The following is a 57,671-nucleotide window of genomic DNA, read 5'->3' as shown; positions in this document are numbered from 1 at the left end:
GGAGCGATAAATTAAGAGTTCTGGCGAGCAAGTATTGGTCAGAAGCCCCCGGATAAATCCTTTGGAGAAAAAGAAAGTTTTCCGCACTTCAATCCCCCGGATTCTCCTTGTGGGGATATTCTGATTACTGCGTTCTCTGTTCTGCGTTCTTCTTAATTCAATACCTGCTAATTGGGCTTTGAAGGTAGCTGCTGTTAGGAATGCATCTACTAAAGGGAATAGTTACAATTGTATAGCCAACCACTTTTTGCTCTAACAATCAAGAATTACTTTTAGTAGCGGGTATTGGACGAGCGAAAAACTGTAGAGCAAAGCCGCCTTTAAGTATTGAAACTGCAGCTGGAAGATAACTAGAGACAATTCAACTATTAAAAGGCGCGCGGGATGGTGTCAAAGATTGATTTGCTTCCTCTTACAAAGCAAGTCGAACGATTCCACGGAACAATTTCTTTGTTCCAAGTTCAATCGATTCAGCGATCGCAGCATTTAGAGGAGATTCTGCAGAATATTATTATCAACAAGCAATTTGCAAAGTTCTGCTGTTGAGAGTCCGGTTCAAATTCGACTCTTATATCATGAATTAGAGAGGATAGAAAAATGGTTCAAAGTATAGGTTCAAGTAAGTATACGGCTACTGACTTAGACCGATTCGCACAAGAGCTTAATCGAGACGGAATTTGTGTAATTCGCGCTCTTTTTGACAGAAAACTGATTTCAGAGTGGGCACAAGCTTTTGAAAAGTTATTTCGAGAGCGTCAAAATCAACCAGGTGGGCTGGCTCCTCGTGAACTTGCCCGCTACTATTTGACGTTGCCTTGGGTTCCCCCATTTGCCAATGTGGAAGTTTTCGCCAATCCGACAATCCTGGGTGTCCTAGATCGCGTGTTCGCTCAAGAATACCTGATGGTTCAGTTAGGGGCTGATATCCCGGTGCAAGGCTCAGATTATCAAGAAATTCACCGGGATTTTCGCCCTCTGTTCTCGGATCAAATAGTCACGCCACTCTATGCCCTAGCTGTCAACTTTCCACTGGTTGAAGTAACGCCAGAGAATGGACCATTCCAGATGGCGCGTGGCACGCACGTCTTACCGCGTGATGAAGCCCTCTTTAAGATTGCAACGGGCGAAATTCCCATGGAATCTTTTTATATGCAACCAGGTGACGTGATTATCCGAACACCCCTGGCGCTGCACCGAGGTTCACCAAATAGGACTAGCCAGCCGAGACCAATGGTAGTCATGGGCTACGTTATGCATTGGTTGCACACAGCGAAAGTGGATTTGACTCTCCAGCGAGACTATTATGAGAGCCTGCCAGAGAAGATAAAGCAGTTGCTGCGGTGTCAGGTGGTGGAGCAGTTGCCAAAGGAAAAAGTCGAAACTTACGTAAATTTCAAGTACTAAAAAGACAGTGTGCTAAAAAAGCACTGCTAAAAAAGCTAAGTGCTTTGGAAATCTTGCATCGTCACATCGCCATTTGTCATTAGTTATTTGTTCAAATTAAGTAGAAATGATTAATGACAAATGACGACTTTGATGAAGAAACGTGTAACTTACAATGCACTTGCAGCTTACAAATTTTCCTACCTTCTCTTAAAAAAATAAAGCCCGGAACAAGCACAAAGATAGAGGTTTGAAGAAGAAAAACCGAGGAAGATTTGTGATCGTCATCCGAATTATTCCATAGCACCATTTTGTTGCAGTTGCACTTCTTAGAGAACTACGATGTCTCAGATTGAGCCAACACCCGAAGCCGTTACCCAGACACGCACCTACACCAATCCAGTCTACGAAGGTTATTTCGCCGATCCCTTTGTCTGGGAGTACCAGGGCGTATACTATGCGATTGGAACTGGTGCGGCGGAAGCCCAAGGACAGGTAGATGAAATCGCTGAGGCGTCAGGCGTTGACTCTACTAACAAACTGCGTGTCTTTCCTCTGTTACGCTCCCTCGACTTTCTAAACTGGCATTTTGTTGGTAACGCGCTGATGCGACCAGATCCTGCCCTCGGCGATAACTTTTGGGCACCCGAAGTTGCTTACTGCGATGGCAAGTTCTACCTTTACTACTCAGTGGGGCACGAGGACAAGAATCATCAGCTGCGCGTTGCAAAGAGCGATACTCCTAATGGTCCCTATGAGGATGTTGGAGAGCCGCTAGTAGATCCTAAGTCTTGTTCCTTTGCCATTGACCCGCACCCATTCCGCGATGACGATGGACAGTGGTATCTGTTCTACGCCCGTGATTTTCTAGACACTGAGGACGGTGTGCGTGCTGGTACTGCGCTCTTTGTAGACCAACTCCAAAGCATGACGAAGCTCAAGGGCGTTGGGAAAGTCGTCTTGCGTGCGCGTTCCGATTGGCAGCGGTTTTTAGCCAATCGTTTGATGTATGGTGAAATTTTTGATTGGCATACTTTGGAAGGTCCTTGTGTCCGCAAACATGGAGGTCAATACTACTGCTTTTATAGCGGTGGGCGCTGGGAGACAGAAAACTACGGTGTGGATTATGGAGTTGCTAATAATGTGATGGGACCTTACTCTGATGCGGGCAACGAAACGGGACCACGGGTGCTGAGATCCGTTCCTGGTCGTGTTTTAGGACCTGGACATAACTCCATCGTTCTTGGTCCGGACGGTCAAACTGAATACATCGTCTACCATGCCTGGGGAATAAAGATGGCTGCGCGGCAAATGTGCTTAGATAAGCTCATCTGGACGCCAGATGGACCGTGTTGCAATGGTCCTACTTGGACGCCGCAGACCATCACCAGCATATGAGTGACAACTCTCACCGCCTGTTGTCAGCCCTGATCGCGGATTTCGATTAGGACTAAAGCCACCGCAAACTCATTGCTCTTTGCCAGTAAGTCGGGCAACAACTGCAACTAATTGAGCTGGCTCAACAGGTTTAGGGACATGCATTTGAAAACCAGCCGCAAGCGCTTGTTGCTGATCATGCTCCTTTACATAAGCCGTGAGGGCGAGCGCCGCAATCTGTCCTCCTTGTTCTGGCGTCATTGATCGAATCTGACGCAGCAGCGTGTAGCCATCCACTTTTGGCATTCCAATATCGATCACAAGTATATCTGGCTTCTGATTTGCCAGTGCTTCTAGCGCCTCAGTTGCCGATGCCACTGCGGTGACATCAGCCTTATACTGTTCGAGTGCAAAGGCGACAAATTCCCGCGTACCAGCGTCATCCTCTACCACCAGGACTTTTATGTCAGTTAAATCCAAGCATGGCTTGGGCGGTTCGCTGTTTAAGTTTGTTTGTTGGGAACTCGTCATTAAAGGTAGTCTGATAGTAAAGGTTGCGCCACCTCCAACGCCAGGACTTTCTGCCACGAGCGTTCCGCCATGAGCTTCCACAAGTTGCCGGGAGATAGCCAGTCCCAAGCCCAAGCCCCCAAATTCGCGCGTGATGGAACCATCTTCCTGCCGGAAACGGTCAAACACAAACGGTAGGAAGTCAGGGTGAATACCTTGTCCTGTGTCGCTAACTACAATCTGGGCATAGCGTTCCACTCGTTCTAATTCCACCTTAATATAACCGCCCTCTGGTGTGAATTTTATCGCATTTGAAAGCAAGTTCCAGAAGACTTGTTGCAGTCTGCTTGCATCGCCGATGACTTGTCCCACAGTCACGTCAAGCATCGTCTTAATATGAATTGACTTCGCTTCAGCCGCTAGACGAACCGTTTCCAAGGCAGCAGCAATCGGCGCGACTAGTGTGACTGAAGTTAAACTGAGTGCTAATTTGCCTTGTATGATCCGCGAGAGGTCAAGCAAGTCATCGACCAGTTGCGCCTGACGTTTGGCATGCTGCTCAATCTTGACCAGTGCTTCTTGAAGCTTCGCTTCCGAGAGCTTGTTTGTTTGCAGCAGCTTTGACCAGCCTAAAATTGGGGTGAGCGGGATTCTCAATTCATGCGAGAGCATTGCCAAGAACTCATCTTTGATTCGGTTTGCCGCTTCTGCTTCAGCACGAGTCGCTTGCTCCCGTTCAAGCAGGCGATCGCGTTCTTGCTCCATGAGTTTGCGAGCGGTAATGTCTCGTTGAATGGCAACAAAATGCGTGATCATCTGGTTGACATTACGAATTGGCGTAATATGCCATTCAATATAAAATTCCGTGCCATCCTTGTGGTAATTGATTGCTTCGCCGTGGAAAGGTATTCCCTCAGATAGATGTTGACGTAAGTCATCTAGCAGTCCACGATCAGTTTTGGGACCTTGCAGTATACGTGGAGTTTTGCCTAGCACTTCATCACTCGTGTAACCAGTCATCTGGCTAAAGGCTGGATTGACAAAGACAATCTTAGGGTGCGGTGGATCGAGTTTTGCTGTAGTAATGATAATTGAATCTTTGGATTGCTGTACCGCAGACAGCAAAGGCCGGATAGTTTCCTCAGTTACCTGCAATTCCCTCAAAGCATGACTCAATCTCTCAAGATCTTGAGTCAATTGACTTTGTTGCTTTAAAGGTAATTGGCTGGCATTCTGTTGCAGTTCAGCCATGCGTTTCTGCAAGTCTTGAATCTGCTTAACAAACTCGTCTCCGTTCACCGAGCCTCCTCGCACCGGAAGCCCCTGTTTTCTAAACATGGGGAGGAAGGGGCGGGGGAATTTATTCCCCGTTCAAATATCCTAAAATCCATACGAATAGCCGTCCTTTTTGTGAATTGATATACAAAATCTGTGGCTAATACCTGCAACACGACCACTAATGGTTGCAATGTCAAAGCTGCCAGTCTTGCGGCATAACACGCGACCAATATATGTACCAACCTTCTTCCCAAAAGTGACAACAGCTTTTGCAATGTCGCCAGTTTTGAAACCAAAGTGAATTTGTTTGCGTTCTCTGTGACGGGTCGGAAACCCATACTTATCAGTGCCGCACATTTGACGAGTTCCCCAACCAGTACATTTAATCTTCAGTGGCTGTTGGGTTAACAGATTTAAATTATTAACTTCTCCAACACAAGCTGCATCAATCCAATGTTGCTTGGGTAGTTCAAGCCTTGTTCGGTTATATTTCGTTTGTCCACCCGTTCCCGTTGTGGTGGGTAGGATGTTTTTTAAGGTGCGAAATAATTCCCAACGAGTTGCATTGACTGCGGCTGCATCTTTTAATGGTTGCTTGGCTTGTCGTTGAATTTTTTCTAACCTAGAACCATTCTTTTTGAGAAACTCGCCTATAGACTTAGTTCCTTTTTTGGTGTTACATCGTTCGCATGACAAAGTTAGATTACTGACTCTGTTGCTACCTCCTTTTGCTCTAGGGTGAATATGCTCAACTTGGAGGGGTACACCAGCATGATCACAGTAAGCGCACTTCCTGCCCCACTTTTCAAGCAAGTATTCTCGCACCTCATAACCAGCGAGTTCCCCTTGTTGATACTCAACACCATCAATTTCTGGGTTTTGCATTTTTTGAGTATCGAACTTAATCAACTCCATCGCTATTTGAGTGATAGGAGAATACAAGCAAAGCCGTTTTACCCATGTCTCAATCGTCAGGACACGATGCATCAACGATGGAGCAAGCCATCCCTCTTTGCGCTTGCGGTTATTGAAACGTGGTTGGCGATACCGAGTTTTGCGATTACGACGGCTGCGACGTAAAGAGCGTCTTGATTCTAAAGCATTCTTAATTTGCCAGCCTCTATGTTCCAGTTCTGCCGCCCAAACAACCTTGTCTTGATCCAAAATTGCAATACCCGTGAATCGACTACCGGGGTCGAGCTTGATAGTTAATGGCTTGCTCTGGGGGTTATCAACCACGTGTTTCAGAATGATTACAAACGGGTAAACCCGATATACAGCAGCTTTTTGTTTTGTGAGTAACTCTCTTGCTCGTGCTGGAGAAACTGGATTGAGTGGTTGTTTGTTTTGGTCAATAACGAAAACATAATTTTGCATTACTGCATACTCCTTGCGGGTAAAGTTTGCTTCGACAATGTTTAGGGTCGGTACTATCACGCGCGACACTGGTTTATTCTCTGTAAGCCTGTTTAATCGTTCGGTTCTAGGGTTCAGGACTAGCAAGCATCCTGAAGTAGGTCTTTAACTCTTGCCCTAAACGAGTAGTCTGGTCAGGTGAGTCAACCGACAAGCCCCTTGCCTTTAGGCATGGGGTTGGCATTTAACGAGAGAACCCTGACGTCGTATCTTCCGCAGCGATCACTTCAGATTCCATTGTGGATGGTTGAGTCGAGCATTTGCATTTATACTTGGAGAGATTTTTGGAACGCAGTTCACTTAAAAAGCATTGAGCTACTCCCACGGGGTAAACTAAATCTGAGAAAACCTATGCAAGTAACTCAAAAGTGTCCTTAATTGCTGCTGTCATCTGATTTGGTAGTGGCTTTTGCACGCTTGACGATGATTGGTTTCATCTCCCAAACCAGAGCTTAAGCGCACCCGCTACCCCTGCGGGTAATACTCACTTTCATATTTCAGAGCTTTTGTTTTAAACTTAGGAAGTAACCATCCAAAGCTTAAAGCATCTGACACTGAATACCCAATTGAATGTAAGTATTGAACAGTGCGACCAACTAGGATCGCTTCCACTTGACTTGATCGCATGTACCGAGTAATTTGGTTGTCCTGTCCTCGAATGCGGACATTTATCGCCGCATTCAAATCAGCCTGAATTACGTCCTTCGCGTAACGAATAAAGCGATCTCCTTCACGGCGACCCAAAAGCGTCCCGGTCTGGCTATCAACTTGCGACGTATAAGCTGGATTGACCACTGATATTGTCGATCCAGTCTCCAAAGAGATTTTCAAGGGTTGAAGCTTGTAATTCCCCTTTCATCCATTGGTTAAGCTTGCGATTAATTCGTTTCGCTGCTGCTTTACTTTTAATGGGTTGGGTAAGATCTTCGCAGATGATATCAACGGGTGAAGTGATATTCCGTCGTAAATCATTGCGAATAAAATTCCTAATAGTTTCCTTTTCGCGTTGAAGCTTGCGAGATTTTACCTTGTGACCAAGATTGTTTTCTAGAATTCGTGCTGCTTTTTGTGGATCGTGGGGCTTTAAATTCTGCCCAAGCGCTCTCATGCGATATTGGTTACGGTTAGTTTTAGCAATTCGCTCGGTCTTTTCGGTCATCAACTTACCAAGTCCAGCAGCGATTGCTTGTCCATCCGAGGTGTAAAACCCTTCCGTATACCCTTTATCAATTCCTAACTTGTGAGTAGGTTTACCTTCTGGCACAATCAAAGTGCGCTTATGAGTGCAATGTATTTCGAGTTGACCAAGTTCATTACGAATTACTCGAATCTGACCTTTGATAATATGACGACATCTAAGCTTTAGGGTAATCTTTTTACCACGCTCTAACCCTTGAATTTGTAGTTCAACAGAATGACGATTAAGCCGTTTACAAATGTAACCTTGACTTTGATAAACGATTTGGTTCCGTACAAATGTATGCCCACGCAAATACTGAGCGCGAAACTTACGATGCAACCAATTATCAGCAGTTGAATCTGTGTACAATAAATCAACTAATCTATTCCGGGCAAGTTCAACAGGACTTAGTGGGAATAGTTCTAGAGCCTTTTGTTTGAGAGCTTTAAGCTCTTCGCCCTTTTTCTTTTCCTTGTTTTCCTCTATCCACTTTAAGCGTTGCTGTTGGGCAGATTGCATGGGGTATTTGCGCCATATTTCTCGCAACAGGAAAACTTTCGCCGCTTCTTGTTGGGCGCTAATAGCCTTCATGGTGTCATTGACAGACCACTCCCATATCTTACCTGGAAGTCCAATTTCATTCCTCTTCATCATTGTCCGAACAATGGCGTCAGCTTTCTTCCAATCTAAGCCCCAACCTTGCAGGGAACCAAGTTTGTTATAGGTGAGCGTTCTGGGGATGCCGCACAGGTGCATTATTTGATCTACCTGTGTTTCATCAGAACAAAAAACAACAGGAATTACCTGAGTGTAAGTTTCTTCAGTTTTATGTTGTTTTTTGCTTGCCATGATTGCTTACCTCCCTTGTAAATACAAGCTAGCATAGTTTTAGACTTGCTACCATATCTAAATAAAAATGGGAAAGAAAAAACTCAGAGGAGTAGGGCAGGATTACAGTGAGGTGAAGACTCACATACACATTGCTCTAACTCCGACAGCAAAAAAAATTCTGCAACAAAGAGCGATGGAGTGCGGTTGCAGAAGTATTAGCGATTTAGTTGAAAAGTGGGCTAGAGGAGAAATTGCATAGAGTTGCTAGGTTTTATCTAGACTTTAGTTTTTCTGCTTAACCGCTTTTAGCCGATGGGATTTCGCGGCAACAGTTAACTGTTAACTGTTAACTGTCAACTGTTAACACAAGGGCGCTTGTACTCCACTGCTTACCTAGCTTTGTGTCTATTCCGCTACACCTGGTCAAATACCTACTGCTCGGTCGAAGCGTAACATTTCTAAACTTCTGTCGCCATACACCCCCTCTATTTGCTGATAACAGCAGTCTATGGCAAAATCGTTCAACTCCTCCGACTCAATACCGTACATCTCCTCAAACACCTCTGGTTCCACACGGCAAAATCGCGGACGGTTTGGGTAAATCCGGCATTCTCGCGAATCTTTGTCGAAATTCACACACCATCCCCCTTCGCCTACCATACTCAGATACAATTCCAGTTCCTCAGGTGATAAATACTCATATATGTCTGGACGATCTGCTGGGTCAAGATGACAGCAGGCTCCACATTGCTTAACACATTGCCAAGTTGCCATGACTAAAACCTCTTCTAAACGGTACTATTTTTTTAATTTTTATAGTTTTTTTTATAATTTTGTTAAGTAAATTAAAGAGAGCGGGCGATCGCCGGATATGATCAATTGCGGGATTTGCAGTTGTATCATTACCTTTGGGAGGACAAATGGACGCTATAGCCAATACTTTAGGCAACATTCATTGGGAAGTTATTTTCCAGCTCGTTTCTGTCGCACTGATCATGTTAGCCGGTCCTGCGGTCATTTTTGTGCTGGCATTTCGCAACGGCGACCTCTAAGAGGGCTGAAGTACGTAGGGGCGCAGTGCCTTGCGCCCGTGCGTATTGAGTAGAAAAGATTTGGATCTCAGTACCCGTTGCTCAGAACTGATAAAGCTTGAAGGGCAGTTTGAATAATCATGTTGTATTCGCCTTGAGAAACATCAACCTCCATAGCGTCTTGACGATTGGTTCCTACTAAGCCGATGGTATGTCCTAGCTCAACAGCTAAGATTTTGCCTTCGGGATATCCGATTCTTAATTCTGGTACAGAGCCATTTTTATAGATACCACAGCTGTAGTGGCGTTGATTGTACTGAATCGTAGTTCTTAACGGTGCCGATTGTGCAGCCAAAAAAATGTGAGACTGGGTTGGGAGCCTAACACCAACTAACTCCAACTCAATTGTAGTGTTTCCATTAAAGTGATTTTCTCGTAATTTGTACGCAATATCAAGTCGTGGTGGTAGAGGAAAATAGTCACGCCAGCGCCAGGCGATCGCCTTAATTTTGGACGGCAAATCATCAATAGTTTGTGATACAGTCAGCTTGATATGACCCTTGCCCACAGTTTGTTGCTCAATAACTCGAACATCAGGTGTCCAAAAGACTGGATCTGGGTTTTCGATACCACAAGGCTCTAAAACATTAAGCTGTTGATAAAGCTGGAAATGAATTTGACTGAGGTTGGCTTGAGTGTCAATTTTCAAAAGTGGTTTGAGGTGCTGAAGTTCAAGACATTTGTTAGCGAACTCACTCAGACGCGATCGCAATCCCTCTAAATTTTCTGATAACAAAGAAAATCCCCCAGCAGCCTTGTGTCCGCCGAATTTGCCAAGCAAGTCCTGACAATATTCCAAAGCATCAAATATGTGGAACTCAGGAATTCCACGCGCTGAACCGCGAATGTGCGTCTCATTCTCATAAGTACCAATAAACACCGGCACACCGTAACGTTCCACCAAGCGAGAAGCAACAATACCAATCACACCGTGGTGCCAGTTATGTTGCACAATGACTAGTACACGGTCTTGTGGTAGAGAAGCAAAGTATTCTGTTTCTACGATTTCTATTGCCTCTTGCTCAATTTGCTCGCACATTTCCCGACGCTGGCGGTTAATGGCTTCGCACTGCATAGCCCTTTCCAGCGCTATTCCCATATCGTCAGTCGTTAGCAATTCTATAACAATTTGTGGATCAGCAATCCGACCAATTGCATTAATTCGCGGACCCAGCCGAAAGCCAATATCCTCCGGCTTGAGAGATTTTGAATTTTGAATTTTGAATTTTGTAGACGCCCCCTGGGCGGCTTCCCGTAGGGTATTTTGAATTGATTCGTCCCCGTGTCCTCCTTTTGCCCCACTCGCCTGCACCCCAGACATTTGAATCAGCGCCTGTACTCCAGCAAGCTTGGATTTGGGTAACTGCTGCAAACCACTTTTTACCCAGTGGCGGTTTACGCCAGTCAAGGGCGCTAAATCTGCGATGGTTCCCAATGTAAACAGTTCCAGCATCGAAGCTAATATCTCATCATTAGCCTGTCCTAATTTTTCGGCGAGGGATACAGCCAAAATGTAGGCGACACCAACACCAGCAATACCGCGATAAGGTGAAGATTCTCGTATGAGTTTCGGGTTGAGAATGGCGTTAGCTGGGGGTAATTGTTGAGGAATGTCGTGGTGGTCAGTGATAATGACTTTTAGACCAAGTTCTCTAGCTCTGGCAATTGGTTCAAAAGCAGAGATGCCATTATCTACCGTAAGAATCAATCCTACGCCTTCGCTATGGAATTCTTCAATAATGCGTTTATTGATACCGTAGCCTTCATGCATCCGGCTAGGAATAGCATAATCGACTTGAGCGCCCAACCAACGCAGACTACGTAAAAGTAAAGCAGTGCTTGTCATCCCATCAGCGTCGTAGTCACCGCAGATGGCGATTTTTTCACCAGAGGCGATCGCCCACTCCAACAACTCCAGACTCATTGCCAAATCAGGAAAGTCGTCCAAGGGCGAAGGTAATACCAAGTCTCCTGAATTTAAAAAAGCTTGCGCTTGTTCTTTTGTTTCAATACCCCGGTTTATCAACAATTGGTTGATTAAGGGCGGTAAATTTGTAACTTCCGCCAGCTTTTGTGCCGATTCTGTTTTTTGAGGGGAAATTTGCCACCTTTGATCAGGTAGTCGTTGACGAAGACGGGAAAATTCAGGCGTGGATTGGTTTGACACAGTATGAATCAATGATTGTGTTGCAAAAACCTCTTGAGGACACGATAACTACTTTACAGGGATGTAGTTATGCAGAAGATTACCATGTTCCGCTACCTAAGAAGTAAGGAGGAATCATGTATCGAATAAAAAAGGAATAGAGCCGCACAAGCAGACGATTAGCTGGATAATATAATTTTTATCTTTCAACTGTACAAAAACTAATGTCTGAAAACGATAAAAGCCCGATTGAGTTGGCTGAGCTGATCCAACAGGTTAAAGAAGACCTTCTCTCGGTGACACCTGGAAAAGATAAGGATGCGCCTTTCCTGTTTGTTGAATCTGTGGAACTGGAACTACAAGTCACTGTCAAGCGAACTGGTAAAGCAGGTGTCAAGGGAAATATCAAAATTAATGTGCTAGGGAGTGGAGGCGAGGTTGGTGGTGAAATTGGTGGCGATCGCGCTCAAGATAGAACTCATAAAGTTAAAGTAAAACTATCTCCACTTTTTGATAAGGAGCGTTTAGTGAAGTTTTATGAGCAGGTGTATTCGGAAAATATGCCAGCGACGGTGAAGAACAGTATAACGGGACTCTTCAAAGGTGATGAGGAAAGCAACCTGAATGAAGACCTCGGTGACTAGTACTCAGACTAATAGGTAAAGGGGTAAAGTGAAACTGCTGGAGCTGAGGTTCTATCCAATTGAACGGAAGCAGGATTGCTTCAAAGTGAGTGTGGAGGGTTCATCAGGAGAAGTCCATCATGAACCAGCTCTACCTTTTTTAGATAGTGAGACTCCCGATGTGCAGGACAGGCGTTTCACAGTAGTCAAGATATTAGAGTCAACAAAGTTTAATCAGAAGGACTTTTCGGAAGAAGAACAAGCTTGGATGGTGCGCGAGCAACTTCTGTTGTCGGAGCAGAATGCTTTTCAGCCTCAATGGTTGGCTACTATTGGGCGTAAACTTTACCAAGTATTAGGTCAAAACATTCAGCAGGTGATTGAGGCGGCGGTAGCAGATGCTAAGAGCGATCGCACTTGGTTGCATATTCGCCTAAGGTTTCCAGCAGACGATCCCAAATATGTCCGCTTAACCGATTATCCTTGGGAGTTGCTCCATAACGATTACGGGTTTCTAGCGCATCAAGGAGTCACTTTCTCCCGCTATATTGCCTATAAGAGTCCTCGTCCCAATTTGCCAAGTGTTGAGCGGCTTAATGTCTTGTTGATTTCTTCCGGGGCAGGTGATGATAGAATCGGACTGAAACCATTACCTTCTGATGAACGAGAAGCGATCGCTCAAGGACTGCAACATGCCCAAGAGCAAGGGGCAATTCAATTAGAAATTTTAACTACTCCAACATTAAACGCGCTTCGCAGGCGGTTGCTAGAACGCCAAAACGGGGTGGTTCCTCACGTTCTGCATTTTGATGGTCATGGGTTTTTTGGTAAGCGCTGTAATGAAGCAGGATGCAGGAAAGCTTATAAACAGGGTGCAACCAAGTGCGAATGCGGTGCAACCTTAGGAGAAGCCCAAGGTTATTTAGTATTTGAGCAATCAGATGGTGCCGCCGACTATGTGAGTGCTAGGGAACTTGGAGAATTGTTGGGTAATTTAGAGCGTCGAGAACAAGCCAATTTAGAACATGGAATTGCATTGGTGGTTTTAAGCGCTTGCAGATCTGGAATGTCTCGCTTGAGTGAGACTGTCTTTAATGGCGTAGCACAAAACCTAATTGGTCAAGGTATTCCGGCTGTGGTCGCAATGCCGTATTCTATCATTGTAGCTGCTGCCAGTGCTTTTGCAGAAGATTTTTACCGATCGCTTGGGCAAAAAGAGTCACTGGCGATCGCACTACGGCGAGGACAAAGTGCAATGGGAATTGAAGGAAATCAGTGGTATCGTCCTGTGCTGTATCTGCGTTGGGAGGATAATGAGGGAGGACAGTTATTTAAGGATTCTTCAATTCAATCTAATACTATAACCCAAACTTCACCTACCTTTCTGGAGAAATCTTCTAAAAATCAATCTTCTGAGGTTTTGACGTTGAACAATGAGCAGCGGAAAAAACTCCGAGAGGCTTTAATCAGCGCTTTTCCATCTGAAGTTGATTTAGAGATGATGCTGGCAGATGAGTTGGAAATTGTGTTGAACACTGTTTCAAGTGGTATAAATTATACAGATATTGTATTCAATCTTATAAAATGGTTCGATAGCCAAGGACGAGCAAAAGAGCTTATTCATGCTGGATATAGAGCCAATCGAGGTAATCCAAAATTGAAAGAATTTACCAGAGAAATAGGTTTAATTGACATCTAGTTAAATTTCAAAATTATATACAAAGAAGAACTATCGGCTGCTATGTCAACTTATGGGATTAACAAACTTTCAACGTAAAACTCTACGTGAAGCTCTTATACTTGCTTACCCAAATAAGGAAGATCTTCAACTAATGCTTGAAGATGAGTTAGATTGGCAACCCAGTGCTATTCCTGAAGGAAAAACGTATGAGCTAACAGTTTCTAATATTATTAAAATTGCTGAACAAAAAGGAGATATCAGAAAATTTGTTATTGGAGCTTCTAAAAGGAATCCACGCAATCCAAAATTAAGAGAATGTGTTACAGAATTGCTTTCTGTCTTATTTGATGATGTCGATAATGATTTATTAGAACCTAAAAGTTTAACATCGCTAATTAATATTATTAAAGATTTTCAAGACTTTGAAATTATTAAGGACTGTTGTGATCAAATCATCCCCGACATATCAGATCATCGCTCTCAAGAATTAAAGGATATGGAGAACCAAGAACTAGCGCATGCGGTGAAATGGCTAATTGTACTAGGTCTGTTACTCAAAGATTATCCTCAAAAGCCAGATGGTATCCCCTACATTATTAAGTTTATGGACTGTCTCCAATATACTTTAAAACAACAGTCAATAAATTATAAAAATAATGATCTCTCTAATTGGTTGCAGGAAGTTAAGCAATATCATAACTATCAGACACCAAGTCATCCTCATACTATACAGAAACAAATCGTGGCGCTTCGAGGTTACTTGGTGATTGTCGTACGTATAGCAAATAATGCACTTCAGACGGAAAATCAAAGTTCTCCTCTCCAGGTTGATAGGTTCATCAGCATTGAAACTGTTCAGCTAGACGATTCTACTCAGTGTCAGATGATTCCCCTGCATGGTTTAGAACCTGGACAGTACTATGACTTGAAATCAGTGGAAGAGAACTTGAACGAGTGGGTACATCAGGCAGAGACTAAGTTAGGTAATGAGGTAAGAAAAATAGACTGTTCGTCTAATTTAACTATCGAATTCTTCTTGCCCTGGGAGCATTTGGCGGAAGCTGTCGATGAATGGCAAGTTTCTCTTATGCCACGATCAAACAACCGCGTTCCAATTGGGAAAAAGCATCAAGTTGTGTTGCGATCGCTTGATCGACTAGATGACTATTATTCCTTTAGCCAATTGGACAACCAATGGAAGAAGACAGAAAAGTTTATGAATAGTAACCCAACTAAGGCAGAAATTCAAGAAAAAATTGAACATTTAAATTGTTTGATTGAATGTGATTGGGAGGTATTAGCTCAACGCCTGGAATATGAGAAACAACTTGCTCTAAAACTGACCTGCGTTATGCCAACCTGCAAAACATCGGATAACTCAACTACTCTAACTAATTTATTTCAGTCTATTCTGAAAGCAGGAACACCAATTGTCTTGTGGTCGCGACAATGCAACTTACCTGATGTAAGCTCAAAAATGGATCTGCTGTTAGTCTCAGAAACGCTCCTCAACGAAAGTCAGCTATTGGAAGAGGTTAAGGAAATACGAAAAAAAGCTACAACGACTAATAAACAGCATTGTGGACATCATTTGGCAATTCTATATGATGAACCACAACGGTTGAGACAGATGTGGCGGTTTTTACACGAAAATCAACTTTGGGGAATGAGTGCATGAGTAGTAAAAAGCGGGACTGGCGAATTTTTCTAGGAAATGGTGAGCAGAGTGATAGAATCAAGAAACTGCCATCACCCCCACCTTGGCGACAGTTTCGACACGCAATTGACCCCAAGAAGCCAGATCCAAGCGCCCTTAATTACTGGAAACAACTCCAAGACGCTATTCCCTTCTCTAAATCCGCTTCTGATTCCTCCTCTAAATCCGCTTCTGATTCCTCTTCTAATTCCTCTTCTGATTCCTCCCGCGATAAAAGGCGAGGGCAAACCTTCCGCTTGCACTCGCAACAGGAACAGATTATTGATGCAGTTAATGCTGCTCTTTATCTGCGCCGTCCCCTCCTAGTCACTGGAAGACCGGGGACTGGAAAAACTTCGCTGGCATATGCGATCGCCTACGAATTACAATTAGGACCTGTGCTAAAGTGGCCCATCACTACACGCTCTACTTTGGAAGAGGGTTTGTACCAGTATGATGCTTTGGGACGGCTACAGGCGATTCAACAAGAAGCTGCAACTCAGCAGGAGCAGCAAACAAGCAAATCTTCCCAACAAAACCAAGATGCATCTAGCGATATTGGTGAATTCATTCGATTGGGACCATTGGGAACTGCTTTCCTGCCTACGCCCTACCCACGAGTTTTGCTGATTGATGAGATTGATAAAAGCGATATCAATTTACCCAATGACCTGCTAAACTTACTGGAAGAGGGAGAGTTTGAAATTCCAATACTCAAACGCCTTGCCAAACGGGGCCAGCGCTCTGTAGAAGTTGGCACTGCCGATGATGACCTGAATTTTCCCCTGGACGGTGGTAAGGTTCTGTGCCAATCATTCCCACTTATTGTAATGACGAGCAATGATGAACGGGATTTTCCGCCTGCATTCTTACGACGCTGTTTGCAAGTGAAAATGCCCAAAGCTACCGAGGAAGAGCTTAAAACCATTGTCAAAGCTCATTTGGGTGAAGAAATCGCACAGCAGGTTACCGATTTAATTGCTGAATTTGCGAACAAGCGCGATCGCGAAGCCGTGAATCTAGCAACCGATCAACTCCTCAATGCCGTTTTTCTGCGAACTCATAATGCAGAGACTCAAGAACTCAAAGCTTTACTGTTCACTTCACTCAGTAATGCGGAGCCAAACCGCTAATGGAAGACATAATTGCTGTGCTGGCACAAAAGCTAGATCTGACAGCAGAGGAAATTACAGACATTCTTTGGCTGGCACTCTTGCAGTGGCAATCAACAACAACTGTATCAGACAAAGAGCAGCTGACTTCTATTTCTGCATCTGTTTTAGATTCAAGTTATGTCAAAGATTTGCACAGCGATCAATCTGACAGTTCTCAGCCTTTAGTTTCACCGACTCCTTCTCAACCCAATACCACTGCTCCCCTGTATTCACGTCCCTCCCAGTCTCCTTCTCAATCTTCTCCGGCTCAAGAGTCACTTCCTTTTCCAGTTCCGAATGCAACAGCCCTACGCAACTCACGAGCACTACTGCGATCGCTCCGTCCTCTGATGCAGCGAGTTCCTTCTCAAACTTCATGGATATTGGATGAACAGGCGACAGTTCAATGCATTGCAGAAACAAAGCTTTGGTTGCCTCAACGCAAACCAAAGCAGGAACCCTGGTTTGAGTTAGCTCTCGTTGTCGATGGCAGTCCTTCAATGCTGATCTGGCAACGCCATGTCATTGAACTGCGGCGGTTGTTAGCGCAGACGGGAGCTTTTCGAGATGTCCGAACCTGGAGTTTGGATGTGAATTCTGACGGGCAACTATATTTACATCCTAAACTGGGAGCAAGAGTTAATCATCAAGCGCCTCGCAGTCCCCAAGAACTGATCGATCCAACACGACGGCGACTGATATTAGTTGTCAGTGATTGCATTTCCAGCTTATGGCAATCCGGTACTGTAACGACTGCATTGAAAGTTTGGGCAGAACATGGTCCAATGGCTTTGGTGCAAATGTTGCCAGAGTGGTTATGGGAGAGAACAGCCCTATCTCAGGTTCCCAAAGTCCGGTTCCACAGTCTGGCTCCCGGAATGGCAAACCAAAAGTTGTCAGTTGTCCGACGCGATCGCTGGCGTAAAACCACCTCTACGGACATTAAAGTTCCCGTGCTAACCCTAGAACCTCCTGTTACAAGTCTCTGGAGCCAAATGGTTGCAGGAAAAGGGAATACGGGAGCACCCGGCTTACTCTTCTCACCTCGAGAGCAAACGTCTTTTGCAGAGATTGTGGAGCAGAACGTGGCTCTGTCTTCGGAGGAACGAGTGCAACGCTTTCGCGTTTTCTCTTCCCCAATGGCTCGCCGCTTGGCTGGACTGTTAGCTGCGTGCCCAGTTATCAGTTTGCCGATCATCCGAATAATTCAGGATGCTATGCTACGCCAATCGCAGCAATTACACGTAGCAGAGGTATTACTCAGTGGGCTGTTCCGGTTGGCAACTCCCATTGGAGCAGATACGAATCCTGATGAAATCGAGTATAAGTTTTACGATGAAGGAATTCGTGGGATTTTATTAGACTCTACACCAGCACCCGATACGTTCAGTGTTCTGTCCAAGTGGATCGAGCAGCGCTTGAAAAAATCACTTGATGACTTCATTGCTATCTTGCAAGAACCCCAATCTAATTTAGCCTTGGCAGAGCGCACTCGACCGTTTGCTGGGGTTGCCATAGAAGTTCTCAAGCGTCAGGGAGGTAAGTATGCCCGTCATGCAGCTGATTTAGAACAGCGCTTACTGCCACCTCAGACTCCAGGAAAATCCATATTTCCTCAACTTCCACCCCCGCAAACCTTTGAATTTGAAGTCGCAACTATCACTATCGAACCGGATTTCAACCTGCAACCTTTTGAATTTGAAGTCGCACTTATAGAAGTTAATCAATCTGCTCAAATCAGTACAGATAGTTTTCCCGAAATTGTGGATGAGATGGTTTTTACGAAAACAGGAAAACATCTGGACGATACTGAACGGTTGATACTACAGGGAACATTCGCCAATCAAACCTACGAGCAAATTGCAGCAGCATCAACAAAAAATTCTGCACGTCATCTAAGCAATGTTGCTCTCAAGCTCTGGGAAGTTTTATCAGAAGTAATTGGTGAAAAAGTTACCAAAAGAAATCTGCAAAATGTCCTCCAGCAATGGGCTGCTCGTCCTCATTTAACCATTCATCGTCATCGTCAGCAAGCTCAGGAGTTTATCGAAGACTTAGGGAATGGAGTGCAGCTAAAGATGGTAGCCATTCCTTCTGGAAGCTTTGTGATGGGATCACCAGAAGATGAACCTGAGCGCCGTGAAGCGGAAAGCCCTCAGCATACAGTCACGATTAAATCTTTCTTTCTAGGCAAGAATCCTGTAACTCAAGCACAATGGCAAGCAGTAGCCTCTCTCCCACAAGTGAATCGCGAACTTGACGCTAATCCATCTCATTTTAAAGGAGAAAATCGCCCTGTTGAGGAAGTTTCGTGGTATGATGCTGTTGAGTTTTGCGATCGCCTGTCTCAATACACTGGTAAACCCTACCGTTTACCGAGTGAAGCCGAATGGGAGTATGCTTGTCGTGCGGGTACGACGACTCCATTTCACTTTGGTGAGACAATTACATCTGAGTTGGCAAACTATAATGCTGACCACACATACGGTGCTGGTGTCAAAGGGGTTTATCGTGCAGAAACAACGGCTATAGGCAGCTTTGGTGTAGCGAATGCCTTTGGGCTATATGATATGCACGGGAACGTCTTCGAATGGTGTGCCGACCATTGGCATAGTAATTACGAAGGAGCGCCCACAGACGGAAGCGCGTGGATAAATAATGATAATGATTATAAGTTTTCCGTTCTGCGGGGCGGTTCCTGGCTCAACTATCCTAGGTACTGCCGTTCCGCGTCCCGCAACCTCAACGTTAGGGCGGAGCGCGACTTCATCAACAGCAATGTTGGTTTTCGTGTCGCCTGTGGGGTTGGGAGGACTGAGTAGCCCTTTATACTTTTACTCTTTTGCCCTTTACCCTTTTTTCTTTATTCTTGCGAGCGGAGCGAGCCGGATTTTTTTTATATCAAGTCATACTGGCTCACTAAACTGCTAGGGCTAGGAACTGTAACTTAATTTCTGTGTAGATCTATGCAGAATTATGGCTCTGCATAGATAGACGCGGCATATTCTGCCAACCCTTGCGGGTAATGTTTGCCTCGTCAATGTTCAAATGGCTTGTTAGGAAGACAGCACTATAGCTATAAACCTGTTTGCTAATTCCTTAACTGCCTTCGACAGTGCTACAAACTGGCGTTCATTTGTAGGTGTCATGACCAATCGAACGTAGCCATAAATGGCTTAGACTGCACGCTCCGACTTTGTACAGATTTACCTAGTCTTACCTAGTTCTGCATAGGTTTTTCGGAGCGGTGGCAAGAGGGAAAGTTCTTTTTAGTGAATGAGTGCGATGCCTCAATAATAATATCATATTTTGGGAATAGCTCAATCATCACAAACAAAGTATTCACAGAGGGACAATCAAGCAGGTAAGAATCAATGGCAAAAATAGTCATTAACCGTTCAGGGCGGACAGCGCAATATTTTATAGAAGATTTGGGCGATGGAGTTGAACTAGAGATGGTGCTGATTCCTGGGGGCACTTTTCTCATGGGTTCGCCAGAAGATGAACTTGAGCACCATGAATCGGAAAGCCCTCAACACCTAGTAACCATTAAACCCTTTTGTATGGGTAAGTATCCTGTCACCCAAGCGCAATGGAAAGCAGTAGCCTCTCTTCCACAAGTGAACAGCGAACTCGATGCTGAGCCATCTGAATTTAAAGGAGAAAATCGCCCCGTTGAGCAAGTTTCTTGGCATGATGCTGTCGAATTTTGCGCTCGCCTATCCTCACATACCAAAAGACCTTACCGTCTACCGAGTGAAGCTGAATGGGAATACGCTTGTCGTGCTGGAACTACGACTCCATTTCACTTTGGCGAGACAATCACAACTGATTTAGCAAATTATCGAGGTACAGATAACGAAGAGTATAAATGGTCAGGTTCCTATGGTCAAGGTCCCAAAGGGATTTACCGCGAGGAGACAACACCTGTAGGTAGCTTTGGTGTAGCGAATGCCTTTGGGCTATACGATATGCATGGGAATGTTTGGGAATGGTGTGCTGACCATTGGCATAGTAATTATGAAGGAGCACCCACAGATGGAAGTGCATGGCTAAATGATAATAATCGATTACGCCTGCTGCGTGGTGGTTGTTGGGACGTCAGTCCTGATTACTGCCGTTCGGCGTCTCGCGGCAACTTCGTTGCGGGCAGCTGGCTCAACCTCGACGGTTTTCGTGTTGTGTGTGCTGCTGCGTGGACTCAGTAGCCCTTTATACTTTTAGCCTTTTGCTCTTTACCCTTTTTTCTTTATTCTTGCGAGCGGAGCGATCTGAAAAATTTTTTTGAACAAATGGACGAATTACCAATTATCCAAAGTCCATCTGTAAGTAAGTCGGCAAGAAAAAACCAAACTATGTAAAGAAAAGTAAAATCTCTGTATTTGGCTGGTAGTAGCGCTATGGCTGACGCCACGCTGCGCGAACAGCGCTAAAGCGCTACTACAAACCAGTGATGATTATTTGCGCCGACTTACTTAGTTTAATCTCAAAAACATTGAACGAGTGCAAGAGTTCTTTTGAAGAATAGCTTTATTTCTGCCGTGCTGTAGTAGGCTCCTCAAGAATATCCATTTCATTTTGGTCGAGTACTTTGGGCTTCATTTGGTGTAGGTCATTCAGCACATTTTTGGCATTTTCAGTATTAAATTTGTAGTATTCTGTCAAACTCCCAATCTTGTGATTGAAATCTTGATAGCGGTGCTTGAAATACAGTTCTACATTTCCTCGATGTTCCCAAGTTCCTAGCACTTTGATATCAACACTTTGGTAATGCGCTCCTAAATCCATTTCTACTTCTGCTACTCGTTTTCTAATAGGTCGCTGGGTGACTCCAATTTTGTACAAAATCCCTTTGTTTGTTTGAATTTCTAAAAAATATAGGGTGCAGGATAGGACTCGTTTGAGTTGAGCGCAATACAGTTTTAAATCTGTCAATCTGTAGCCCAAATCAGGAGCGTTTTTATGTTTGGCGTGTTCTACGGCTAACTCTAACTTGAGTAAATTTTTAAGTAATAACGGCTCTTGTACTTCGTTAAATAGCATTAACGAGAGTGCTCCAACAGGAATTTTACCCAGATTGGTGAATTCATACGCAGGTGGAAAAGTCAAAACATTTTTTTGTAATAATCCTGCTCGAATTAGACCAGAAGAAACTAGGTCAGGACTTATAAAGTAATTTTTGGAACCATACTCTTGCCAGAGTAGTTTCAATTGCTTTAAATCTTTACCTGATAAATGAATGTTGAAGTTGTCATAGAGTGGTAGAACTGGAAAATTACCAGTTGATATCGGACGGCAGGTTTCGACCGCATGGGCAAAATGATGTTCTTTTATCTTGCCTTTTTTGGCAGTCAGCTTGCAATCGCAATAGGGACACTTAAGCGAGGTTTTTCCCTTGGTAACATCTGAGATACTTACCAGTGTTCCATCTTCATCTACGCCAAATTTTAGCCACATTGAAAAATCTTTGTTGCTGTAACGAAACTAGAATTATCTAAGATAAACGCTGATGCAAAACCATTACCACTATCAATAGAAGTAGAGAATTTGAGAAACAGAAGATGCAATATATTGAGAATATATTGCTCTATTCGCTTTCTGCGGTTTTTGGCAAGCGGTAGATTACTCTTACGAGTGGGGTGAATGAAGATTATTCTTGAAATGAAAAGCTTGAAATGAAAAGCTTTTCTGCCGTTCTTGCACGGGGCGACAAAGACTGCTTCTGGGGATTGAACTCGCTTCCACGTACGCAATGCTTCTTTGAGGTAGGCTAGAGCCCTCGCGGTGCGGCACGGTACTGGCACCTTTGCGATTGGCTTTGCCACTGCCCCTTGGGCGATCGCCCCCGGTACATTTCGCCTCTATCTTGTTGACAACCGCCATCATCTCTTGACTGAGGCGAAAGGCTGGTGTACATGGTAAGTAGGTGGATAGAATTTTTTGTAGGATGCGGTCTTCCTTGGCTAACGCATCAATCGCAAAGGGCAGCATGGGTTACGCTTCGCGCTTCCCATCCTACATTTATTCATGTCGAGCTACTTATTTGACGCAGTTGGTTGCAAGAATGCAAGCCTTATGACGCTTATAAGACAAGGGTTTTAAGATTGTTAAGAAAGATCCGGGTAACGCATAGCCTTATAGGGCAATACGGTTCAGATAAGACCAAAACCCTTATGACGACCACAATGTAGAGACGCGCCATGGCGCGTCTTTACAGAGAACGCGAATTCCATAAAAATCCTTAACTGAACCGTATTGCCTTATAGGGAAGAGGGCTGGGGAGTTAGGTTTCGCGTTCGTTTTTCCACATAACGTAAGCTCATATTTTGCACCTCACCGTAGGAACCGAGGCTATGTAAAAAGCAGCGCGATAAAGTTACATTACTTTTTTGGAATGTTCCCGCTAAATTGAGGGATTTAGGCTTTATATTGAGTGATAAAATTACATAATTTTTTCTTGGTACAAAATATCAGTAAGCCAAAACTTATTCTTTTAGTGAAGATTTAATCTCTATGAAAAAACAAAAAACACTCGTCTTAAAATTATGGTGGAGGTACTTGGGGCAAAGTTTACTTGTAGGATTTTTGTGCTTATTATTAAGTCTAAAAAGTTATAGCTATGCACAATTACCTCCAAGGTACACTGGTTTAGCTCCCAATTCTCCCTTCGGTTTAGAATTTGGTTATAGTGATCCAAAGATTGTCGGACCAGTATCTCAAGAACTTGGAGTCAAATGGGTTCGTGGTATACAAGTGGAATTTGACCGTTGGAATGGCGATCCTAAAATCCTGAGAAACAGAATAAATACCTTAAAAGGTTATGGGGTATCTACATTACAAACTCCTTTTTATCCATCTCCTTGGAAAGAGGACAAATTAGGACCTCCAAAAAATATGGATGCTTATATACAAAAATTTTATGATTGGGTAGCGGCTACTCATGATTTGATGCCTAATTATGAGCACTGGAATGAACCTTGGGTTGATGAGTGGGCATGGAACGGTGGTACTGCTGAAGAATATAGAGACATGATTAAACGAATTTGGAAAAAGGTAAAAGCTGATTTTCCAAATGTTAATTTAATTGGCGGAGGTTCTGTAGCCTATAGCAGGGATATTATGTATGGTAAGGGGAATGATATAGGATATGTGGATGGCTCTATAAACCATGCATATGCTTTTCCTAGTCCAAGTGCCTTCCATGGTACATTGATGCAATTAAAATTAGATCAAAAATTTTCTAAGACACAAGGTAAGGCAGGAGCGTGGCAAACAGAGTTTGGAACATATACTGAGATGTTCTCCTCAGATAAAGATATATGGGTAGCTCGTACAATACCCTCTAGTTACCTCCTACATATGTTAGCTGGTTATTATGCTCAAAGACCCGTAAGAGCTTTTTGGTTTAACTGGAGTGGACATGGAATGCACGATATCAAAGACAATAATGCTGCGAAGGATGCATATAAAACCATGACTCGGGTTTTGGAAGGAACCAAGATAGTAAATGATGTCTTTCCTCATTCAAAATCAATGTGGGGAATCGTTTTTGAAAACGATTATTCAGCAGATAAGCGTGCTAGAGCAGCGGTATTTGTCAATGCTCCATTTTATGGTGATATAGGTAATCCCTGGAATCCTAATGGAGGTAGTCAGGCGAAAGGAAATCTTCCTTCTGATGAGTATTCTGGGACTATGTCTATCAATGAACCAGGTATACAAGCCTACGATTACAGAGGAAATAGAATCAACAATTTGAATAACATTCCTTTGAATCCAGTAGAAGTTGTATATATAGTCGCTGATATGCCAGCTTCCAAGTTAAAGCAGATATTGGAAAATGCGAATTTTAAATTAAAAACGGAAGTAAAAGTCACAGCATTATCTTTATCAGGACCTGTTACAAAAGGTAGAACAATTGACATAAAACTTGAAAATGTCGTCAATCAACCTCGTAGCGGAAAGTTAACAATAACACCTCCCAATGGATGGAAGTTATCTGCAAATAGTATAGAATTTAAAAATTTACAACCAGGGGAACAAAGAATTATCAACTTTCCAATCAATTCTTTCTCTACAAATAGCAATAACAATTACAACATTAGCTACTCTTTATCAATAAATGAAAAATCATCACCTCAAACTGGTTCCTGGAAAATACAATCAGCGTATGCTCCAAAGAAGACGATAAATGTAGATGGGAATTTGAATGACTGGTCTGATGTCATTGCCACAACTATGGGTGATGGAGCATATAAGTTCAAAGTAGCATGGGATGCAAATAACTTGTATTTTGCTGGGGAAGTTGCAGACGATAATCATGCTCCATTTCCTCCATTTAATCCCAGTTTTGAATGGTTCAGAAAAAATAGAGTTGATGGCGCTAAAGGTGATGATAATAAAGATGGATTATTTCTTAATATCGATTGCACGAAAAATAATCCTGATGACTTGCTAAAAGGTCACTTGCTTTATGAAAAGGCTTTGGCTGCAGATGTAGATTATGAATTTTTTGCTACATATAGTACGGGAAATAACAGTGAGTTGTGGAGATATCGTGCTCCTGGTACAAATCATCAGGGATATTATCCAACCAATGCAACTCTGAGTCCGCCTCTGATGAAAATGAATGCTACTCCATCAGGTGGAGCAGAAGGAAAGATACAATTTAGTCGTGCTGGTAATCAGACGATTTATGAGGGAGCAATTTCTTTGAGTGCAATCCCTGAATTAAAGTCAGAATTAGCCTCCTTGAAAGCAGGAGATTATTATTTTCCTAACCTTGCATGGCGTGTCAATGGAGGAAATAAAGGTAAAAAATTCTGGACTATTGAGTCAGGACAATTGGAAGAAGGGGGCTATGGCTTTGTACCACAATGGTTATCAGGAGGCTTGAAAAACGGAGGACGAGTTATCAGTCGTTGGGCTTTTGTTAATGGAGATGGAAAGACAAGATGAAAAGGAGTCAGAAGTCAGAATTCAGAAGTCAGAATACCCCATGCCCTAGTTCCGGGGTTTCAAGTAAAGTGCTGATTTTATTCCTCCATACTTGAAAGTAGGGGCTTTAAACCCTCACTCCCATCGCCAGTCGTACAGAAGTCAAACGGAGCTCCTGACGACTGACCGAAAAAGAAAAGGATACAAGCCCCGAAATTTATTTCTGGATAATAAAAAAATGCGGAGCAACTTTATTCAAGCCCCTGGATTCATCCGTGGGATCTTCACTTTTGAATGCGTGACTTTTGACTTTTGACTTCCCCGAAGGGGTGACACCTTCGTTCTTCTTCGGTAAAAATAAGTGATGAGTGCAAATATTACGCAATCGCTCCCCCAAAAATTATGCTTTCCACCACCGTGTTAGGAGTCTTTTTAAGTCTTATGACTTATTGACAAAGACGCCATAATAAAACGTTACTGATACCCTAGTGTAGCAAAGTTTGGTTTAGAGACATCGCCTACCTAATTTTTGCTTTCCTGCATACTTCTGACTAACTTTGTCACCAGCTTTCTTGGTGTAAATCTTACGGTTTCAGCTAGTATCTTATTTTTCACACCAGGAATGACAACAGTTTTGCCCTCTAATAAGGCGCGATAGCCAATCTGGGCTACGGTTTGGGCATCCATAATCTTTTGACCGCTGACCAGCTTTGAGTCTTCCATCGCGGCTCTTTGTTGAAAACCAGATTCTGTTGGTCCTGGACAAAGAGCAGTCACGGTGACACCTGTACCCTCTAATTCATTGGCGATCGCTTCCGAAAATGATAAGACATAGGCTTTAGTAGCATAATAAACTGCCATCAGAGGTCCTGGTTGAAAGGCAGCAGTCGAGGCAAGGTTTAATATTCTGCCAAAGCCTTGCTTGACCATGTCTTTGAGGAAGAGCTTTGTTAAATGGGTGAGACACACCATATTGACCTGCATCATTTGCACCTCAGGTGCTAGGTCAATTTCGTGAAAAAATCCATAGCTAGCAAAGCCAGCATTGTTCACCAGTACATCAACCTTGATGGCTTCTTGTTGTAGCTGTTGGAAAATTTCGTCTGGAGCTGTTGGTATGGATAAATCCTTGGCTATTACCTTGACTCCAATACCAAATTTTTGTTTGAAATCATCTGCAATTTCAGCGAGCTTTTGTCCGCTTCTGGCGACTAACACCAGATTGTAACCATCATGGGCAAATAATTTAGCCAATTCGTAGCCAATTCCACCAGATGCGCCAGTAATAAGAGCGGTTTGTTGTCGATTACCCTGGTATGTTCCGTTCATAAATTTCCTCCTAAGATAAGTCGTGAGTTATTTGTAACTCATGACTAATTGCTAACTACATAAAAAAGCCGAGATTTTCGCAAAAAAACTCAAGAAACTGCCTAGATGTCTAGATCATATGATCGCTACCAGATCAGAAAAACCAACCATAAGAATGTAGCCCTTTACCCAAGATATTCACTCCTAGATAACAAATCCACACCACAACAAAGCCTGTAGCAGCTAAAATTGCCGGACGACGTCCTTGCCAACCACGAGTAATGCGGGCGTGGAGATAGGCGGCGAAGACTAGCCAGGTGATGAAAGCCCAAGTTTCTTTGGGGTCCCAACTCCAGTAAGAACCCCAAGCTTCGTTCGCCCATACTGCACCAGCAATAATTCCAATTGTCAGCAGGGGAAAACCCAGCCCAATCACGCGGTAGCTGATATTGTCGAGAGTTTCGGCAAGGGTTAGGCGCTGTGGCGACAGGGGTTGAGAATTTGCGCTTTTGGCTGGTTTGCTGGCTTCTACCACAGAATCAAGTTTTTGGATTGGGGTAGTGAGTACCGCGATCGCAGCTGCGGTATTACCGTTATGATCGCTTGCAAAACGAGGGAATGCTTGACCAACACCTTCAGTGTCGGTGGTATTTTCCACAGCAGCGACTTGTGGTTGAGAAACTAGCTGACCGGTTTTGTGCAAGCGGTAACCACCAGTGCCAACAGAACTGCCTTGTAGTTGTATATTTTGACCGCCAGTAACGATTAAAAAGGCGATCGCCAGCAGCGAACCCACCATCAAAGCCGCATAACTGAGCATCATCACGCTGACGTGCATCATCAGCCAATTGGATTTGAGGGCTGGCACTAAGGGTTCTGCTATCTGCATTGATTCGGGCAAAGTTAATGCCGCAAATGCAGTAATGCCCATTGCCACAGGTGCCGTCACTACCCCCACAAGATGGCTACCACTCCTGTTTTCGGCAATCAGATGGATAGTTGTGATGCCCCAAGCCAAGAAAAATAATGATTCATAAAGATTACTTAAAGGGAAGTAACCTGCTTCTAGCCATCGCGCCCCTAGTAAAGTTGCAATACACAGGTTAGCGATCGCCATCCCTGCTGTCGATAACGTTGATAAATAAGGTATGCCTTTAAATACTGCCCCTACCCAATAAAGCAGCATAGTGATAAATAGGACGGAAAAAGTCCCATTATCCAACCAGTTTTGTAGTACTACCAGATCCATTTCATCTTTTCCTCGGTGGTTTACAGACTTAACAAAAAACCTTTTTTACCGTTATTTACAAGTTCATTCCCATAAATCCATAAAACGGATCGTTAACCCTTTGCTCAAGCCCTTCTATGTGTCCTGATATCCACAAATGAAGATGATTGGTAAATGCTGTGAACCCGACCTAGAGACTTTGTGCCATCTGTTCATACGCTAGCTTGGTGGATGGATGAACCCAGGCTTGTTCTGGTTCACAAGCCAAGCCTGGGAACAAATTTTTGGATGCTCTGCATCCAGACTACTTGTCTTAGAAAGTCTTCACAAACTCAATCAGCGCTCTCTTATCTTCATCGGAGAGTTCTGAGCCAAAAGTATGACCCTTATCTTCAATAAAGTCGGGAGACTTGTTTGCCCTTAAAAGCACCCGTCCAAGCTTACCCTTAAGTCCACCTTCAGGTTTCAAGTCCTTGAACAGGTTTACAAGATTGAGATCTGTGACCGCCTCTCTGGGATTGATGTTTGCCAGCAAGTTAACAGGCATCCCTTTAGGAACGGGAATTTTAATAATTCCCCGCTGAGAAAGCGCGAACGTGCTTTTCTGAGTTGTTCTGCTGATGATTCCCTCACGTTTGTCAGGCCACAGCAGTTTTTCCATCGCATCGTTGTAGGCATCTACACGTCCTTCAACTGATGGATCTTCGTTGTATTTTCCTAAAGCGTTGTTGTGAAGAAATGGTGCTGTTGCCCACACGCTTACAAGCGAAGGTGTGCGGTAGTATCCCACACCGCCAGAAGCCACCTCAAATTCGATGGGTTTGCTTTTGTCCAAGGGATTATCCAGGGTTAGTGTGCCTGGTGACGGCAGTTCCTTGTACGTCTTAGACGAGAACTGCTCCCAGATATGTCCTTTGGTTGCATTTGTCGCCAACGCACGACCCGCATTGGTGCCAATGAGTGTGACTGGGTAGCGCTTATCATCAGACAAGAAGTTGTGATCGAGGAAATCACTACTGAGGACAGACTCCAAGTACCACTGCTTCGCCTTTTCTGGGTCAACAGCGATTTCCGCAGGAGGCTGTTTGCTCGAATGACAGGTTGCACAACTCTGGGCAAAAACAATCTTACCGCGTTTGAGAACCTCCTCGTCCTTGGTCAGGAATGCTTCACCTCCAGGCGCTTGGGCTAGATGCATCGGCTCGATAGTTTTTAGGAATGCTTCCATATCTGGCATACGCGCTTCTGTGTTGTTCCAGTCTTCGCACTCCTTTCTCGCCTTTTCGATGTCAAAGGGTCGTTGCGGTTTTCTGCCCAACACAGCATCATGGAGACTCAGCCAGTAATCGCCGCACATACCGATGTTGACGTAGACGCGCAGTGACGCTTTTGCCACGCCTATAGAGTCCGCGCCATCCTTGAGGATGTGATTTACCTCTTGGGTTGAACCATCGTTCATCACCTCTGGGTGTTTGGGGCGATCGCCCAAATTAAAAATGGCGTTAACCACATTTGGGTTGTTGATGTGATCCGTGGCAATGCGAGAAGTGTCCGAGGTACCCGGTTTTTGTGTGTTAAGCACTTGCCATCTAAAATCATCTGGCTTGAGTTTGGCATCAAATAATGCGTTTTCCTTGATGTACTGGTTACCCAGCGCTGGCACCAAGTTTTCCCATTTCGGGTGTGCTGGGTCTTTGGGTGGCTTGAGAGGGTTAAAGGCTACGTGACAGATAGCACAGGACTGCCCAATTCGGTAAGGAGGCTCGATTTGTGAGTCTTGTTTATACTGTTCCACATCCCATTTTACAGGGTCGAAGTTCGGGTTCTTGAACTTACGCAACCCGATGATGCCAGTTGACTCCGGGTCCTTGCACTTATCCAACAACAAACCATACTCATCGGGCTCTGTTGCCTTTTCACATCCAGGATCGTTGACTGTGCCAAACTCCTCGAACCGCTTGTCACGATCTACAATATTGTTGTCAAGCAACCCCAGTAAATCCACTTCACCTTGCGTTCTTTTCGCTACATCACGGTAGTACTTATCGTTACCGCCGGTCCATAAGTACCAGGTGCAACGACCGCGATTCTCCGCCTCTGTCAGGTTTGGGTCAGGTGGCAGATATCCAATACCGTCACAGTTATTTGTGTACTCGGAGCCTGGTGTTTCATTGTATTCGCTCTCCACAGGTACAGATGTTTCACTATACTCGCTTGCTAGAGCTGTAGGTGTTCCATAAAAGCCGCAGACTATGCACAGAATCACGGTCAGGAGCATCAGACAGCCCGTACAAATTAGACGTGTCTTGTTCATAAAATTCTATTTTTGCAACACGGAAACCTTGCTATGTGTGTCTCACTTTTGCAGTGAGCCACCAATTCTTCAACATCAATTCACGACTTTCCGGAATTGTCTTCGGATATTTTTGTTAATTCAAAATGTACACTCATCATATACGAATTTACTGCACAAATCGATGCAAGGAAATTATTTTTTTTAGATTTGTCAAGTTTTTTTTGTAAAATATTGTAAATATTAAGTGTCGATAGTAGAGAGAAATTGCTATCTTTCTTGGTGTGCGATATTTATTGATTAAGTCGGACTGAAAAAAAATCCGGCTAAGTATAATTGACGAATTTAATTGAAGCATAAACAGAGTTACTCTGCCTAAATTTAACAAAAGATTGGCAATCTAATGAAGATAGAATTTTCACAGGCGCTTTGAATGAAACGCCAAAAAAAATTCACTTTTTTTAAGAATTCCTCTGTCGAGGTCACTCGTTTAACATAGAAGGCTCACCTGATTAACAGACAAAATTGCCAAAAGGCAGATTGCGTTTGGCTTTAACAGGTAATAGGTGTACTCTCAATTAACTTATGCAGTTGCTGGTTACAGCCTTAAAGCAAACGGTGGCTACCAGGGCAAACGCATCTAAAATCTGGATGCCTTACACAGTAAGGATTACATAAATTCATAACCATCAATATCAAATGGCTGAAACCCCTTTTGAGTGGGCATTTCAAAAATAAGATGCGTTTGCCCTGCGGTAGCTACAGGGGAACTGCATAAGTTCAAAACCCTGGCACCTACTTATTTAGTGAACACTTCTTGGAGGCAAGTACCCTGACTACTGACTGAACGCAGATAAATAATTTAAAATTCTGCCAATTCTCCCATTTTCAATTCAAAAGAGTCAAAACTAATGATGTAAAGCATCTTGGTTTCTTCCTGCATGCCAAGTTAATTCACAATAGCTGAAATCCAAAGAGCGTATTTGAAAAGTATTGCACCTTGATGTTATAGATAGGAATTTTTTTTACAGAGGTGAGCAATAGTTTCATGCAGAAAGCAGCCGACATTATGATGCCTGATTCTATTACAGAAGCCAGAAAATAAAAGAGAATAGAACATGGAAACAGACATTATCTTTGAGCCACTGAAATTTCGTAATCTCACCGTCAAAAACCGTATTTTTCGGTCTAGTATCTCCGGACGTTGGGATAACTATGATGGTTCAGGTACTCAGGCACGAATCAACTGGGAAGAAAAATTTGCTCGTGGTGGTGTAGGAGCAATTATTACTTCTTTTGTACCAGTTGCGATTCGGGGGCGAATTATGCCTAATTACGCCACGATTGACTGCGATGAGCGTATTCCTTTTTGGCAGAAAGTTGGCGAAAAAGTCCATGAGTATGACTGTAAATTAATTTTGCAACTGAGCCATTCTGGGCGTCAACAAGATATTGCTGGAGTGGAAAACCAGAACCTGAAAGCTTTAAGTTCCACAAACAAGACTGAGCCATTGCACGGATTTCGATGTCAAGCAATGACGCTTGAGGAAATTAAAGACACGATTCAACTTTTTGCTGATGGTGCTAGACGTGTCCGTGAAGCAGGGTTGGATGGTATTGAATTGCACAGCGCAAACGGGTATTTATTTACACAATTTCTTAGCTCAGGTATTAATGATCGCCAAGACGAATATGGCGGCTCTTTAGAGAATCGAGCGCGATTTTTGCTAGATGTGATCAGGGCAATCCGCAAGGAAGTGGGAAACGATTTTCACTTACAATTCAAAATTAGTGCGATCGACTATAACAACGCCGTAACTTTTTGGGAGAAACCAGGGAATACGCTCGCAGACTCTATCCAGATTTGTCAGTGGGCACAAGAGGCTGGAGTCGATGCCGTGCATGTGTCAACCGGGAGTTTGTTTCCTCATCCACTCAATCCAATCGGCGATTTTCGCTTTGAAATTATCAGGAAAACCTATGACACGATGCTGTCTAGTGGCATCTACACATTCCGTAACTATCTCTTGTTTCGATACTGGCTGTTAAGACCAATTTTCGCCTTTTTATGGAACCGGGTGAAAAAGGATTTACCTCCGCAGCCGTTTAGCGGTAACGAGGTAAAAGATGAAGAAATGAGGAAGCTATTAGAGGCTAATCAAGGAATAAATCTGGTTGTATCTCGTGAAATCAAAAAGCACGTCAATATCCCCGTTTTATGCACTGGTGGTTTTCAGCAAGCTTCTTACATTCGTAAGGCAATTAATGAAGCGTATTGCGATGGAGTGACAATTGCTCGTCCTTTGGTTGCTAACAACAACTTGGTTCACGATTTTGCTGCAGGAAAAGACCTTCCAGACAAACCCTGCACTTATTGCAACAAATGCCTGCTCAATGTCATGGAAAATCCTTTTGGTTGCTATGAACTGTCAAGGTTCGATGGCGACTACGAAGAGATGATGAGAGAAGTCATGTCAGTGTTTCACCCAACTCACCTTGAGCAGCAAGAATCCTCTAAGACTTCCGTACCACTTGGATAGCGTAGATGCATAGTAGAGACGTACCATGTTACATCTCTACATAAATTTGTCAGACATCACTTGCAAATAATCTCGACAATATAACAAGTCACATTCGCATGACCGAACAAACAAGCCAAACCCTACTCCCGACGCCGCCCAAAGCAATTTTCAAGCGTATTTGGGTTGTCATTGTGGGAGTTGTCGCAGTAGCTATCTTGTTCCTTTGGCCTATTTTATCCAACTCCCCAGTTGATTATGCCAACATTGAAGACCACTTTAAGTATGGTTCAATTGGTAGCGAACCGGTAAATGGCGTTCCCTACTGGATCTGGAAAGTTCTGCCAGAAGTCTTTCCGGATAAATTACCTGGTAAAGGTTATACCTCACTGGGATTTATTGAAGAGCAGGGGAAAGATTTGCCAATTGGTTTTTCCAAGCGCCGAGTATTTATTGACCGCGTTGGTTTGAATTGTGCTGTTTGTCATACAGGCACACTGCGTGAGACACCAAACAGCAAACGTGAAGTGATCACAACAATGCCTGCTAACGTGCTTAACCTAGAGGGATACATCAATTTCATATCAGCAGTAGCTACGGATGAGCGATTTACTGCTAACCGGATGCTACCAGAAATTGAAAAGATAAGTGGCGGTCTTAACCCGATCCAAAAATTAATTTATCGCTTCTTGGCGATACCCCAAACCAGAGACGCGCTGATTATTCAAGGGAGCCGACTTTCGTTCCTCAAAAATAATCCTGAATGGGGTCCAGGAAGAGTGGATACTTTTAATCCTTATAAAGCGCTTCAATTCCATTTCCCGATGGATAAATTGCGGGAGGATGAACTGATTGGCACTACTGATTTGCCCTCAGTCTGGAATCAAAAAGCCCGCGAGGGATTGCAGTTGCACTGGGATGGCGATAACACGTCAGTTGATGAACGTAATAAGAGTGCGGCATTAGGTGCTGGCGTCACACAAACAAGCATCGATTTGCCGAGAATTCAGCGAGTTGCAGATTGGCTTTGGGAACTACCACCACCAGTCTATCCCTACGAGGTTAACGAAACTAAAGCTGTGAAGGGAGAGCAGCTTTTTCAAAATAATTGTGCTAGCTGCCACGTTTTTGGTGGCTCACAAACAGGAAAAGTCGTACCAATACAAGAAATTGGTACAGATCCGCATCGCCTCGACTCATATACCTATGAAATGCTGTCTAACCAAAATACCCTTTATGCAAGTTATCCGTGGCGTTTCTCACATTTCCGCAAGACGAATGGCTATGCCAACGTGCCACTAGATGGCATCTGGTTACGCGCACCTTATCTGCACAATGGCTCAGTGCCAACTCTACGAGATTTACTTGAAGTTCCAGAGAAAAGACCAAAGGAATTTTATCGAGGTTACGACGTTTTCGACAAGGAAAAAGTGGGCTTCGTCTCCAATGTTTCTGAGGAAAACGACAAGAAATACTTTAAGTTCGACACTACAGTACCTGGGAATAGTAACAGCGGTCACTTGTACGGAACTGAACTTTCCCCAGAAGACAAAGATGCTCTGGTCGAGTACATGAAAAAGCTTTGAAATTTGTCACGAAGGTAAAAGGCATGAATACTTACGCTCAATGGTTTAGTCGAGTGACTTGGCTCGGCATTATCGCTAATATGTTTTTTGTCATTCCATCTTGCTTCTTTCCAGAGCAATTCCTCTCGTTGCTTGGGATGCACATACCTTTCCCCATCATTTGGGTTCGGGCTGCTGGGATGCTATTGTTTATCATCAGTGTTTTTTACATCCCTGGTGCAATTGATCCGTATCGATACCAAGCAAGCGCCTGGATTTCAATATTTCCCTCGCGAACTTTTGGCGCAACATTTTTCATGGCTGCGGTATTTTTGTTTGGTCAAGATAAGGGATTCCTTTCTATTGCCTTTGTAGACTTGTTCTTCGGATTCATTGAGGCAATTCTTCTGACTCTTGCCATGCGAAATCAAAACTCAATTGCTGAGGAACCCGTAAAGCAATTGATCTAAGTCATACCATTGCTAAGAAGTAAGAGAATGCTATGAACATATTCAAAGATAAATTAAGCAGAATTATCACAAGTGTTGTTCTCATTGTTCTGCTTTTAGTTGGAGGGGTTGTCTATGTTGGATGGTACAACCTTTTCCGAGAAGTTCCCACATATTACGAGTCAGCCGAAGAACACTTTAAATACGGTTCTATCGGTACAGAACAGCCGCAAGGTGTACCTTATTGGATTTGGCTAGTGTTGCCGCGAATCTTTCCCGACAAACTGCCAGGAGCGGGTGGCTATACTTCCCTGGGAATAACATGGGAGGAAGGTAAAGAAACGCCAGTTGGCTTTACCAAAAAAACAATTGGCTTTCCGCGTGTCGGTATAACTTGTGCTGTTTGCCACTCTGCTACATATCGAAAAACACAAAAAGATAAACCAACAATAGTTGCCGCTGGTCCTTCGAGTAAATTTAACCTTCAAGGCTATATTCGCTTTTTAGGTGATGCTGCTAGTGACTCCAGATTTACAGCAGATTATATCCTTGACGAAATCAAATATAACCATGAGTTTTCCTGGTTGGAGAAACTGCTTTATCGCTATCTCATTATTCCTCAAACTAGAAAAGCACTGGTGCAACAAAAAGAAGACTTTGATTGGATGGATTCTCGTCCCAACTGGGGTCCTGGTCGCATCGATCCATTTAACCCCGTCAAATTCAACACCTTAAAATTACCCAAAGATGACACAATTGGCAACTCCGATATGATGCCAATATGGAATCAAAAAATGCACAAAAACTTTGCGCTGCATTGGGATGGTTTAGAAACTTCATTGACGGAAACTGTTAACACTGGCGCAATTGGTGACGGTGCGACTAAAAAGTCACTTCCTGTAGCTGATTTGCAACGGGTAGAAGGTTTTATTACACAACTTGCGCCTCCCAAATATCCCTTTGCTGTCGATGAGAAATTGACAGAAAAAGGAAGTCAAGTTTTTGCCAACACCTGTGCATCTTGTCACGCTTTTGGTGGCGAAAGGACAGGAACAGTAATTCCTGTGGAAGAGGTGGGAACTGACCGTCACCGCTTAGATATGTGGACGCAACAAGCTGCAGAGACTTACAACAACTTTGCTGAAGGCTACTCCTGGGACTTTGACAACCTGCGTAAGACAAATGGCTATCTATCTGTGTCTCTCGATGGACTTTGGTTAAGAGCCCCATATCTACATAACGGTTCAGTGCCATCGGTACAAGACTTGTTAGAAAAACCAGAAAATCGTCCCAAAGTTTTCTACCGGGGATACGATGTCTACAATCCAGAAAAAGTGGGCTTCGTTTCTGAGGGTTCCGAAGCTGAACGTGTTGGTTTTAAATACGATACGACCGTTACTGCCAATTCAAATCAGGGACATATTTATGGAACTGAATTGTCTGGTGACGACAAAAAAGCATTAATCGAATACTTGAAAACATTATAAAAGGGTGCTGCAATGGCTACTGATTATATTCTGTTCATACACGGCGTGAATACCCGCGATAGGCGTGAACAACCTCAATATGCCGATCAACTTTTCCAACGCCTCCAAGAAAGTGCCTCTAATAACGAACGAGAACTCAAAAAGATAGCTCTCTACTGGGGTGATGTTAATAAAGAAGCAGAGGAAAATCTCCTCAAACAACTCCAAGCATCACCCTTTTGGGAACATATCTGGTTTAAAGCATTTCGCGAACAGCAACTTCTCCAGTTTGCTGGAGATGCTGCACTCTACATTAGCCGTCAGGTAGGCTCCAAGGTTGTTAAAGAGCTCAAGAAACAGACAGATGGGTTAAACAATTCTCAGTCAGATGACCGCCTGCACTTAGTGACACACAGTTGGGGAACTGTGATCCTATTTGACATATTGTTTGCTGGTCGCTGGGACAATCCGGAAGTACCTGGTCATGATGCTGTTATGGCAATTCGCGATTGTATCTATGGCTTGTCTGGGAAAGATCCTAATCCGCATCAGGGCGTTCAAATTAGCAGTATTCACACTATGGGTTCACCTGTTGCAATCTTCACCCTGACTAATGTAATACCAGGTAGAGATGGTCCCGATTCACCCAGCACTCACGACATTACACCCCAACTACAGAAGCTACTGGAGTCCCTGCACGCGAGGCGAAATGGAAAGAAGCTACCTTGGAGGAATTACATTCATGCTGGCGATCCGATCGCATACCCACTTAAAGAAGTGATAACCAACCTAGTGGACGGTCAGACAAAATACTTAGATATTCAAGATCTGATGACGCATGAATCAGGATTGCTTGAATCTGTGACTGCACAATCAGTTTTCGCCCTGCTGCATGGCGGTGAGGCCCATGGCAGCTACTTCTCTAGTGACAAAGTGGTTCAAGAAATCTCCAATGTTGTGAACATAGAAACGCCTGCATTTCATCAACCCTAGCATCAGGCACGGTTTTTACTAAAAAGTCCAGTAGCTACTTCGGTACAGACATAGGGAGTTGTGTACCGAAACGACTTTTTCAGTCAAAAAGTTTACTATCTTAACATAGAGATTACCATGAAACCCTACTTACCCCAACATGACCCAAATCCTGAAGCTCGGAGAAATTGGCTGGAACAAAACCGAGAAGACTACAAATTTGACCACAATTATTTGGCTCCCATACCAATACTTGATAAGGTGCCTCATAAAGAACTCTTCTCGCCGCAATATACCGCTAAGCGCTTAGCAAGTATGGCGGATCTCGTACCCAATATGCTTGCTGCCAAAGCCAGAAATTTCTTCGATCCACTGGATGAATTGGAAGAATATGAAGCCCTGTTGTCGATATTACCAAAGCCCTCTGTCATAAAAAATTACAAAACAGATTCGTGTTTCGCCGAGCAAAGACTCTCTGGGGCAAACCCGATGGCAATGCACAGGATTGACGAGCTACCAGAAAAATTCCCTGTGACAAACGACCACTTTCAAAAAGCTGTAGGTGCAGAACACAATTTGGAGGCGGCACTCAAAGAAGGCAAACTCTATTTATTAGATTATCCTTTGCTATTTGACATTAAAGGCGGTACCTACCAGAACATTAAAAAGTACCTTCCCAAGCCGCAGGCTCTATTTTACTGGCAAAGCAATGGCAATAAAAATAGTGGTTCTCTGGTGCCTATCGCCATTCAGATCCATAATGATACTGGTGGAGATAGCCTGATTTACACACCAGATGACCCCCATTTAGATTGGTTTTTGGCAAAAACCTGCGTACAAATTGCTGATGCCAACCATCAGGAATTGGGTAGCCATTTTGCACGTACTCATGCAGTCATGGCTCCATTTGCAATTGTCACTGCTCGACAGTTGGGAGAAAACCATCCCCTCGCCTTACTTCTGAAACCCCACTTCCGATTCATGCTCTATGATAACGATTTGGGACGTACTCACTTTTTACAAGCAGGAGGTCCGGTTGATGAGTTTATGGCAGGTACGTTGCAGGAGTCTCTTGGTTTCGTTGCCAAAGCCTACGAAGAATGGAGTTTAGACAATGCTGTCTTCCCGACGGAAGTGAAGAATCGCAAAATGGATGATCCAGACATTTTGCCGCACTATCCTTTCCGGGACGACGGGATGTTACTCTGGGATGCGGTCAAAAAGTTTGTGACTGAATACTTGCAACTCTATTACAAAACTCCCCAAGACTTGAGCGAGGATTATGAATTGCAAAATTGGGCGAGAGAATTGGCTGCCCAAGATGGTGGTTGTGTCAAGGGGATGCCAGAGAAAATTGAGACCATAGAGCAACTCATTCATGTTGTGACTGTAGTCGTCTTCACCTGCGCTCCTCTCCACTCGGCTTTGAATTTTTCCCAGTACGAATACATGGCTTTCGTACCCAATATGCCTTATGCAGCCTATTACCCCGTTCCAGAAACAAAGGGTGTGGATATGCAGACTATCATGAAGATGCTTCCACCTTTTAAGCAAGCTGCTGATCAGGTGATGTGGTCGGATATTTTGACATCCTTCCATTACGACAAATTGGGTCACTATGATGAAGAATTTGCCAACCCAATGGCTCAGGCAATTCTTTTGCAGTTCCAACAAAATTTGCATGAAGTGGAACGACAAATAGAAATCAAAAATCAATCTCGTCCAATACCATATAACTACCTCAAGCCTTCTGAAATTATTAATAGCATCAATACTTGAGTTGGTTTTGAGTTAGCAACTACCAAAAACAAGGATGAAAAAATGTCAAATCACCAAGTGACTGTTACCGCTCGCATGAAGGTTAAGCAGGGTCTGGAGGACAGATTCAAGCAGGAACTTCAAACCGTAATCGCGACTACTCGTTCTGAGAATGGATGTATTAATTATGATTTGCATCAATCTGTTGATAATCCATCGCTATTTATGCTGCACGAAAACTGGATCAGCAAGGACATTTTGGAGCAGCACCTAGAAATGCCGTACATCAAAGCCTTGTCAGAAAAAGCAGCAGAATTTTTGGTTGAACCTCCTGAAGTCCTCTTATGGCAGCAGGTTGTTCATAACGGCTAGCTCACTCACTCTTGAGGGCTTGGCAGCTCTAAAAATTCAAGCAGACAGGCTGCAAAGCCTGTCTCACACTTGACGCCCATTCCACAAATGTGCAATGCCATCGAATATATAGCATTCTTAAGGAAAGATAGTATAAAAATGATGACATCAAGGGTCTTACTATACGGTGCAACTGGCTACGCTGGAAAACTCATTGCTGCATCAGCTAAAAGTAACGGTCTAGAATTAATTTTGGCAGGACGAAATCAGAGTTCACTGGCAGCAGCAGCCGATAAACTAAGTCTGGACTTTCGAGTTGTTGGCTTAGACGATCCAAATGCGATCGCTCGCTCTATCGCGGATGTCAAAGCTGTGCTGAATTGCGCCGGACCCTTTTCAAAAACCGCAAAGCCGCTTGTAGACGCCTGTGTGCAAACCAAAACCCATTATTTAGACATAGCTGGAGAAGTGCCGGAATTTGAGGCTTTAGCTGCACGAGACACTGAGGCTAAAAATGCAGGAGTCATGCTTATGCCTGGCGTGGGGTTTGGAGTTGTCCCAACCGACTGTTTAGCTGTTTACCTCAAACATCAGTTACCGACAGCCAATCGACTGATATTAGCTTATGAAACACAGGGCGGTGTATCTCAGGGAACAGCAAATACAGTTCTGCCCAACTTACATGTGATGGGTGTGGTGAGAAAAGAAGGTCAACTCATCCCCGCTCGACCAGCGTGGAAAAGTCGCAAAATTGATTTTGGTTCTGGTGTGATCGTTGCAGTCAGCAACCCTTGGCGAGCCGATATTTTGACCGCGTTCCACAGTACCGGCATTCCCAATATTGAGGTATACACAGTGTTTCCAACTCCTGTGCGTCTACTCATGCAAATGAGTCAGTATTTGGGATGGTTATTTAGCTCATCGTTGTTCCAAAGCGCTTTAGCACGACTGATTCAAACTTTACCCCCCGGACCAAGTGCGGCAGAACGAGCAAGGGGTACGACAAGAGTCATTGGCGTTGTCGAAGACGAAAGCGGTCAAAAAGTGACGGCAAAGCTGGAAGGTCCCGAAGCCTACGATTTTACTGCGTTAGCTGCTGTGGCAATTATGAAACGCATAGTCCAAGGCGAAGCTCAGGCAGGATTCCAAACTCCCGCCTCCGTTTATGGGGCGGATTTGGTGCTGGAGATTCCGGGAGTCATGCGGTTTTGAGGGAATTGACTCTGAAACTGAAGTTCCCCCCAAGTAAAAAGCGCGCTGATGCTTAGCTAGAGCGGCTTTCAAAATTTTCTTCAACCGCTTTACGCCCTTACAAATTGTCAAAGGGGCGTGGCGTCGCGAGAATGAGGCGTTGAACCCGATTTTTTAGCTTACCATTGATGTGCCTTTAGTTCCAGCGTGTACATGGGTACAGTATATGAAGTATCAATTCCTGATTTTATTGTGCAGTAAGGCACGCGAGCTTTTTTAGTACATTCGCACTGGGGAACTTCAGCTTAAATATTTAAGATTTTACAAACAAAAAAAGCAGGCTTCTTTTGGTCACAAGCAAAGAAACCTGGCTTTTTAGTCATATTTTACTCATAAATGAAATTTTTCCTTCACGCTGTTACAGGTAATACCTGACAGTGCTGACAACTCGACTTTTCTTAGCTCTTAAAGCTGTCTTCAAGAACAAAGTTGTTTGGTTGTGCAAAAGTCCTTCCCACCAATTGCGAGTCACAAAAGCAGGAATAATAACTGTTGTGTAAGTACCAGGATGACGCTCTTCAAACTGACTAACAAATTCGACAATTGGAGATATCACAGAGCGATAGGGTGATTCGATAATGACTAAGGGAATATCTGCCTCCAATTGTTTCCATTGTTCTTTGAGTTTTTCTCCCCCTGTAGAACCAACATCTACGTGAACTGCAACAATTTCATCAGCAATCGTGCGTGCGTAGTCCAAAGCCTCTACAGTTCCCAGATTCAGTTGTCCTACCACAACCACCGCCGGGTGAGTGACAACTTCGGGTTTAGGTCTGGGAGTATAACTGCGAGGCGGTAATCCCTCAATACTAAGACGTTGGGTTACGTATTGATAGTGGCGGTGAATGGCTAAAAATATGGCGACAACCACAGGAATTGCCACCACCACTAACCAAGCTCCGCCCATGAACTTGGTTGATATGATGACACCTAGAACCACAGCTGTCGCAAGAGCTCCCAAACCATTCATCAAAGCACTGGCTTGCCAACCGGGTGTACGTTCATGGAACCACCGGCGTACCATTCCAGCTTGGGATAGGGTAAAGGAAGTAAACACACCCACCGCGTACAGGGGAATAACGGCGTTTACGTCTCCTTTGAAGATAATCACCAAGATAGCCGCACAGAGGCTGAGGAGAATGATGCCGTTGGAATAAACTAGGCGATCGCCCAATAGTGATAATTGTCGCGGCAAAAATCCATCTCGCGCCAAGAAGTAACAAAGTCTGGGAAAGTCTGCATAGCTGGTATTGGCAGCTAAAAGTAAGATGAGCAGCGTGACAACTTGGACAAAAAAGTAAAATGGTCCATTCCCCAAAATTAATCTACCCAACTGAGAAACGACTGTTTGCCCGTGTTCCGGAACAACGTGATAAATGTTGGATACGTAGGTGATTCCCACAAACATGAGTCCCAGAATACCGCCTAAGTAGAGCAATGTCAGGCGAGCATTTTTCCACTCTGGTTCCTTAAAAGCCAACACCCCATCGGATATGGCTTCCACTCCTGTAAGCGCCGTACATCCGGCAGAAAAAGCTCTCAAAATGAAAAACAAACTGAGTCCTTCTTTAACAGGGATGCTGGGATATTCTGTGGCAACTTGTCCCGTAGCGTATTTAAACAAACCAAGGGCAATCAGCACAAAAATACTGGCAATAAAGGCATAAGTAGGAATCATGAATATTCTGCCTGATTCCTTTACACCTCGAAGATTTGCCAGCGTCAACAAGAAAATAAAAATCAAGCAAAGGCTGACTGTGAAGGGTTGCAGCGCTGGGAATGCTGAAGTGAGGGCGGCTGTACCCGCAGATATACTGACGGTGACTGTCAAAATATAGTCAATCATCAGCGAACCCCCTGCCACCAGTCCAGGATATAGACCAAGGTTTTCTCTGGCAACAATATACGAGCCACCGCCTTTGGGATAAGCTCGAATGGTTTGTCGATAAGAAAGCACGACTATTGCTAGGAGGACCATAATTGCTACAGCAATAGGCAGAGACAAACCTAGGGCACTACTTCCCGCTGCCACTAAAATCAGCAGAATCTCTTCTGTAGCGTAAGCAACCGAGGAGAGAGCATCGGATGAAAGAACCGCCAAGGCAGTGGCGTTACTCAATCTTTCTTCAGCGTGAGCGCTTGTGGGTAAAGTTTTACCGAGTAAAAATTGCTTAATTTGTGGGTAGAGGGACATACAGGGTCCACCTGGCAACGATTTTTGTCATTGCTCTGTAGATATAAACATTAACTACTGAGCATGGAATATTGCAATTTTGCCAGATTAATCACCATTTAATTTTAAATTTTACAGTAGAGGGAGCTGAGTATCTCTACCGCCTACCGACAGATGATTTTGAAACTCCTGCTCATGAGCTGCTGCTTCTAGGCATACTTCCACATCATTCGCTAAGAGATTGTGCGCTGCTTCCAGCATTGATGCTGCGATGTCCTTGAGGTCTTCGCGGTTGTTCAAATATGTTTTCAACGCTTCCATTGGGTCGATGCTGTTACTGGCGCTCAATTCCGGAATGCGGGGTCGAGCCAACTGGCTGACCAATTCTGGTTGAATGGTGTAGGTATGCGCTGGACTTAAAGCACTATGCACCTCGGAGCTATCAATTAAATCCAACTGCTCTGAGCGAAGTTTGTAAATCAGCCGCACGACCGCATCTTGGATATCGCGTTTGGCTAAGGCTTTCATGATTGCCGCCTGTGGGTCTTCAACCTTAGAGACATCCACCTCAATTGTATGAAAAGCCCGCACTGGCAAAGGACAAAATTCCCATTGGACGCGACCTTTCTCCAGTTCTACCATCACATAGCCTTTGTCTTCCTTTTCTTCGCTAAAATCCACCCGTTCAATACTCCCTGGATAAATCACTGGCGGATCATTAGATTTATTCAGGTTTTGATGGCGATGAACGTGTCCCAGCCCTACATAGTCAAAGCTCTGTCGCGTCAGCAAAGATAGGGGAAGCGTAAAACCTTTACCAACTGCTAAAAAGCGTTCGGCTCCCAAGCTAGCATTGTCCGTCATCAAGTGACCCAAAAGAACAGTGGGCACGTTGGGGTCAAGGCGGCGAATTTCTCCTTCTAGGACAATCCGCAGACGTTCAGTAAGCAGTTGGTTGACTTCAACCATAGATAAACTTTCGGTTTCCTGGCGAGTCATCAAAGTGGAACGGGTTAGCCAAGGGAGCGTGATCACCTGCACGCTTCCATTACGGGTATGGATGCTGTGAGTGGTTAAAGTATCACCTACAACAACTCCCGGAACTCCCAAGGCGCGGTAAATACATAGACTGGCTCCACCTTGTCCTTGGGAATGTTGGTCGTGGTTCCCCACCAACAGCACTGTGGGGATATTTGCATCTACAAGGCGGCGAAACTGACCAGCAAAGGCTTCTTGTACGTAGGGCGGCGGTGTCGCATCTGGAAAAGCATCACCGCCAAATAGAACCAAATCTACTGGTTCTGCTAGCGCTCGGTCAATACATTTGGACAGGCTATTGACAAAATCCTCCAATCGTGTATTTAATCCAGTTTCGGGATTGATGCGTCCGTGGGAGAAACCGCTTCCCATGTGGATGTCGGAGAGGTGGAGGATTTTAATCATAAGGGAATCGGGGAGTCGTGGAGGAAACTAGTTTGTCTCCCCATTATTTTATATCTGTTTATATCTGTGACGATAAAGATGGAATTGAATTAAGGCTGTCTGGATACCATGCATAGTTTTTCATGTCGCTTGGCCATGATACTTCATCTGGTGTAGCAATTTCTAGGGTGCTGGAATTGAGTTTGTTATATAAGCCGACAAAATCACCAACTTGAATCTGATTTTTTTCAAAGGTTTGCCGAAGAAGTTCGATTGTAAACATCATGTTATGGGCTTCAAAGCTGCCTTGAGGAAACAAACGCGGAAATATCAGAAACTTTATATCGTCTCGTTTTTGCTTAATAGCTCTTTGGGGTGTCATTCCAAATTTCTCTGGTAATAGATCGCCTTGAATGAAAACCATAATGTAATTTGGACCTCGTACCCATTTTCGATAGCCGTTTCCGAAGGTGAAGACATTGATAAGTTGACTAGTGCGCTGCTGCCACTTCTGTTCTTGAATTCGTCGTTCTGTAAAGTCAAACACCCTAGCGCGTCCACTGATAAAGTTTCTTTTAGCAACCTTAATAGCTCTAGCCAAGAAAATTGTTCCGAGACTATCGCCTGATATATTGAGAGCTACCCTGTTGTTTACGGCATAAGTAATCAAAGTTGCCGCATTTTCAATGACTGGACTACCAGATAAACCTAGATAGTCAAGAACTGCATTAATCCAGTCAAGGTATCGGTTAATGAAAGCGATAATTGGACGTTTTTTAAGAAAAGTGGAGTTGTTCATATTGGCGATGCCAGTTAAGAGAGTAGTAGCATACCTACGGCTCCTTTTTGAAGATTCTGACTCACGTTGTCCCAGCCCAGAGATAAATATTGCAAAAAGTTCGCGCTTATCGTTTTCTGGATAATAGACGATGTCAGATGCAATCGTGGTGATTGGGTCAGGTGATCCCATCACCGAGTCAAAATCAAAAACCTCTTCGCTGCCTGGGTTTTGAAATTGTCCATCAAATTTTTTATCAGGGAATAGAGCTTCAAGAGGCCAGCGCCACCAGGGAGATACGATTTGTTTTGCCTTATCTGATCTCTTCATACAAGATCTTCCTAAAGTACTGGATTTTACACTAAAAAGTGCAAGCGTGAGAAAAGCTATGTATTTGTACAAGTATAAAAAGAAAAGGAGCCTGTGTTTGAAACAGACCCCCCGGACGGTTAGTCAGAGAAGCATTACCCTTGTGACCTCAATAACGATCGACGCAATATTGTATTAAAGATTAAAGAATATTTACGTAAGTTAGGGTTGCAAGCGACAAAAGTCCAGAAGCGATCGCTCTAATTCATACTTCAATGATGCAACGACCCTTGCCACCAATTGATGCAGCAACAGAGGGTGAATTAGCAGATTTGGAACAGCTTTTTCACAAAGATACTCGTTAAACTTGCTTAGAAATTGTTTTATCTAACCGCACAGGCGCAGAGTAAGCTGACGAGGAGAGAGGGCGAGGGGGAGAGTTAAGGGAAATTCTTCTTTTCCTCCACTCCCCACTCCCTACTCCCTCTTAAATATGAATTCCACACTCAGTCTTACCAGTTCCCCGCCAACGTCCAGCGCGTTCATCTTCACCTTCGCCTACGGTCGTCGTGATGGGTTCATCGCCAATGCTGGGATAACCTTGGTCATGCAATGGGTTGTAAATCACGCCGTGTTCAGCTACATACTCCCAGCTTTTTTCGCGTGTCCAGTTAGCTAGGGGATTGATTTTTAGGCGGTTGTTGCTATCTAGTTCAAATACCGGCATATTGGCACGGGTGACGGCTTGATCGCGGCGACGTCCAGTGATCCAAGCGATAGTTTCGAGTTCAGCTAAACCCCGTTGCAACGGTTCAATTTTGGTGAGTTCGTGGAATTTGGCAATATCTTTGTCCCAAAGTGCTTCACCGTATTTTGCGGCAAAGGCTTCGCGAGTGTCTACATCTGGAGTTTTGTAAACTTTCAAATCCAGATTGTAAACTTCTTTAGCCTTAGCAACCAGTTCTAGAGTTTGGGGAAAGTGGTGCAGTGTTTCGAGAAATACCACAGGGACTGGGTGCTTAAGGTCACGGTAGAAAATATCAGTGATTATTAAGTCATCTACGTTAAAGGCGCTAGTTTGCACCAGTCCAGTAGGAATATTCTCGACAGACCATGCCAGTATCTCTCTTGGTTGGGCAGTCTCAAATTTCTGATTGAGTTGCTCTAAGTCAAAACTGGCGTTTTCCGGTGTAATTGCTGTCGAAGCAGTCATTAATTATTCTCCAGTCCAATAAATTCCTTGCTTGATTAAAGTTAATTTTACACTACAAAGGCACATAGATCGGTCGGAATTCTGTAATTCGCATATTCGGGAACCATTGCCAAGAGGGCGGGATTCGGGGAAAACTCCAGGTTCTTTTTGAGGGGCGTGCAAGTGGCGTGCGACTGCCGATTGCGCGGAGCGCAGTGCCCAAAGGGCAATCAGCAATGAGGAGGAATGGAGAAGTCGGCAACTTAAATGTACAACAAGCTATTTACAAAAGTTTATACTTGAGGCAACTTTACCAAGGTATCTATCTTCAGGTAAGTAAATACTATTGTATTTAATAAGATTATTTACCGTTGTTTAATTTTTACTATGTTTCTATTTATATATATGGCGATACTGATATTGTTAGTAGAATCCTTAAAATTAAAGAATTCGACAAATGAACGATTCCAAAACTCCAAATTCATTGAGCCAGTCTATAGTTATGGGCGCTTTGGTCATGCTAACCAGTGCTGGTGTTATCACTATCATGAATTTGTTCTAGGGCAACAACTGCAATTTTTAGCAAAATAACTTTACAAAACCCCTCTCAATACTGAGAGGGGTTTTTACATTGGGTTGAGTACTGTACTAGAGGGTTAAAACAAATGCGAATCATCTTATATAGCAAGCCGGGTTGCCATTTGTGTGAGGGCTTGCAGGAAAAGCTCGAACAGATACAAAATCTCAAGTTTGAGCTAGAGAACCGGGATATTACGACTCGTGAAGATTGGTTTCAAGCTTATCAATACGAGGTACCAGTGCTTTTTCTAGTACACCGCAGAGGTACAGAGGGTACACAGGACGAAGCAAAGGAGCTACCCTTGCCCCGTCCCTCTCCTAGAGCAACGGTACAGCAGTTGGAGAATATGCTTGCGAAGTATTTCTGACTAAAGTATAAGCAATTATACAATGTCTCCACTTGCTCTGTATGGTTTCAATTTATTCTTCCCCAGAGAGCGAGCCTGTTTTATTTGTACATAAAAAAGCGCTTGAGACTTTCTTCACCCCAGCGCTTCTTCTGTATAAAGCTATACCAAATCACCGCTTTGATGCAACATTTGAAACCCGCAACATTCTGTCGGTGAGACGAATTGCGAATATAAGCTGTGGCAAACATATCGTGAAATGGTATCACTCCTTGCACTAATAAAGAATATCTCTTCTAGAATGAAACGCGGAATCTGGTGAGTGACAGTTTGCCAACTGACCCTAGTAGATGAGTTGCTAATTTAGCAATCATTACGGAATTGACTTCTGATACTTTTTTTGACATGAAAGTCAAGAAAATTATGAAACCCTACTGAAAGAATTTTATCTGCAAAATTCAAATTATTTTCAATTTTCAATTTTTAATTTATAACTTTTTTTTCCGTATTTATGTGTCTGTGTTAACCTATTAATTTCAACTTGACATTCGTCATAGTAATTTATGACTGGAGAGCGGGAGGATTTCAGGGTAGACTAAATGCAAATTTTCGTTCCTGGGCGTCTTTGTCTGTTTGGTGAACACAGCGATTGGGCGGGAGAATATCGTCGTCACAATCCTGAGGTTAAGGTAGGCTACACGCTGCTTGTGGGTACCAATCAGGGGCTTTATGCTAGGGTGAAGCCTCATCCAACTCAGCTTGTTCTTCACGCCTCTCTCAGTGATGGAAGCCGTGAAACCCTGACTTTGCCAATCGAAAAGGAGGTTTTACTATCCGAAGCCAAAAAGGGTGGTTTTTGCAGTTATGCGGCTGGCGTTGCTTACCAATTTCTCGCTAGCTTTCCTGTCGCTGGGCTGGAGATTGACAATTACCTGACAGATTTACCAATTCAGAAAGGGCTATCGTCCAGTGCTGCGATTTGTGTACTGGTAGCCCGGTCATTCAATCAGGTGTATGACTTAAAGATGACTCTCCAGGAGGAAATGGAGTTTGCATATCTCGGCGAGATTACTACGCCTTCCCGATGTGGGCGGATGGATCAGGCGTGTGCCTACGGTAATCGTCCTATTGCTATGATATTTGATGGCGATTGCCCAAGGGGCACAGGCATTGCCAATCGCACTCATATCATAGAGTTAAAGGTACCGAAGGATTTATTCTTTGTAATTGTGGATCTCGGTGCTAGCAAAAATACTCAAAAAATTCTCACTCAACTCAATGAGTGTTATCCCTTCGCTACCAACGAAGTCCAAGCGAATGTACAGAAATATCTCAGTTCCATCAGCTATCAAATAACGCAAGCAGCGGTTGATGCTTTACAAAAAGGCGACGCTGAACAACTTGGTATTCTTATGAAACAAGCACAGGCAGAATTTGACAAACATTTGATACCCGCTTGTCCAGAAGAGTTAACTGCTCCCGTACTGCACCAACTTCTTGAGTATGAACTCATCCAACCTTATATTTTAGGTGGCAAGGGCGTGGGTTCACAAGGAGATGGCACTGCACAGTTTATTGTCAAAGACGCAGAAAGCCAACAAAAAGTCATCGAAATCATTGAGCAGAATTTTCCACAAATGCAATGTTTAAAACTGACAATTTATGCAACAAAATAAGGTAAGGAAAGCTGTGATTCCAGCGGCTGGCTTCGGGACTCGATTATTTCCAGCCACCAAAGTTGTTAAAAAAGAACTTTTCCCGATTATTGATAAAGATGGCAGGGCAAAACCTGTGATTCTGGCAATTGTTGAAGAAGCGATGAGTGCCGGAATCGAAGAAGTTGGGATTGTGGTGCAACCAGGAGATAAAGAAATTTTTGCAGATTTTTTTAAAAGTCCACCTAAAAAAGAACTTTTCAACAAACTTTCCCCCCAAAATCAAGAATACAGCAAATATCTTCAAGAACTAGGCAGCAGAATCACAATTTTGACGCAGGAAGAACAAGAAGGCTACGGTCATGCTGTTTTCTGTGCCAAGGAATGGGTGAAAAATGAGCCATTTTTGCTCATGCTAGGTGACCACGTTTACTCATCAGACATTGAAAAATCCTGTGCTAGTCAAGTTATAGACGTTTACGAACAAGTCAATCAAAGCGTTCTTGGGTTGACAGTTATGCCAGCAGAAATTCTCCATCAAGCTGGCTGTGTTACAGGAATTTGGCAATCATTCAATTCGCTTCTTTCACTTACACAAGTTTACGAAAAACCCTCCATTGAGTATGCTCGTCAATATTTGCATACAGAGGGAATGAAAGATGATGAGTTTCTCTGTATGTTTGGGTTGTATGTACTGACACCGAAAATATTTGATTTTTTGGCAGAACACATTCATCAAAACTTTCGAGAACGAGGAGAATTTCAGTTAACATCTTGTTTGGATAGATTGCGTGAAGAAGACGGAATGACAGGATATCTTGTGAAAGGAAAGTGTTTTGACACAGGATTGCCAGATACCTATCGGCAGACAATGATTGATTTTAGAATTTAGATGTTTGGCGTTAGATTTCTTGCAAAAATCGGTCTAGGGCTATTAGGAACCGCAGATGCACCCATATATATGCAGGTAATTTATCTGTGTACATCTGTGGTTTCATATTCAAATTTCCTCGCTGTGCGTTGTTGACGTACTTACTTGACAGCGCCAGCAGGTACAGATGCAAATCTAGCGTATCGCTGTAAGTAGAATTCCTTAGAATTGGCGATCGCCTTCACAGATTCGCGTTCTTTCAGTGCATGCTTCCATTGCCGTAACCGGGTTAATTCAGATGGTAACTGAAAACCACGATATTCTTTAATAACAGCCAAACGCTCAAACCAAGGGTAATATGTGAGGTCACTCGCTTCTCAAACATTCACGCATTCGCTCATTCAAAATTCAAAATTTAATTAGTGGGAGCGGGTGTACCGCCACTGTCTTATTGACCACCAATATCATTGCATATGGTGGGGGCTTGTACCCAGAATTAATCAATTCAAAATTATTCTTCCGGATTGAACGCGTGAACGCGTGAACGCGTGAATTCAAAAAAGGTCAACGAGACTGATAGATTCACCAAACCAGTAAGAACCATCACCAGACAGTTTTGCTAAGGCACGGAAAACTGAATTTTGTTCCCCACCCGCCACGAGCGATCGCTCACCTGGAACGTCTCGAAGTGCAAAGTAGGGGATGTAGTTTGACGCACGGAGGAAAACTACATCTGTGTTTTTAAGGGGCGGATGAAATCCGACTTCTTCGGACTTTAGTCCTTTGTTTCTTTTTCAATGTATTGTCTAACTGCTTCTCTAATCAACTCGTTTATAGACCTCTCTTTTTGTTTGCTTAGCTTTACCAACTCTTCATACTCTTCTTTGGAGAACCTTGCGCTAAATCTACTCATGATATAAAATCTATGTTATATTGATGTCATGGTAACACAAGAATGAAAAACTCCAAAAAACAAACGTGATGCCATGCCTACCCTCACAAATGAAGATATGGGGTTGTACTGAGAAGTCCTTTTTAGGAGCCTGCGGTGCGTAAAATCTTCTCAGTAGCGGAGACGCTGCGCGAACAGGGTTGGAAGGAAGGAAAGTGCCGTACAGCCCTGAGCTTGTCGAAGGGTCGAGGCGGGTAGGGCTGTCTTACCCTCGTCAGCGTGTTTTACAAAAAACATGAGACAACGTTGCGGTGAGACAGGGCTCTTGGTAGGGTTTCCCTCGTGCCGGCTCTGCGAACCCGAAGGGAGTGTGGCGCCTATCCCAGGTCGCAACAACAGTCTAGAATCCACGTTTTTCAAAGCGTGGAGAGCTCAAAGGTTATAGCCCTCTATAGAATTGCAAGCGACCTGTGCCAATATATTGACCATCGGTCTGCTGTGCAGGGGCAAATGCTGTGAGTTGAAATATATAGACGCCATCGTAGCTAGGATTGCGGAAAGGTTTCAGACCAATAGTGACCGTTTTACCTGGTGGAATTGGTTGGTCAAAGGTCACTGTAACAGTATTTTTTTGGCTATCATTGCTGGCTAGTTGGATTGGTAACTTTTGTCCTTTACGATCAGGAGTTCCCTCAAAGGCACGACTCTCTTGTGCATCGTAACGAATACGTTCAAGACCTTGTCTTTGAGTGATGTTAACTTGCTGGAGTGGTTTTCCAGCATTGGCTGGTACTTCTATGGTGAAATAATATGTTGCTTCCCGAACATCTGTGTTTATGTAAGTCGATGTAGCAGCAACCAAACGCGGTGGTTGGAAGATGGTAATAGCGCTATCGGCTTGAGCAAATGCAGATATTGCGGACAAAGGCAATAAGCATAGCCCAGTACCGACAACAAAAAGAGTTTTATAAAACCTAGAAATGCTTTTCATGTTGTTTGGTGACATACAGGTTTTCTGGGGATTTTCAGTAGCTGGATTATGAGAAATAAAATCTTCATTCGTTGCTTTATTTAAGACAGCAAAATTCTCTAAAAGAGCATTTTTTTAACAATAGCTGCTCAAATTTGAAATTACTGAGTCTACAAAAAAATCCACTATTCTACCAAGGCTATATGTAAGTTTATATAGCCGCGATTTTTGCTCGCTAGGTATTTTTTATGTGAAATAGCACCGTTCTATCTTCGATTGGCATATGAAGGCTAGTGATTAAACCAATTAAACGTAATAGCGTTTGAGGTTAATCATTTACTCACCACCCAATATTAAATTGGGAAACTGGGTGCTTCTCTAATTTTTTTTAAATGTAACACATATTGAAAATTTTTACTGCTGATAGAATTAGCTTTTGCCAAGTCAATTGATTCCTCCTAACCCGATAGAATTTTAGGTAATAAACAACTTGCATAAAGTTATTTAATTTTCTCTAAATACACAATCTTGTTGGGAAATTATCAGCGTTTTTGCAGTAGCTAAAATACGGTATTTTGATAAATATTAAGATGATTAATTTCGCTTTTCGACGGCAATATCTCCCAAAAAGCTATTGGATTTTTAAGGAAGAAAATTTAGCTTTTCCTATAAAAAATAAGCAAATTAGAGATGGAAGCGTTTTCTCCGCCTGCTTATCGCTACACATCTACACTCTGCTTCCTAACAGGCGTGATAAGGAAAGCTCACTCACTTTTCACCTTTAGCAGTGCCGGGGACTCTTCATACATTCACTTTCACCATGACTTAAAATACGGTAAATCAGTCAATTTATGAGCTTTAAAAAACAGCCATTTGGTGTATACCTATAGGATGAAATTTGACTGACTAGTAATACAATCTTGGTGTCCTCACATCCGGAAGGTTATGCGGTTTTTTACACATGGTCGCCGCTGGTTATTCCTGACGCTTTTTGTCATTGCAGTTATTGCAGCGTGTACGGCAATGCCTGGAAAACGCGCTCAGCAAGCGATACAACACAGTATGGTCATTTTCGTTGCCGATGGGCTGCGTCCGACTTCGATAAATGCTACCGATACCCCAACCATGAACGAGATACGGGAACGGGGAGTCAAGTTTACTAACAGTCACTCTTTATTTCCGACCTTCACCACCGCTAACGCTTCGGCGATCGCCACCGGTCACTATTTGGGAGATACGGGTGACTTTAGCAATACTATCCAAGTCAGCGCCCCGGTCAAAAGTGCCAAAAACAGCGTAGTTCCGTTCCTAGAAAACAATGCCGTTCTTCAAGAAGTTAACAAACAGTTTGGTGCCAACTACCTCAACGAACAAACTCTGTTAGAAGCCGCAAGAAAAGCAGGTTTCAGTACTGCTGCTGTCGGAAAAATCGGACCAGTTTTGATTCAAGATGTGACGTTGCAAAAGGGCGAACCAACGATCATTTTTGATGACGCCACCGGCACGCCGACGGAAATTTCTCTAAGTTCTGAAGTTACACAACTGCTTGCCAAAAACTCATTGCCAACAGCAACGCCATCGCGGGGAGAAAACGGTAATCATGGGGACAGCAAGACTCCAGGTACCAAAGTTGCAAATACAGTTCAGCAGCAATATTTTGCTGATGTCACGACTAAGGCAATCCTGCCACTTTTCAAGCAGCGGCAAAAACCCTTTGTGCTGGTTTTCTGGTCTCGTGATCCAGATGGTACACAGCATAACCACGGCGACAGCCTCAACCAACTCGTTCCTGGTATCAATGGTCCCACCGTGCAAGCAGCCCGCCAGAATGTTGACAAGAACCTAGCTCAAATTCGCACTGCATTAAGGGATTTGGGTTTGGAAGAGACGACAAATATATTCTTGACTGCCGACCACGGATTTTCGACTATTAGTAAGGAAAGCAAAACCAGTTATGCAGCAACACTTTCTTACCCGGATGTGCCAAAAGGTTTTTTACCAACTGGTTTTTTGGGAATAGACATAGCGCATGAGTTAAAGCTCTCTATGTTTGACCCAGATCAGAACAATGCTCCACTCAATCCTAGTAAAGGGCAGACTTCTAGAAACAGTATCATTGGTAAAGACCCGAGAAAACCAGATGTCATAGTTGCTGGTAATGGTGGTTCTGATTTGCTCTATCTGCCTAATGCTGCAAACAAAAAAGCCACTGCGAAAAAGATTGTAGATATGCTGCTAAAGCAAGACTATATCAGCGGCTTGTTTGTGGATGATTCTTTGGGAAAAATTCCTGGGACTTTACCTTTAGAGGCGATCGCTCTTCGAGGAGCCGCACGGACTCCTAAACCATCTATCTTAGTAAATTTTCGCTCCTTTGACACAGGTTGCGGCAATCCCACAGCCTGTGGTGTGGAAATAGCAGATACAAACTTGCAGCAGGGACAAGGAATGCATGGAAGCTTTAGTCGTGCTGATACTTACAACACAATGGCAGCAATTGGACCTGACTTTAAACAGGATTATGAAGATGTGGCTCCCGTGAGTAACGCAGATGTAGCACCAACCTTGGCGAAGGTACTGAATCTAAAGTTGTCTCCTCAGGGTAAGCTAGTTGGTCGAGTGTTAAGTGAAGCGCTCCTTAGTGGACCTGACAACGTTCAGCATAAGTCTTTTACCCTGAAATCTCCATCTGCCGCTAATGGTTTGCAGACAATCCTCAAATATCAAACAGTCGGAAAAACTCGCTACTTTGATGTTGCTGGGTTTCCAGGTCGTACGCTGGGACTGTGATCAGAACTACATTATTTAATTAGGGTGCATTAATTCATATCTTATGCAAGCGATATGCCAGCATAAACACTTCGACCTACGTATAGACGATTTTCCAGTGATATTCTAGGGTTTTCTGTTCGGGACCAATTTGAATCCGCAGAGAACCCTAATTTTCTGTGTTGGAATCAATCCCCAGTGCAGCATAGCTGTGCGTTAACTGTTCCCAGAGCGCGTTTATTTGCTGGTAAGCGTCTTCTTGGGAGAGCTTTCCCAGAGTCTGTAAGTTGCAAATGTAGCCAACTCGTGTTGCAAATTCTTGTAAGTTAGCGTTGAATAGCAGAGCCTCTGGCGTGAACTGACCGTGGTAACTTCGCTTCTGATAGAGAAAGCTATGTTTGTCTATCTGCTGTTGCATAATCCACCTCTTGTCTATAAAGTTCCTCTTCTTTCTTTGTATGCCAAAATTACGATAAAAACAAATATTGTTTTTTGTTGTTACCATAAATAACGGTGATTAAAAATACACTACTTAGGTATGATGACTGGTTGCGCTCAACATAATAGTAATATGTGGGTTAAAAAAAATCATGGTAAATTTTGGAGAATTTTCCGGTTTTGGGTGCAAGTTACCCTTATAGGTTTGTAGTTTCGCGATTTGCGACACTACAAACCCAAAACAACCAAACCATAACGATGAGGTAGATGTGCATGGCAAGTTTGAAACATCAATCAATAGCCGTAGTTGGGGCGGTGCTTTCTACCTTGGGAACAGCAGAATTAGCAGGGGCAATAGTTACTGCTAATAATTCACAAAATCACCAGCTTGCCTCTGGAGAGTTCAGTGGTGTTGTACCAATAAATACTTCACTTGATCTCTGCACTGGTTCCTTGTTAAAAGGAGGTTTACATATTCTCACAGCAGCCCACTGCATCACAGACAAAAATGGTAAATTTAATACCAAGATTTTGAATAAAACAAACGTAACTTTCAAATTGCCTACAGGTTCAGTCTCAATGCCCGTTGTTGACTTTTATGTCCATCCTGGGTACGATAGCACTTTTTACAAAGGTAACGACATTGCTGTTTTGCGACTAGGTACGCCAGCACCTAGCCAAGCTCAACAATATGACATTTATCGTGCTCAAGATGAAGTCGGCAAAATTTTCACGGAAGTAGGATACGGCTACATTGGGAACCCAAATTTAGGAGAAGATACTCAGAGTAATCTTTCCCATCTAGCTTACTCGGGAAAGAATAAGTTTGATGCCTTGGGTGATATTACTAGTTCACTGTTTCAGCAGCAAGTTCCTGGATTTACAGGCATCATCCCTGGAAGTCAATTGTTGTTTGATTTCGATAGTGGCTTACCTGCGAATGATGCTTTTGGCACTCACTTTGGTATCAACGATTTAGGCTTGGGAACCAATGAAAGCAATATAGCTGGCGGTGATTCAGGTGGACCTGCATTTATTAATGATTTGGTTGCTGGTATTGCTTCCTACAGCTTTAGCGATTCATTTCTTTTCCCAAACGGAGTTCACACAGATCCGGATCAGAAAACCAACAGCAGTTTTGGTGAGTTTACAGCAACAACACGGGTGTCTAATTATGCCTCATTTATTGATGATGCAATTGCTGGTAAGGTCGCCTCTGCTATACCTATTCAATCACGATCAACGACAAACTCGCCAAGTGCGAAATTGCAAACTCTGAAACTGCGGCAAGGTACAGACCAAACTCCAAAAACTATTCCAGAATCTACCTCTATACTGGGGATGTTAGCGTTTGGCACTGCTGTTTGCTTTCTTAGAAAAGGTCAAAAACCATTGGCGAGAGGCAATAGTTAAGGAGATTCTCTCAAGTCCAACATATTGCCAAACTTCGTATCCAACAACACGAAGTCGAAGGACAGGGAAAGCATTTATTCCAAAGCCCTGTGCATTAAGCATTTCAGAAACAATTCTAATTTTATTGTTCCTGAATTAACACCCCGAGAGAACATTTGCTGTCCTGGGAGGAATACCGTTACGGTTCCTTCCAGGTTTTGTGTCTGATTGAGTTTAACCTGGGCTTTCCCCCATACAATTGTACTAATCGCCTTGCTCCTAAGCCCCTCGAAGGTTGTGAGCGATCGCATTTCTGCACAGACTTATTTGAAATGCTGCATTACTATAGCAATCCGGTTTGATTTTTGAAAAAATTTAAGTATCTTTCGGGTGTGCCTTGCCCACTATATCTAGGTTAGATCTGGGTTTTGGTGAGCAAGGCACACCCTACGTGTATTTCAAAAATCTTTGGAGGAATCCTATAGCTAATTAATAATTTATAATTACGACGATTACCAAAGAAGGGTTTTAATACTTCTCGGTTAAATGGTAACCGTGACCCCTACACATAACCGTAAGAGCGATCGCATAATAAAATTGTAAGAACAGGTGTACATAGCAGCAGTCACTTAGATAAACGGTATTTTAATCGGGGTTGCAAAATTAAAACAGTTGCAGCCAGTGAGAGAAAATACTCATATGATTTTTTAGCAAACGTCTAAGGATTACAGATAATGCAAATTCTAAAAAGAGCCATCAAACCAGAAACGTATATATCGTTCCTCCACATTTACCCAACAACTTGGGGGACTGCTGGTGATATCTGTTTAGTCCGTGAATCAGTAGCTAATTCAAGTGCATCGAAGTTCGTAGGTCACAAACTTCAACTAGCACTCCCAAAAGGCATAGAGCGCGATCGCTTGGTGGGCGTTCCGGTGATCAAAGTTGCAGGTCATGTGAGCGAGGGACATCCTAAAGATCCGCAGTCCGAATGGGAGGTTTATGAAGGTGTAGATAGAGAAATAGCGATCGCCGCTCTAAAACCTTGGGGCTTCAAGTTAATTGACTCTAATGTGGCAATCTGATCAAAGTCCCCACCGTCAGCCAAGAGAGTCGGATCGCCCGTCTCGAGATCGGGAGGACAACGCGCTCTATCGGGCTGGCTATGGTATGCACGAAAGGGGAACCCACCAGGGATGGGTTCGCTCGGGCAGCCTCTACGTGAAGCTAAGCGAGTATCCGGTTCTCGCAACCATGACTGTAGCTGGTCTCGGCGTGGTAATCTGGCTGTTTACTACGTCCCTTGTCCAAAGCTCCTGAATTTGCGCCTGGCTTTCGGGACTCTGCGGTGGCACTGCCCTAGGCGCTACCTTAATGGGAGGTCTGGAGGGCGATAGTGCCCCCACTACAACGGTACTCCG

The 57,671-nt window shown here is 43.6% G+C and carries 45 protein-coding genes; 26 read left to right on the top strand and 19 right to left on the bottom strand.

Going from position 1 to position 57,671, the window contains the following annotated elements; translation table 11 throughout:
• Positions 1-384 precede the first annotated feature (384 nt).
• The 3 genes from AACT52_RS13575 to AACT52_RS13565 all read left to right on the top strand — a co-directional run bounded on the left by AACT52_RS13575 (position 385) and on the right by AACT52_RS13565 (position 2,781).
• Positions 385-546, top strand: coding sequence for a hypothetical protein (locus tag AACT52_RS13575; protein WP_158054632.1), 162 nt, complete (start codon positions 385-387; stop codon positions 544-546).
• A 51-nt stretch (positions 547-597) separates the two neighbouring features.
• Positions 598-1,404: a phytanoyl-CoA dioxygenase family protein gene (locus AACT52_RS13570; protein ID WP_073631298.1), complete on the top strand. Its 807-nt coding sequence runs from the start codon at positions 598-600 to the stop codon at positions 1,402-1,404.
• A gap of 321 nt (positions 1,405-1,725) precedes the next feature.
• Positions 1,726-2,781, top strand: coding sequence for a glycoside hydrolase family 43 protein (locus tag AACT52_RS13565; RefSeq protein WP_073631296.1), 1,056 nt, complete (start codon positions 1,726-1,728; stop codon positions 2,779-2,781).
• Positions 2,782-2,850: 69 nt separating this feature from the next.
• Here the strand turns inward: AACT52_RS13565 and AACT52_RS13560 are convergent, their stop codons facing one another.
• From AACT52_RS13560 to AACT52_RS13545, 4 genes are all read right to left on the bottom strand, one after another.
• On the bottom strand, positions 2,851-4,569 hold the full coding sequence (locus AACT52_RS13560) for an ATP-binding response regulator (protein ID WP_073631294.1): 1,719 nt from the start codon (positions 4,567-4,569) through the stop codon (positions 2,851-2,853).
• An 81-nt stretch (positions 4,570-4,650) separates the two neighbouring features.
• On the bottom strand, positions 4,651-5,925 hold the full coding sequence (gene iscB / locus AACT52_RS13555) for an RNA-guided endonuclease IscB (protein WP_073631292.1): 1,275 nt from the start codon (positions 5,923-5,925) through the stop codon (positions 4,651-4,653).
• Between the two features lie 802 nt (positions 5,926-6,727).
• A complete protein-coding gene (locus tag AACT52_RS13550; protein ID WP_233153928.1) occupies positions 6,728-7,993 on the bottom strand; it encodes a hypothetical protein in 1,266 nt (421 codons plus the stop codon).
• 405 nt (positions 7,994-8,398) lie between these two features.
• Positions 8,399-8,749, bottom strand: coding sequence for a YkgJ family cysteine cluster protein (locus AACT52_RS13545; protein WP_073631290.1), 351 nt, complete (start codon positions 8,747-8,749; stop codon positions 8,399-8,401).
• A 146-nt stretch (positions 8,750-8,895) separates the two neighbouring features.
• Here AACT52_RS13545 and psb30 point away from each other — a divergent pair, with 146 nt between their 5' ends.
• Positions 8,896-9,027 (top strand): photosystem II reaction center protein Ycf12/Psb30, encoded by a 132-nt coding sequence (gene psb30, locus AACT52_RS13540; protein WP_073631288.1) that lies wholly within the window; start codon positions 8,896-8,898, stop codon positions 9,025-9,027.
• Positions 9,028-9,094: 67 nt separating this feature from the next.
• Here psb30 and AACT52_RS13535 read toward each other — a convergent pair whose 3' ends face one another.
• Positions 9,095-11,233 carry a single-stranded-DNA-specific exonuclease RecJ gene (locus AACT52_RS13535; protein WP_073631286.1) on the bottom strand — a complete coding sequence of 713 codons (2,139 nt, stop codon included), beginning with the start codon at positions 11,231-11,233 and terminating at the stop codon, positions 9,095-9,097.
• A 203-nt stretch (positions 11,234-11,436) separates the two neighbouring features.
• On the opposite strand from AACT52_RS13535, the gene AACT52_RS13530 reads away from it, so the two are divergent.
• The 6 genes from AACT52_RS13530 (at position 11,437) to AACT52_RS13505 (ending at position 20,574) form a co-directional block, all read left to right on the top strand.
• A complete protein-coding gene (locus AACT52_RS13530) occupies positions 11,437-11,856 on the top strand; it encodes a trypco2 family protein (protein ID WP_073631284.1) in 420 nt (139 codons plus the stop codon).
• A 28-nt stretch (positions 11,857-11,884) separates the two neighbouring features.
• Entirely contained in the window at positions 11,885-13,534 is a 1,650-nt protein-coding gene (locus AACT52_RS13525) for a CHAT domain-containing protein (RefSeq protein ID WP_073631282.1), read from the top strand.
• A gap of 52 nt (positions 13,535-13,586) precedes the next feature.
• On the top strand, positions 13,587-15,194 hold the full coding sequence (locus AACT52_RS13520; RefSeq protein ID WP_073631280.1) for a VMAP-C domain-containing protein: 1,608 nt from the start codon (positions 13,587-13,589) through the stop codon (positions 15,192-15,194).
• Positions 15,191-16,345 carry an AAA family ATPase gene (locus AACT52_RS13515; protein ID WP_073631278.1) on the top strand — a complete coding sequence of 385 codons (1,155 nt, stop codon included), beginning with the start codon at positions 15,191-15,193 and terminating at the stop codon, positions 16,343-16,345. Before AACT52_RS13520 ends, AACT52_RS13515 begins: the two co-directional genes overlap by 4 nt.
• On the top strand, positions 16,345-19,188 hold the full coding sequence (locus AACT52_RS13510; protein ID WP_073631276.1) for a formylglycine-generating enzyme family protein: 2,844 nt from the start codon (positions 16,345-16,347) through the stop codon (positions 19,186-19,188). Before AACT52_RS13515 ends, AACT52_RS13510 begins: the two co-directional genes overlap by 1 nt.
• Before the next feature lie 552 nt (positions 19,189-19,740).
• Positions 19,741-20,574 carry a formylglycine-generating enzyme family protein gene (locus AACT52_RS13505; protein WP_073631274.1) on the top strand — a complete coding sequence of 278 codons (834 nt, stop codon included), beginning with the start codon at positions 19,741-19,743 and terminating at the stop codon, positions 20,572-20,574.
• Between the two features lie 322 nt (positions 20,575-20,896).
• On the opposite strand, the gene AACT52_RS13500 is transcribed toward AACT52_RS13505, so the two are convergent.
• Together AACT52_RS13500 and AACT52_RS13495 are read right to left on the bottom strand one after the other, a co-directional pair.
• The gene (locus tag AACT52_RS13500; protein ID WP_073631272.1) at positions 20,897-21,823 is read right to left on the bottom strand and encodes a GIY-YIG nuclease family protein; all 927 of its coding nucleotides are present in this window, start codon (positions 21,821-21,823) and stop codon (positions 20,897-20,899) included.
• Positions 21,824-21,994: 171 nt separating this feature from the next.
• Complete coding sequence (locus AACT52_RS13495; protein ID WP_158054630.1) at positions 21,995-22,357, bottom strand: hypothetical protein; 363 nt, start codon at positions 22,355-22,357, stop codon at positions 21,995-21,997.
• A 522-nt stretch (positions 22,358-22,879) separates the two neighbouring features.
• Here AACT52_RS13495 and AACT52_RS13490 point away from each other — a divergent pair.
• On the top strand, positions 22,880-25,324 hold the full coding sequence (locus tag AACT52_RS13490) for a hypothetical protein (protein WP_073631268.1): 2,445 nt from the start codon (positions 22,880-22,882) through the stop codon (positions 25,322-25,324).
• Between the two features lie 501 nt (positions 25,325-25,825).
• Here the strand turns inward: AACT52_RS13490 and AACT52_RS13485 are convergent.
• From AACT52_RS13485 to AACT52_RS13475, 3 genes are all read right to left on the bottom strand, one after another.
• The gene (locus AACT52_RS13485) at positions 25,826-26,632 is read right to left on the bottom strand and encodes an SDR family NAD(P)-dependent oxidoreductase (protein ID WP_073631266.1); all 807 of its coding nucleotides are present in this window, start codon (positions 26,630-26,632) and stop codon (positions 25,826-25,828) included.
• A 133-nt stretch (positions 26,633-26,765) separates the two neighbouring features.
• Positions 26,766-27,860, bottom strand: a complete 1,095-nt coding sequence (gene ccsB, locus AACT52_RS13480) for a c-type cytochrome biogenesis protein CcsB (RefSeq protein WP_073631264.1) — start codon at positions 27,858-27,860, stop codon at positions 26,766-26,768.
• 292 nt (positions 27,861-28,152) lie between these two features.
• On the bottom strand, positions 28,153-30,153 hold the full coding sequence (locus tag AACT52_RS13475; protein ID WP_073631262.1) for a hypothetical protein: 2,001 nt from the start codon (positions 30,151-30,153) through the stop codon (positions 28,153-28,155).
• Positions 30,154-31,250: 1,097 nt separating this feature from the next.
• On the opposite strand from AACT52_RS13475, the gene AACT52_RS13470 reads away from it, so the two are divergent.
• The 8 genes from AACT52_RS13470 (at position 31,251) to AACT52_RS13435 (ending at position 40,424) form a co-directional block, all read left to right on the top strand.
• Positions 31,251-32,672 carry an NADH:flavin oxidoreductase gene (locus AACT52_RS13470; protein ID WP_073631260.1) on the top strand — a complete coding sequence of 474 codons (1,422 nt, stop codon included), beginning with the start codon at positions 31,251-31,253 and terminating at the stop codon, positions 32,670-32,672.
• Positions 32,673-32,770: 98 nt separating this feature from the next.
• Positions 32,771-34,237, top strand: coding sequence for a c-type cytochrome (locus tag AACT52_RS13465; RefSeq protein ID WP_073631258.1), 1,467 nt, complete (start codon positions 32,771-32,773; stop codon positions 34,235-34,237).
• A gap of 23 nt (positions 34,238-34,260) precedes the next feature.
• Positions 34,261-34,686, top strand: coding sequence for a hypothetical protein (locus AACT52_RS13460; protein ID WP_073631256.1), 426 nt, complete (start codon positions 34,261-34,263; stop codon positions 34,684-34,686).
• Positions 34,687-34,718: 32 nt separating this feature from the next.
• The gene (locus AACT52_RS13455; RefSeq protein WP_073631254.1) at positions 34,719-36,152 is read left to right on the top strand and encodes a c-type cytochrome; all 1,434 of its coding nucleotides are present in this window, start codon (positions 34,719-34,721) and stop codon (positions 36,150-36,152) included.
• Between the two features lie 12 nt (positions 36,153-36,164).
• Positions 36,165-37,124 (top strand): hypothetical protein, encoded by a 960-nt coding sequence (locus AACT52_RS13450; RefSeq protein WP_073631252.1) that lies wholly within the window; start codon positions 36,165-36,167, stop codon positions 37,122-37,124.
• A gap of 117 nt (positions 37,125-37,241) precedes the next feature.
• Positions 37,242-38,882: a lipoxygenase family protein gene (locus tag AACT52_RS13445; RefSeq protein ID WP_073631249.1), complete on the top strand. Its 1,641-nt coding sequence runs from the start codon at positions 37,242-37,244 to the stop codon at positions 38,880-38,882.
• A 42-nt stretch (positions 38,883-38,924) separates the two neighbouring features.
• Entirely contained in the window at positions 38,925-39,233 is a 309-nt protein-coding gene (locus AACT52_RS13440; protein ID WP_073631247.1) for a putative quinol monooxygenase, read from the top strand.
• A gap of 138 nt (positions 39,234-39,371) precedes the next feature.
• On the top strand, positions 39,372-40,424 hold the full coding sequence (locus AACT52_RS13435; RefSeq protein ID WP_158054628.1) for a saccharopine dehydrogenase family protein: 1,053 nt from the start codon (positions 39,372-39,374) through the stop codon (positions 40,422-40,424).
• 397 nt (positions 40,425-40,821) lie between these two features.
• Here AACT52_RS13435 and AACT52_RS13430 read toward each other — a convergent pair whose 3' ends face one another.
• The 4 genes from AACT52_RS13430 to cysH form a co-directional block, all read right to left on the bottom strand.
• Complete coding sequence (locus AACT52_RS13430; protein WP_073631245.1) at positions 40,822-42,657, bottom strand: APC family permease; 1,836 nt, start codon at positions 42,655-42,657, stop codon at positions 40,822-40,824.
• Between the two features lie 111 nt (positions 42,658-42,768).
• Positions 42,769-44,079, bottom strand: coding sequence for an exonuclease subunit SbcD (sbcD, locus tag AACT52_RS13425; RefSeq protein ID WP_073631243.1), 1,311 nt, complete (start codon positions 44,077-44,079; stop codon positions 42,769-42,771).
• 58 nt (positions 44,080-44,137) lie between these two features.
• Entirely contained in the window at positions 44,138-45,166 is a 1,029-nt protein-coding gene (locus tag AACT52_RS13420; protein ID WP_073631241.1) for a hypothetical protein, read from the bottom strand.
• Between the two features lie 466 nt (positions 45,167-45,632).
• Positions 45,633-46,358 (bottom strand): phosphoadenosine phosphosulfate reductase, encoded by a 726-nt coding sequence (gene cysH / locus AACT52_RS13415; protein WP_073631239.1) that lies wholly within the window; start codon positions 46,356-46,358, stop codon positions 45,633-45,635.
• Between the two features lie 644 nt (positions 46,359-47,002).
• On the opposite strand from cysH, the gene AACT52_RS13410 reads away from it, so the two are divergent.
• The 3 genes from AACT52_RS13410 (at position 47,003) to AACT52_RS13400 (ending at position 49,810) form a co-directional block, all read left to right on the top strand.
• Positions 47,003-47,284, top strand: coding sequence for a glutaredoxin family protein (locus tag AACT52_RS13410; protein WP_073631237.1), 282 nt, complete (start codon positions 47,003-47,005; stop codon positions 47,282-47,284).
• A 578-nt stretch (positions 47,285-47,862) separates the two neighbouring features.
• A complete protein-coding gene (locus AACT52_RS13405) occupies positions 47,863-48,939 on the top strand; it encodes a mevalonate kinase family protein (protein ID WP_073631235.1) in 1,077 nt (358 codons plus the stop codon).
• Positions 48,926-49,810 carry a UTP--glucose-1-phosphate uridylyltransferase gene (locus AACT52_RS13400; protein ID WP_073631233.1) on the top strand — a complete coding sequence of 295 codons (885 nt, stop codon included), beginning with the start codon at positions 48,926-48,928 and terminating at the stop codon, positions 49,808-49,810. The genes AACT52_RS13405 and AACT52_RS13400 overlap by 14 nt, the downstream gene beginning before the upstream one ends.
• A gap of 140 nt (positions 49,811-49,950) precedes the next feature.
• Here the strand turns inward: AACT52_RS13400 and AACT52_RS13395 are convergent, their stop codons facing one another.
• The 3 genes from AACT52_RS13395 to AACT52_RS13390 form a co-directional block, all read right to left on the bottom strand.
• Entirely contained in the window at positions 49,951-50,127 is a 177-nt protein-coding gene (locus AACT52_RS13395) for a hypothetical protein (RefSeq protein ID WP_272937095.1), read from the bottom strand.
• A 437-nt stretch (positions 50,128-50,564) separates the two neighbouring features.
• Positions 50,565-50,702, bottom strand: a complete 138-nt coding sequence (locus AACT52_RS41365; protein WP_083630294.1) for a ribbon-helix-helix protein, CopG family — start codon at positions 50,700-50,702, stop codon at positions 50,565-50,567.
• A gap of 418 nt (positions 50,703-51,120) precedes the next feature.
• Positions 51,121-51,687, bottom strand: coding sequence for a DUF2808 domain-containing protein (locus tag AACT52_RS13390; protein ID WP_233153926.1), 567 nt, complete (start codon positions 51,685-51,687; stop codon positions 51,121-51,123).
• A 909-nt stretch (positions 51,688-52,596) separates the two neighbouring features.
• Between AACT52_RS13390 and AACT52_RS13385 the strand changes: the two genes are divergently transcribed.
• Positions 52,597-54,441 carry a nucleotide pyrophosphatase/phosphodiesterase family protein gene (locus AACT52_RS13385; protein WP_073631231.1) on the top strand — a complete coding sequence of 615 codons (1,845 nt, stop codon included), beginning with the start codon at positions 52,597-52,599 and terminating at the stop codon, positions 54,439-54,441.
• A gap of 148 nt (positions 54,442-54,589) precedes the next feature.
• On the opposite strand, the gene AACT52_RS13380 is transcribed toward AACT52_RS13385, so the two are convergent.
• Positions 54,590-54,838 (bottom strand): DUF7219 family protein, encoded by a 249-nt coding sequence (locus AACT52_RS13380; protein ID WP_073631229.1) that lies wholly within the window; start codon positions 54,836-54,838, stop codon positions 54,590-54,592.
• 293 nt (positions 54,839-55,131) lie between these two features.
• On the opposite strand from AACT52_RS13380, the gene AACT52_RS13375 reads away from it, so the two are divergent.
• The 3 genes from AACT52_RS13375 (at position 55,132) to AACT52_RS13365 (ending at position 57,335) form a co-directional block, all read left to right on the top strand.
• Positions 55,132-56,271, top strand: a complete 1,140-nt coding sequence (locus AACT52_RS13375; RefSeq protein ID WP_073631228.1) for a trypsin-like serine protease — start codon at positions 55,132-55,134, stop codon at positions 56,269-56,271.
• A gap of 155 nt (positions 56,272-56,426) precedes the next feature.
• A complete protein-coding gene (locus tag AACT52_RS13370) occupies positions 56,427-56,612 on the top strand; it encodes a hypothetical protein (RefSeq protein ID WP_158054625.1) in 186 nt (61 codons plus the stop codon).
• A gap of 372 nt (positions 56,613-56,984) precedes the next feature.
• A complete protein-coding gene (locus tag AACT52_RS13365) occupies positions 56,985-57,335 on the top strand; it encodes a hypothetical protein (protein WP_073631224.1) in 351 nt (116 codons plus the stop codon).
• Between the two features lie 132 nt (positions 57,336-57,467).
• Here the strand turns inward: AACT52_RS13365 and AACT52_RS13360 are convergent.
• The coding region (locus tag AACT52_RS13360) for a hypothetical protein (RefSeq protein ID WP_233153925.1) at positions 57,468-57,671 on the bottom strand (204 nt) is incomplete at its 5' end.

Origin of the sequence: Scytonema sp. HK-05 (assembly GCF_963872035.1) — a bacterium.
Taxonomy (GTDB): Bacteria; Cyanobacteriota; Cyanobacteriia; order Cyanobacteriales; family Nostocaceae; genus Kalymmatonema.
Note: the sequence above shows the minus strand (reverse complement) of the source record. Positions and strands in the feature narration are given on the sequence as shown.

Bases quoted from the DNA above. Each gene is read 5' to 3' on its own strand.
- AACT52_RS13575 (WP_158054632.1), top strand. From the start codon at position 385: ATGGTGTCAAAGATTGATTTGCTTCCTCTTACAAAGCAAGTCGAACGA.
- AACT52_RS13570 (WP_073631298.1), top strand. From the start codon at position 598: ATGGTTCAAAGTATAGGTTCAAGTAAGTATACGGCTACTGACTTAGAC.
- AACT52_RS13565 (WP_073631296.1), top strand. From the start codon at position 1,726: ATGTCTCAGATTGAGCCAACACCCGAAGCCGTTACCCAGACACGCACC.
- iscB (WP_073631292.1), bottom strand. From the start codon at position 5,925: ATGCAAAATTATGTTTTCGTTATTGACCAAAACAAACAACCACTCAAT.
- AACT52_RS13550 (WP_233153928.1), bottom strand. From the start codon at position 7,993: ATGGCAAGCAAAAAACAACATAAAACTGAAGAAACTTACACTCAGGTA.
- AACT52_RS13545 (WP_073631290.1), bottom strand. From the start codon at position 8,749: ATGGCAACTTGGCAATGTGTTAAGCAATGTGGAGCCTGCTGTCATCTT.
- psb30 (WP_073631288.1), top strand. From the start codon at position 8,896: ATGGACGCTATAGCCAATACTTTAGGCAACATTCATTGGGAAGTTATT.
- AACT52_RS13530 (WP_073631284.1), top strand. From the start codon at position 11,437: ATGTCTGAAAACGATAAAAGCCCGATTGAGTTGGCTGAGCTGATCCAA.
- AACT52_RS13520 (WP_073631280.1), top strand. From the start codon at position 13,587: ATGGGATTAACAAACTTTCAACGTAAAACTCTACGTGAAGCTCTTATA.
- AACT52_RS13515 (WP_073631278.1), top strand. From the start codon at position 15,191: ATGAGTAGTAAAAAGCGGGACTGGCGAATTTTTCTAGGAAATGGTGAG.
- AACT52_RS13510 (WP_073631276.1), top strand. From the start codon at position 16,345: ATGGAAGACATAATTGCTGTGCTGGCACAAAAGCTAGATCTGACAGCA.
- AACT52_RS13505 (WP_073631274.1), top strand. From the start codon at position 19,741: ATGGCAAAAATAGTCATTAACCGTTCAGGGCGGACAGCGCAATATTTT.
- AACT52_RS13500 (WP_073631272.1), bottom strand. From the start codon at position 21,823: ATGTGGCTAAAATTTGGCGTAGATGAAGATGGAACACTGGTAAGTATC.
- AACT52_RS13495 (WP_158054630.1), bottom strand. From the start codon at position 22,357: ATGCTGCCCTTTGCGATTGATGCGTTAGCCAAGGAAGACCGCATCCTA.
- AACT52_RS13490 (WP_073631268.1), top strand. From the start codon at position 22,880: ATGAAAAAACAAAAAACACTCGTCTTAAAATTATGGTGGAGGTACTTG.
- AACT52_RS13485 (WP_073631266.1), bottom strand. From the start codon at position 26,632: ATGAACGGAACATACCAGGGTAATCGACAACAAACCGCTCTTATTACT.
- ccsB (WP_073631264.1), bottom strand. From the start codon at position 27,860: ATGGATCTGGTAGTACTACAAAACTGGTTGGATAATGGGACTTTTTCC.
- AACT52_RS13475 (WP_073631262.1), bottom strand. From the start codon at position 30,153: ATGAACAAGACACGTCTAATTTGTACGGGCTGTCTGATGCTCCTGACC.
- AACT52_RS13470 (WP_073631260.1), top strand. From the start codon at position 31,251: ATGGAAACAGACATTATCTTTGAGCCACTGAAATTTCGTAATCTCACC.
- AACT52_RS13465 (WP_073631258.1), top strand. From the start codon at position 32,771: ATGACCGAACAAACAAGCCAAACCCTACTCCCGACGCCGCCCAAAGCA.
- AACT52_RS13460 (WP_073631256.1), top strand. From the start codon at position 34,261: ATGAATACTTACGCTCAATGGTTTAGTCGAGTGACTTGGCTCGGCATT.
- AACT52_RS13455 (WP_073631254.1), top strand. From the start codon at position 34,719: ATGAACATATTCAAAGATAAATTAAGCAGAATTATCACAAGTGTTGTT.
- AACT52_RS13450 (WP_073631252.1), top strand. From the start codon at position 36,165: ATGGCTACTGATTATATTCTGTTCATACACGGCGTGAATACCCGCGAT.
- AACT52_RS13445 (WP_073631249.1), top strand. From the start codon at position 37,242: ATGAAACCCTACTTACCCCAACATGACCCAAATCCTGAAGCTCGGAGA.
- AACT52_RS13440 (WP_073631247.1), top strand. From the start codon at position 38,925: ATGTCAAATCACCAAGTGACTGTTACCGCTCGCATGAAGGTTAAGCAG.
- AACT52_RS13435 (WP_158054628.1), top strand. From the start codon at position 39,372: ATGATGACATCAAGGGTCTTACTATACGGTGCAACTGGCTACGCTGGA.
- AACT52_RS13430 (WP_073631245.1), bottom strand. From the start codon at position 42,657: ATGTCCCTCTACCCACAAATTAAGCAATTTTTACTCGGTAAAACTTTA.
- sbcD (WP_073631243.1), bottom strand. From the start codon at position 44,079: ATGATTAAAATCCTCCACCTCTCCGACATCCACATGGGAAGCGGTTTC.
- AACT52_RS13420 (WP_073631241.1), bottom strand. From the start codon at position 45,166: ATGAAGAGATCAGATAAGGCAAAACAAATCGTATCTCCCTGGTGGCGC.
- cysH (WP_073631239.1), bottom strand. From the start codon at position 46,358: ATGACTGCTTCGACAGCAATTACACCGGAAAACGCCAGTTTTGACTTA.
- AACT52_RS13410 (WP_073631237.1), top strand. From the start codon at position 47,003: ATGCGAATCATCTTATATAGCAAGCCGGGTTGCCATTTGTGTGAGGGC.
- AACT52_RS13405 (WP_073631235.1), top strand. From the start codon at position 47,863: ATGCAAATTTTCGTTCCTGGGCGTCTTTGTCTGTTTGGTGAACACAGC.
- AACT52_RS13400 (WP_073631233.1), top strand. From the start codon at position 48,926: ATGCAACAAAATAAGGTAAGGAAAGCTGTGATTCCAGCGGCTGGCTTC.
- AACT52_RS41365 (WP_083630294.1), bottom strand. From the start codon at position 50,702: ATGAGTAGATTTAGCGCAAGGTTCTCCAAAGAAGAGTATGAAGAGTTG.
- AACT52_RS13390 (WP_233153926.1), bottom strand. From the start codon at position 51,687: ATGTCACCAAACAACATGAAAAGCATTTCTAGGTTTTATAAAACTCTT.
- AACT52_RS13385 (WP_073631231.1), top strand. From the start codon at position 52,597: ATGCGGTTTTTTACACATGGTCGCCGCTGGTTATTCCTGACGCTTTTT.
- AACT52_RS13380 (WP_073631229.1), bottom strand. From the start codon at position 54,838: ATGCAACAGCAGATAGACAAACATAGCTTTCTCTATCAGAAGCGAAGT.
- AACT52_RS13375 (WP_073631228.1), top strand. From the start codon at position 55,132: ATGGCAAGTTTGAAACATCAATCAATAGCCGTAGTTGGGGCGGTGCTT.
- AACT52_RS13365 (WP_073631224.1), top strand. From the start codon at position 56,985: ATGCAAATTCTAAAAAGAGCCATCAAACCAGAAACGTATATATCGTTC.